Annotated in this window: 57 protein-coding genes (2 of these 57 running past the window's edge); 18 read left to right on the top strand and 39 right to left on the bottom strand. The window is 50.9% G+C overall.

The genetic code is table 11. The features are described 5' to 3' along the window. Positions 1-444: the 3' portion of a class I SAM-dependent methyltransferase gene (locus RB297_RS10045; protein WP_096776762.1), read on the top strand. Its footprint begins 279 nt before the window's first position; only the last 444 of its 723 coding nucleotides appear in the window; its start codon lies beyond the left edge, outside the window; the stop codon is at positions 442-444. 183 nt (positions 445-627) lie between these two features. Next, positions 628-1,878, top strand: a complete 1,251-nt coding sequence (locus tag RB297_RS10050) for a methyl-accepting chemotaxis protein (RefSeq protein ID WP_015736427.1) — start codon at positions 628-630, stop codon at positions 1,876-1,878. Between the two features lie 83 nt (positions 1,879-1,961). On the opposite strand, the gene RB297_RS10055 is transcribed toward RB297_RS10050, so the two are convergent. The 18 genes from RB297_RS10055 to RB297_RS10140 all read right to left on the bottom strand — a co-directional run bounded on the left by RB297_RS10055 (position 1,962) and on the right by RB297_RS10140 (position 17,927). Beyond that, complete coding sequence (locus RB297_RS10055; RefSeq protein WP_375120347.1) at positions 1,962-2,534, bottom strand: histidine phosphatase family protein; 573 nt, start codon at positions 2,532-2,534, stop codon at positions 1,962-1,964. Next, positions 2,531-2,989 carry an NUDIX hydrolase gene (locus RB297_RS10060; RefSeq protein ID WP_096776764.1) on the bottom strand — a complete coding sequence of 153 codons (459 nt, stop codon included), beginning with the start codon at positions 2,987-2,989 and terminating at the stop codon, positions 2,531-2,533. The genes RB297_RS10055 and RB297_RS10060 overlap by 4 nt, the downstream gene beginning before the upstream one ends. Beyond that, positions 2,983-3,699 (bottom strand): class I SAM-dependent methyltransferase, encoded by a 717-nt coding sequence (locus RB297_RS10065; RefSeq protein ID WP_375120348.1) that lies wholly within the window; start codon positions 3,697-3,699, stop codon positions 2,983-2,985. Before RB297_RS10065 ends, RB297_RS10060 begins: the two co-directional genes overlap by 7 nt. A gap of 105 nt (positions 3,700-3,804) precedes the next feature. Further along, entirely contained in the window at positions 3,805-4,353 is a 549-nt protein-coding gene (locus RB297_RS10070; protein ID WP_375120590.1) for a nucleotidyltransferase family protein, read from the bottom strand. Positions 4,354-4,592: 239 nt separating this feature from the next. Continuing rightward, the gene (locus tag RB297_RS10075; protein ID WP_081746334.1) at positions 4,593-4,778 is read right to left on the bottom strand and encodes a hypothetical protein; all 186 of its coding nucleotides are present in this window, start codon (positions 4,776-4,778) and stop codon (positions 4,593-4,595) included. 150 nt (positions 4,779-4,928) lie between these two features. After that, positions 4,929-5,840 carry a ribokinase gene (rbsK, locus tag RB297_RS10080; RefSeq protein WP_375120349.1) on the bottom strand — a complete coding sequence of 304 codons (912 nt, stop codon included), beginning with the start codon at positions 5,838-5,840 and terminating at the stop codon, positions 4,929-4,931. A gap of 20 nt (positions 5,841-5,860) precedes the next feature. Further along, complete coding sequence (locus tag RB297_RS10085) at positions 5,861-7,981, bottom strand: ADP-ribosylglycohydrolase family protein (RefSeq protein ID WP_375120350.1); 2,121 nt, start codon at positions 7,979-7,981, stop codon at positions 5,861-5,863. A gap of 63 nt (positions 7,982-8,044) precedes the next feature. Beyond that, positions 8,045-9,199, bottom strand: a complete 1,155-nt coding sequence (locus RB297_RS10090) for an ADP-ribosylglycohydrolase family protein (protein ID WP_375120351.1) — start codon at positions 9,197-9,199, stop codon at positions 8,045-8,047. Positions 9,200-9,212: 13 nt separating this feature from the next. Next, positions 9,213-10,706 (bottom strand): extracellular solute-binding protein, encoded by a 1,494-nt coding sequence (locus RB297_RS10095; protein WP_375120352.1) that lies wholly within the window; start codon positions 10,704-10,706, stop codon positions 9,213-9,215. A 65-nt stretch (positions 10,707-10,771) separates the two neighbouring features. After that, on the bottom strand, positions 10,772-11,644 hold the full coding sequence (locus RB297_RS10100) for a carbohydrate ABC transporter permease (RefSeq protein ID WP_009589953.1): 873 nt from the start codon (positions 11,642-11,644) through the stop codon (positions 10,772-10,774). Between the two features lie 14 nt (positions 11,645-11,658). Beyond that, entirely contained in the window at positions 11,659-12,552 is an 894-nt protein-coding gene (locus tag RB297_RS10105; RefSeq protein WP_096776770.1) for an ABC transporter permease, read from the bottom strand. Between the two features lie 3 nt (positions 12,553-12,555). After that, the gene (locus tag RB297_RS10110; protein ID WP_009589826.1) at positions 12,556-12,882 is read right to left on the bottom strand and encodes a DUF4387 domain-containing protein; all 327 of its coding nucleotides are present in this window, start codon (positions 12,880-12,882) and stop codon (positions 12,556-12,558) included. Between the two features lie 13 nt (positions 12,883-12,895). Further along, positions 12,896-14,245: an acyclic terpene utilization AtuA family protein gene (locus tag RB297_RS10115; protein ID WP_375120353.1), complete on the bottom strand. Its 1,350-nt coding sequence runs from the start codon at positions 14,243-14,245 to the stop codon at positions 12,896-12,898. A 90-nt stretch (positions 14,246-14,335) separates the two neighbouring features. Next, positions 14,336-15,034 carry a FadR/GntR family transcriptional regulator gene (locus RB297_RS10120; RefSeq protein ID WP_009589963.1) on the bottom strand — a complete coding sequence of 233 codons (699 nt, stop codon included), beginning with the start codon at positions 15,032-15,034 and terminating at the stop codon, positions 14,336-14,338. A 458-nt stretch (positions 15,035-15,492) separates the two neighbouring features. After that, positions 15,493-15,621, bottom strand: a complete 129-nt coding sequence (locus RB297_RS10125) for a hypothetical protein (RefSeq protein WP_375120354.1) — start codon at positions 15,619-15,621, stop codon at positions 15,493-15,495. A gap of 47 nt (positions 15,622-15,668) precedes the next feature. Next, on the bottom strand, positions 15,669-16,460 hold the full coding sequence (locus RB297_RS10130) for a lipid II flippase Amj family protein (RefSeq protein ID WP_015736440.1): 792 nt from the start codon (positions 16,458-16,460) through the stop codon (positions 15,669-15,671). Between the two features lie 49 nt (positions 16,461-16,509). After that, complete coding sequence (locus RB297_RS10135; RefSeq protein WP_375120355.1) at positions 16,510-17,403, bottom strand: sugar phosphate isomerase/epimerase family protein; 894 nt, start codon at positions 17,401-17,403, stop codon at positions 16,510-16,512. Further along, positions 17,400-17,927 (bottom strand): DinB family protein, encoded by a 528-nt coding sequence (locus RB297_RS10140; RefSeq protein ID WP_332295477.1) that lies wholly within the window; start codon positions 17,925-17,927, stop codon positions 17,400-17,402. Before RB297_RS10140 ends, RB297_RS10135 begins: the two co-directional genes overlap by 4 nt. Positions 17,928-18,378: 451 nt before the next feature. On the opposite strand from RB297_RS10140, the gene RB297_RS10145 reads away from it, so the two are divergent. From RB297_RS10145 to RB297_RS10155, 3 genes are read left to right on the top strand one after another with little or no spacing between them, the layout of a single operon-like run. Further along, positions 18,379-19,914 (top strand): spore germination protein, encoded by a 1,536-nt coding sequence (locus tag RB297_RS10145; RefSeq protein WP_375120356.1) that lies wholly within the window; start codon positions 18,379-18,381, stop codon positions 19,912-19,914. A gap of 32 nt (positions 19,915-19,946) precedes the next feature. Next, positions 19,947-21,038 carry a spore germination protein gene (locus RB297_RS10150; protein WP_192571214.1) on the top strand — a complete coding sequence of 364 codons (1,092 nt, stop codon included), beginning with the start codon at positions 19,947-19,949 and terminating at the stop codon, positions 21,036-21,038. Then, positions 21,035-22,237, top strand: a complete 1,203-nt coding sequence (locus RB297_RS10155) for a Ger(x)C family spore germination protein (RefSeq protein WP_375120357.1) — start codon at positions 21,035-21,037, stop codon at positions 22,235-22,237. Before RB297_RS10150 ends, RB297_RS10155 begins: the two co-directional genes overlap by 4 nt. On the opposite strand, the gene RB297_RS10160 is transcribed toward RB297_RS10155, so the two are convergent. The 3 genes from RB297_RS10160 to RB297_RS10170 form a co-directional block, all read right to left on the bottom strand. Next, on the bottom strand, positions 22,216-22,644 hold the full coding sequence (locus tag RB297_RS10160; protein ID WP_375120358.1) for a GNAT family N-acetyltransferase: 429 nt from the start codon (positions 22,642-22,644) through the stop codon (positions 22,216-22,218). The two genes, RB297_RS10155 and RB297_RS10160, sit on opposite strands and share 22 nt — an antisense overlap. A 14-nt stretch (positions 22,645-22,658) precedes the next feature. Then, positions 22,659-23,033 (bottom strand): sensory rhodopsin transducer, encoded by a 375-nt coding sequence (locus RB297_RS10165; protein WP_375120359.1) that lies wholly within the window; start codon positions 23,031-23,033, stop codon positions 22,659-22,661. A 94-nt stretch (positions 23,034-23,127) separates the two neighbouring features. Next, the gene (locus RB297_RS10170; protein WP_375120360.1) at positions 23,128-24,234 is read right to left on the bottom strand and encodes a rhamnogalacturonan acetylesterase; all 1,107 of its coding nucleotides are present in this window, start codon (positions 24,232-24,234) and stop codon (positions 23,128-23,130) included. A gap of 227 nt (positions 24,235-24,461) precedes the next feature. Between RB297_RS10170 and RB297_RS10175 the strand changes: the two genes are divergently transcribed. The 6 genes from RB297_RS10175 to RB297_RS10200 all read left to right on the top strand — a co-directional run bounded on the left by RB297_RS10175 (position 24,462) and on the right by RB297_RS10200 (position 32,167). Further along, entirely contained in the window at positions 24,462-26,195 is a 1,734-nt protein-coding gene (locus RB297_RS10175; protein WP_332295472.1) for a cache domain-containing sensor histidine kinase, read from the top strand. Positions 26,196-26,208: 13 nt separating this feature from the next. Then, the gene (locus RB297_RS10180; protein ID WP_375120361.1) at positions 26,209-27,756 is read left to right on the top strand and encodes a response regulator transcription factor; all 1,548 of its coding nucleotides are present in this window, start codon (positions 26,209-26,211) and stop codon (positions 27,754-27,756) included. Positions 27,757-27,899: 143 nt separating this feature from the next. After that, positions 27,900-29,240 (top strand): ABC transporter substrate-binding protein, encoded by a 1,341-nt coding sequence (locus RB297_RS10185; protein WP_096776783.1) that lies wholly within the window; start codon positions 27,900-27,902, stop codon positions 29,238-29,240. Between the two features lie 118 nt (positions 29,241-29,358). After that, positions 29,359-30,258, top strand: coding sequence for a carbohydrate ABC transporter permease (locus RB297_RS10190; protein ID WP_096776784.1), 900 nt, complete (start codon positions 29,359-29,361; stop codon positions 30,256-30,258). 5 nt (positions 30,259-30,263) lie between these two features. Continuing rightward, the gene (locus RB297_RS10195; protein WP_096776785.1) at positions 30,264-31,097 is read left to right on the top strand and encodes a carbohydrate ABC transporter permease; all 834 of its coding nucleotides are present in this window, start codon (positions 30,264-30,266) and stop codon (positions 31,095-31,097) included. 38 nt (positions 31,098-31,135) lie between these two features. Continuing rightward, positions 31,136-32,167, top strand: coding sequence for a glycoside hydrolase family 88/105 protein (locus RB297_RS10200; RefSeq protein ID WP_096776786.1), 1,032 nt, complete (start codon positions 31,136-31,138; stop codon positions 32,165-32,167). 208 nt (positions 32,168-32,375) lie between these two features. On the opposite strand, the gene RB297_RS10205 is transcribed toward RB297_RS10200, so the two are convergent. Together RB297_RS10205 and RB297_RS10210 are read right to left on the bottom strand one after the other, a co-directional pair. Further along, positions 32,376-34,457 (bottom strand): peptidoglycan D,D-transpeptidase FtsI family protein, encoded by a 2,082-nt coding sequence (locus RB297_RS10205; protein WP_096776787.1) that lies wholly within the window; start codon positions 34,455-34,457, stop codon positions 32,376-32,378. A gap of 27 nt (positions 34,458-34,484) precedes the next feature. Beyond that, positions 34,485-35,102 carry an NUDIX hydrolase gene (locus RB297_RS10210; protein WP_096776788.1) on the bottom strand — a complete coding sequence of 206 codons (618 nt, stop codon included), beginning with the start codon at positions 35,100-35,102 and terminating at the stop codon, positions 34,485-34,487. Positions 35,103-35,246: 144 nt separating this feature from the next. Here RB297_RS10210 and RB297_RS10215 point away from each other — a divergent pair, with 144 nt between their 5' ends. After that, on the top strand, positions 35,247-35,729 hold the full coding sequence (locus tag RB297_RS10215) for a hypothetical protein (protein WP_096776789.1): 483 nt from the start codon (positions 35,247-35,249) through the stop codon (positions 35,727-35,729). A gap of 81 nt (positions 35,730-35,810) precedes the next feature. Here the strand turns inward: RB297_RS10215 and RB297_RS10220 are convergent, their stop codons facing one another. The 9 genes from RB297_RS10220 to RB297_RS10260 form a co-directional block, all read right to left on the bottom strand. Then, positions 35,811-36,161 (bottom strand): potassium channel family protein, encoded by a 351-nt coding sequence (locus tag RB297_RS10220; protein ID WP_015736455.1) that lies wholly within the window; start codon positions 36,159-36,161, stop codon positions 35,811-35,813. 91 nt (positions 36,162-36,252) lie between these two features. Continuing rightward, a complete protein-coding gene (locus tag RB297_RS10225; RefSeq protein WP_096776790.1) occupies positions 36,253-36,825 on the bottom strand; it encodes a hypothetical protein in 573 nt (190 codons plus the stop codon). 50 nt (positions 36,826-36,875) lie between these two features. Further along, the gene (locus tag RB297_RS10230) at positions 36,876-40,211 is read right to left on the bottom strand and encodes a DEAD/DEAH box helicase (RefSeq protein ID WP_096776791.1); all 3,336 of its coding nucleotides are present in this window, start codon (positions 40,209-40,211) and stop codon (positions 36,876-36,878) included. Between the two features lie 201 nt (positions 40,212-40,412). Further along, positions 40,413-40,922 carry a GNAT family N-acetyltransferase gene (locus RB297_RS10235; protein WP_096776792.1) on the bottom strand — a complete coding sequence of 170 codons (510 nt, stop codon included), beginning with the start codon at positions 40,920-40,922 and terminating at the stop codon, positions 40,413-40,415. 103 nt (positions 40,923-41,025) lie between these two features. Next, positions 41,026-41,916 (bottom strand): TIGR01777 family oxidoreductase, encoded by an 891-nt coding sequence (locus RB297_RS10240; protein WP_096776793.1) that lies wholly within the window; start codon positions 41,914-41,916, stop codon positions 41,026-41,028. A gap of 141 nt (positions 41,917-42,057) precedes the next feature. Then, positions 42,058-42,627, bottom strand: a complete 570-nt coding sequence (locus tag RB297_RS10245; protein ID WP_090908064.1) for a methyltransferase domain-containing protein — start codon at positions 42,625-42,627, stop codon at positions 42,058-42,060. A 200-nt stretch (positions 42,628-42,827) separates the two neighbouring features. Beyond that, positions 42,828-43,757, bottom strand: a complete 930-nt coding sequence (locus RB297_RS10250) for a phosphotransferase family protein (RefSeq protein ID WP_096776794.1) — start codon at positions 43,755-43,757, stop codon at positions 42,828-42,830. Further along, the gene (locus RB297_RS10255; RefSeq protein WP_096776795.1) at positions 43,754-44,296 is read right to left on the bottom strand and encodes an STM3941 family protein; all 543 of its coding nucleotides are present in this window, start codon (positions 44,294-44,296) and stop codon (positions 43,754-43,756) included. The genes RB297_RS10250 and RB297_RS10255 overlap by 4 nt, the downstream gene beginning before the upstream one ends. Positions 44,297-44,348: 52 nt before the next feature. Next, a complete protein-coding gene (locus tag RB297_RS10260; RefSeq protein ID WP_096776796.1) occupies positions 44,349-45,242 on the bottom strand; it encodes a PhzF family phenazine biosynthesis isomerase in 894 nt (297 codons plus the stop codon). A 344-nt stretch (positions 45,243-45,586) separates the two neighbouring features. Between RB297_RS10260 and RB297_RS10265 the strand changes: the two genes are divergently transcribed. From RB297_RS10265 to RB297_RS10280, 4 genes are read left to right on the top strand one after another with little or no spacing between them, the layout of a single operon-like run. Then, complete coding sequence (locus RB297_RS10265) at positions 45,587-46,696, top strand: glycosyltransferase (RefSeq protein WP_096776797.1); 1,110 nt, start codon at positions 45,587-45,589, stop codon at positions 46,694-46,696. Next, complete coding sequence (locus RB297_RS10270; protein ID WP_096776798.1) at positions 46,693-48,300, top strand: glycosyltransferase; 1,608 nt, start codon at positions 46,693-46,695, stop codon at positions 48,298-48,300. The genes RB297_RS10265 and RB297_RS10270 overlap by 4 nt, the downstream gene beginning before the upstream one ends. A 22-nt stretch (positions 48,301-48,322) precedes the next feature. Next, complete coding sequence (locus tag RB297_RS10275) at positions 48,323-49,189, top strand: hypothetical protein (RefSeq protein WP_375120362.1); 867 nt, start codon at positions 48,323-48,325, stop codon at positions 49,187-49,189. Between the two features lies 1 nt (position 49,190). Continuing rightward, positions 49,191-50,651, top strand: coding sequence for a methyltransferase domain-containing protein (locus RB297_RS10280; RefSeq protein ID WP_375120363.1), 1,461 nt, complete (start codon positions 49,191-49,193; stop codon positions 50,649-50,651). Between the two features lie 87 nt (positions 50,652-50,738). Here the strand turns inward: RB297_RS10280 and RB297_RS10285 are convergent, their stop codons facing one another. The 6 genes from RB297_RS10285 to RB297_RS10310 form a co-directional block, all read right to left on the bottom strand. After that, positions 50,739-52,874: an Ig-like domain-containing protein gene (locus RB297_RS10285; RefSeq protein ID WP_375120364.1), complete on the bottom strand. Its 2,136-nt coding sequence runs from the start codon at positions 52,872-52,874 to the stop codon at positions 50,739-50,741. Positions 52,875-53,027: 153 nt separating this feature from the next. Further along, positions 53,028-53,612 (bottom strand): CDP-diacylglycerol--glycerol-3-phosphate 3-phosphatidyltransferase, encoded by a 585-nt coding sequence (pgsA, locus tag RB297_RS10290; RefSeq protein ID WP_096776802.1) that lies wholly within the window; start codon positions 53,610-53,612, stop codon positions 53,028-53,030. 40 nt (positions 53,613-53,652) lie between these two features. Next, positions 53,653-54,078: a metallothiol transferase FosB gene (gene fosB / locus RB297_RS10295; RefSeq protein WP_015736469.1), complete on the bottom strand. Its 426-nt coding sequence runs from the start codon at positions 54,076-54,078 to the stop codon at positions 53,653-53,655. Positions 54,079-54,096: 18 nt separating this feature from the next. Beyond that, the gene (locus RB297_RS10300; RefSeq protein WP_375120365.1) at positions 54,097-54,771 is read right to left on the bottom strand and encodes an HAD family hydrolase; all 675 of its coding nucleotides are present in this window, start codon (positions 54,769-54,771) and stop codon (positions 54,097-54,099) included. An 18-nt stretch (positions 54,772-54,789) separates the two neighbouring features. Then, a complete protein-coding gene (locus tag RB297_RS10305; RefSeq protein WP_192571191.1) occupies positions 54,790-55,302 on the bottom strand; it encodes an 8-oxo-dGTP diphosphatase in 513 nt (170 codons plus the stop codon). A 191-nt stretch (positions 55,303-55,493) separates the two neighbouring features. Then, positions 55,494-56,228: an RNA polymerase sigma factor gene (locus tag RB297_RS10310; protein WP_375120366.1), complete on the bottom strand. Its 735-nt coding sequence runs from the start codon at positions 56,226-56,228 to the stop codon at positions 55,494-55,496. 162 nt (positions 56,229-56,390) lie between these two features. Between RB297_RS10310 and clpP the strand changes: the two genes are divergently transcribed. Next, positions 56,391-56,987: an ATP-dependent Clp endopeptidase proteolytic subunit ClpP gene (clpP, locus tag RB297_RS10315; protein WP_015736473.1), complete on the top strand. Its 597-nt coding sequence runs from the start codon at positions 56,391-56,393 to the stop codon at positions 56,985-56,987. A gap of 71 nt (positions 56,988-57,058) precedes the next feature. Next, positions 57,059-57,271 (top strand): hypothetical protein, encoded by a 213-nt coding sequence (locus RB297_RS10320; RefSeq protein WP_009590043.1) that lies wholly within the window; start codon positions 57,059-57,061, stop codon positions 57,269-57,271. A 32-nt stretch (positions 57,272-57,303) separates the two neighbouring features. On the opposite strand, the gene RB297_RS10325 is transcribed toward RB297_RS10320, so the two are convergent. Beyond that, a protein-coding gene (locus RB297_RS10325) for a phosphotransferase family protein (protein ID WP_375120367.1) crosses the window boundary here: on the bottom strand, positions 57,304-57,671 show its final stretch. It continues 547 nt past the right edge of the window; only the last 368 of its 915 coding nucleotides appear in the window; its start codon lies beyond the right edge, outside the window — the gene reads right to left on this strand; the stop codon is at positions 57,304-57,306.

Consider the following 57,671-nt stretch of genomic DNA (forward strand, 5'->3'; position numbering starts at 1 on the left):
CCTTTCGAAGACAACCGGTTTGATCTGATCATGGCCGAGTCCGTCACCGTATTTACGGATACCTCGAAATCGCTGCCCGAATATTACCGCGTTCTGGATCGCGGAGGCGTCCTGCTGGACAGGGAACTGCTGCTGGATAAGCCGATGCCGGAGCCGAAGCTTAAGGAGCTGCTCGAATTCTTCGGCATTCCTAATCTGATGATGAGGGAAGAATGGGCGGGGTCCCTTTTGTCTTGCGGTTTTAAGCAGGCTGAATTTTTGGAGTACAACCACTTCAACGAGCAATTAAAGGAAGAGCAAACCCGTCATCTGGATGCGTTTGAGCAGCGCGATAAAGGACTCCTGTTCGATGCTGCGCTCTGGGAAACGCTGTTCAAGCATGACCGCATGATTCTGGATAATACGGATTATCTCGCTTCCGTCTTATTTCGTGCGGTGAAATAATCCGGCTTCATCTCTATGCATCAAGAGGGGATCTGCATATGGCTATGCTTCCCCTCACTCCCATCACATTCAGTTCTTTCGACCTAATTCAACACTTTTTGTCAATTCGTTATATCTAGTTTAGCCCGTCGATGCTATAATCATGGTAAATATATCCTATGTTGTTGAGGAGGACTCATTCTTATGGCATGGTTCAACAGACTCCCTATGTCTCAAAAAATCACCGCAGCCTGTTATCTCATTGCCGCTTTGTTTGCGGTACCCATGCTGCTTGCGTTTATTCTGATGGGTAAAGCAATCATTGGCGTGGTCATCGTCGTGGTACTAACCGGGCTTACTTTTCCTCTTTCTCGCCTCATTGAGAAAACGCTTACGAACTCCTTCGCGGAAATCTCCAGCGTTTCCGCCAAAATCGCCAAAGGCGACTTCACCTTCCAGGTGGAGGAGGTGGGAGGCATGAACGATCTGAGCAGAACCTTCAACAGCATGGTGGACAAGCTTCGCAAAATATTGCAGGAAACCTCGGATATCACCCGTCAGGTGATGACGTCAAGCTCAAGCATCTCGATTAAAAACCAGGAGCTTATTCAAGTGATGAATCAAGTCTCCCTTTCCTCCAACGAGCTGGCCGTCGGCGCCAACGAAATTTCGGAAGACGTATCCGAAATGACGCATTCCATCCGTGAGATCGAAGAGAAGGTCAGCAATTATACGCATTCGACTCAGGAAATGAATACCCGCTCGATCGAAACGCTGGGACTGGTTGAACAAGGAAGGGATTCGGTAGCCAAACAGTCAGCAGGGATGCAGCGAAACATTGAAGCGACAGCCAAGGTTTCAGAATCCATCGATGCGTTAGCCCAAAGCGCCAGGGGAATCACGAAGATTACGGAGACGATCTCCGAGCTTGCCGATCAGACCAACCTGTTGTCCCTGAACGCATCCATCGAAGCGGCCAGAGCTGGCGAGCATGGCGCAGGCTTTGCCGTTGTCGCCCAGGAGGTGCGTAAACTGGCCGAAGAATCTACGTCTTCAACCCGGGAAGTATTCAATCTCGTTCGGAGCATCGAATCGGACATCAAACACGCGTCCCAAAACATCAAAATCAATGAGGAGGTCGTCAGGCAGCAGACCGAAATGATCCGCGAAGCAGAGCTTGTGTTTATGGAGATCGTAAACAGCGTGCAGTATATTTCGGAACAGATCGCCGCTTTCTCCAAGGAAAGCCAGTCCATGCTGGATAGCGCGCAGAGCATTTCTTCCGCGATTCAGAATATATCCGCGATCACGCAGCAATCCGCTGCCGGAACGGAGCAAGTGTCGGCCTCCATGAACGAAGGCATCTCGTCGATCCAGAAGATGGCTGAAGAAGCGGAAGCGATGAATAACGCCGTTTTCCGGCTGCAGAAAACCATCAATATTTTCAAATTTTAAGCAGCGAAGCAGTCTACATAAGCTCGCATTTATAGTAACTAAACTTAAAGGCCAAGAATCTATCGAGATTCTTGGCCTTTTTATCATCCTTCCTCTTGATGCTCGCTCCATAACCGCGCGAAGTTCACAAGCCGCCCTTCCTCAAATTCGGCGCGGTAAATATCAGGCAATGTGGTTCCCAGCCAAAAATGATAATCGAAGCGCTCATCATAATGCTGGAGCATGAGTGTCATGATATCGCCGTGCGTCCCGATCACTACCCGCTTGCCTCCATATGCATTCAAAATTATCTCGAAGGCCCGGATCGCACGGCTTTGCGCGGCTTTACCGGATTCTCCTCCGGGGAAGGAGAAGGCCGAATCCTGGAACAGTTTCTTTTTGGCATCAAGGAAGGAATGTCCCTGCAAATCGCCGGCCATCCGTTCTCTTAAGTCCTCCTGCTCCGCAATCGGTAATCCTAAAGCGTCCGCCAATGGTTGGACCGTGTCCTTCGCTCGCTGATAAGGGCTCGACAGGATCGCGTCAATCCCTTCATCCAGCAGCATCTCCTTCACTCGCTCCGCAGCATGAGATCCCTGCGCCGACAATTCACGAGACCGTTCCTTCCCCTCGATAAATGGGGATTCCGCATGTCTCACAAAATATATAATCGTCATTCTTCGATCCCCGCTTCTGGATTCGTCTCTAATTCGGGCTCCATCATCATCTCGACAAACGGCGTTAACGGCAGCAATCCCAGTGTGTCAATCGGAATCCATTTGGCTCCCAATGAGTCTTGACCGTCACCGTCCGTTTGGATTCTAGCTTGATCATCCAGCAGCTCGACATCATAAATAATGCCGATATGATGCAGCTCTTCCATCTGATTCGCTTCATACTGATACACGATCGTATAAGAGACGGCCGTCCGAATGCTTCCCTTAATTGAACCAAGTCCGGTCTCCTCCATAAATTCGCGCTGAAGGGTATGCTCCGGCTCTTCGCCGAACTCGATCGAGCCGCCCGGTAAATCCCACTTCCCCTTATGCGGCCCTCTCGCTTTCTGGATCAACAGGATATGATCATGCTGAACCAGTATTCCATAAACGCCGAGATGCGTATGTTTCACCATGGTCCATCCCCTCCCTTTCTCGCAGTGAAGGTCATCCATTGACTTCGGAAAAGAACGTCTCTCCCCTCCTTCACTTCTTGAATATCCTGCTGCACCTGCCGCCTCGTTAAGATTTCCCATTCCGAATACAGCTCATCAAGGATGGAAAAGGCCCTTTCGGTCGACAGATTCAACTCGATTAACCCCTTTTCCTCCAAACCAGTCTTCCGATCGATTTCCTTCACTTCCGTACTCATCATGATGCAGTGAATGCCCTGGTCCACGGTTCCAGCCTGCATTTGTTTGACCTTACATACGAAGGCTTCTTCCGAGCTCAAATGCTCCAGGCATGAACAGGCAATAATGTAGTGATAAGTCGCCTCGGCAATTTCGTAATGCTCCACGTCTGCTGCAAGTGCCTCGATGCTTGAGCTTACGCCGTACAACGCGGCATACTGCACCAGCTTGTCGATAGCCGATGGCAGCAAATCCACGCAGATGACCTGCCCGTTCCCCGATTGGATCCGCTGCGCAACCGGGATACTGTTACGCCCGACGCCACATCCCAGATCCAGTACCCGCAGATCCGGAAACGGCAATAAGTCCAAAAAATCCAGAACGGTCTGAACGGGCTTGGCTAACCAGCTCCCAGGTTCAAACAATACGGCTTCTTCATACAATTTCTCATGATACGACGTTTCCTTTTCACGCGCTCGGTCGAATATGTTCAATGTTATAACCCCTTGTTTCTGCCGTTATCAGCCGCTTTCTAACAAATTCCACATAAGAATGCCTAAATCCTTGCCGATCGTATCTCTTACTCGGCAAACTCTAATCTAATCCTCGATGATCGCTAAACGCGGCCACTGATCCTTCCATTGTTTCTTGCGTATCCGTTCCAAGTAATAGCCCCGTTTATCAAAGTTAGGACTTCTTCGAACCCGAAGCGCGAATAAATCATCCAATCCGTAAGGACAGCAAAGCTCAAGCTCCCCTGCGACGTTCAGTCTGGCCCCGACCGCGGTGGCCGTCTCCGGCCAATGGGTTAGCGCTGCATGGGTTGAATGATAGGGCTCGTCTCCATTCTTGGCATGCATTCTGGCCTGATTCTTGACCGACCATTTCGGGTTCGCCGTCGAGGTCCTTAAGTGCTGCTCCAGGGCAGCATCCCGTTCTTCGGACACATCATCCGGATCGAAGTAAACGACATCGATATCGGTATGCCGGTCCGTCCCGTCTAATCCATGCAGGATGTCCCATACATAATTTCGAATGTAACCCGCGGCAATATAACATTGCGGCAGGACTAAATCCCGAACGATGCCCAAATCCGCCATCAATGGCTTGTGCTGCCTTATGTATTCCTTTAACCGTTCCTCTAACATGCCTTCACCGCCCATGAATGGTTGATATGAATCCCAGCTTGCTTGTAATCGCGTCGTCTCCAGGTCCCTCACGTTTACGAACCCCGCCGAATATGCGCGAGTATGCCCCAGAGAACCTTGATCCGTGTAAAAAAGCATAGACCGCTTCACGAGGAAACCGGCCTATGCACGCTTAGATAAAACTATTATATTCCAAATAATCCCTGACTTCTAGTCCTTCCTTGGTATCGGGAAGCTGCTTACACAGCCGCATCCACCCGCTCCTGCGATGCCCCGTCGCAGCGCTTGCACACTTTCAGGGCAGTCCCGTCCGATTTGGTCCGAGGATACAACAGTTTGGTCCGGGTACTCTTGCACACCGGGCATGTTCCGCGCGCGCGAGTCGGTAAGTGCCATAAGGATTTGCCTCTTTTTTGTTTTGCCATTTGCCAGATCCCCCATTCCATAGATTCATTATCGTCACTCTTACATATATGAAAGGGTTCGGCATAACATGTCGGCAGCTCCCATGGAATCTTGCATTATACAACAAAAAGAGAAGGCATCCGTAAACGCCCTCTCTTTAGCAGCATGATTCATGTATTCATAAACGCCACAATCTCTTCCTTAGCCGGTATGGAGGATTGAGCACCCGGACGGGTCACCGTCAATGCAGCAGCTGCGGTCGCAAACCGCAGCGCTGCTTCCGTATCCAGCCCCTCCGTGCAAGCTGCCGCATAAGCACCGATGAAGGTATCCCCTGCCGCCGTGGTATCCACGGGTTTGACGCGGAAAGCCGGAACGTTAAAACGCTCTCCGCGCGCATTCCCATAGAAGCACCCTAACTCGCCAAGGGTGATGATCACGTTGGAGGTGCCTCTTCCGATGATCGATGCTGAAGCTGCCTCGGCCGAAGCTGCGTCCTCCACCCTCAGCCCGCTAACCACGCTTGCTTCCGTTTCGTTTACAATCAATGTATCCAGCAGCGGAAACACCTCGTGCGGAATCGTTCGCGCGGGGGCCGGATTCAGCCAGACGCGAACGCCTGCCTTGCTGGCCGATCGGATGACATGCTGTGTCGTCTGCCACGGAATTTCATTCTGCAGCAGCACCGCATATACGCCGTCCCAGTTCACTTCGGCGGCAACATCCTTTTCGGTAAGCCGCCCATTGGCTCCTTCCGAGAGCACGATATAGTTCTCGCCTTCTTCGTTGACCGTGATGATCGCGATTCCGGATGTGCCTGCCTTGGTGAGAACGGACGAGACGCCAACGCCGCGCTCCTCCAAGGAAGCAACCAAAGTGCTTCCAAAAGGATCCAGGCCCACGGCGCCGACCATGCTGCAATCGGCACCTGCCAAGGCTGCGGCTACAGCCTGATTCGCCCCTTTGCCTCCGGGAAAAAACTGTGCGTCCCTGCTGTGAATCGTTTCCCCCGGCTGGGGAAACTGCGCTACATTACTCACAACATCCATATTGATGCTTCCAATGACAACCAGCTTGCGCAAAGTTAACCCGCTCCCTTCTGTTAAACCGGCTTCGGCTCGAATGTACGGACGCGAACTTCCTTGATCTCGTTCTCGCCATCCTCCAGACAACCAAAACCGAACATGCCGTGAGCATAGGCGGTTTCCTTGCATTCCAGCACATTCTCTCCATTAATATACAAGATGAACCTGTCCTTCTCGGACACCAGCTTCAGGCGGTATTCTTTACCCAATGCCCAATCGTATTTTGCCGTAATCAAACGCTTGATCCCGAAATCCTGTTTGATAAACGATACGGAGTTCGGGCCGTCGAAGCCGGCCAGATAATGACGCATGACGCCTTGCGCCCTTGCAATAACACAATGGCTGGTACCGGATATCGGTTTGATGGTCGCCTCAATCTCCATATCTCCGGCATAATAATTGCCGGAAAAGGAGGAGGTATCCCCTTCTGAGGAACAATGCAGGGCACCGTCACGCAGCTCCCATTTCCCTCGATGATGCGAGAATGGGGTGACGGAAGCGAACTCTTTGGCCTGCTTGGCAAAATCGATCGTATAGTCTGAAGCCCCCGTGATGCGGAATTGCCCGATGAACAAACTTCCGATAGCACGGTTCAAGAGCGGCGACGGGCTCTCGAGTATCCAGCCGATCTCATCGATCATGGCACCATCCGTATCCGGGATGACGAATTGCACCGCGTTCCACTCTCCGCACATGGGAGTCAACGCAGCCAAACGCACGTCCTCCTGCGTATAGGTATTACGCACATACGGAGTCAAGGTAACCGGTTCGCCTTCCCACTGATCCACATAAATGCGGGCGGATACGGTTTGTCCGCTATAGGCCAGCGGCGCAAAGGTCGGCTTATACTTCTCATCGTTGAACTCGGCGCGCCGGTAGAACGGTTTGAAATAGATTTTGCTGCTGTCGCCTTCAACCAGTCTGTCAAAAACCACTTCCAGCGATCCTCTGCTGTCATAAACCTGTTTCGTCGAATGGCGAACGACCGGGGTTTTGAAGGAATTGCTCGTCCGGAAGCCATGCGTAGATCCCGGCAGGTCGAAATCAAAGTATACCTCGCCCTGCTTCACCCGACGGAACAGCTCTTCAGGTGCTTTCTCTCCGTTTAGGCGATAGCCAAGCAGTGCAAGCTCTTTGGCGAATGTCGGAAAATCGACCAGATTCAAATAGCCGGACACGCTGGAAGCCACGATAAAGTCATTAATCGGCTTGCGGTAATGTTCCGGGATTCCCGCCAGACCTCTGTAAACACCGAGGATCGTTCCCACATTGCCTGCGTTGCAATCGGTATCCCAGCCGCACATCGAAGCGATCTCGACCGTGCGCGCATAGTCTCCCTCGCCATACAGAAGGGCAAGCACGCACACACCCGCATTCGGGATAATGTGGCATACGCCCGTATATTTATCGTATCCCCAGTGGTCCTCCAAATACTGGCGGCAAGCGCGGAAATCGGAAGGCTGCTCCCGGTGGAAGTCCATCACCGCATGGACCACGCGCGCATAGGTGGAGTCATCCGGAATCATGCGCAGGCCTTCCGCGATAATCTCATCCATGGATGAAGCATTAAAGGCTTTGGCTATGCAAGCGGCCATGAAGCGGGCGCCATACAGCCCGTTGCCGTCATGGGAGACGCTGGCCGCTTTTTCCGCGTAATCCGCCGCTTTCTCCGCTTGCCCCGGGAACAGCAGGCCCCAGGAATCGATGAAGATCTGGCCGCCGATCTGCTCCGCCATCTCCGTGCCGTTGACCTCGATCGAACCGGAGCGAGGGGCCGGGATGCCTTTGCGCAGATTCACATAGGCGCGGTGCTCGGTACTGATATCCTCGCCGCCCCACCAGAACATGCCGATCCCTTCCCTAGCGTAATTGAGCCATGCCTTGCCCACATCCTCCGGCGAAAGCTCACGGTCCGTCGCATCGTCATACAGCGCGCGAATAAAGAAAACCGGACCGTTTGCGTCATCGTCCGCGGCAAAGGTTTTGTACGGCTTCACGTAATCCCGGATATCGCCGTATACGTCCCGAATGCGTTCATACGTCCAAGCTACCGGTTCGATGGGAGCACCGAGCCTTATGCCAATGTTCATGCCGATGAATCCCGCATATACCGTCTCTACATAATGTTTAGGTATCATTTGCTCTCCCTCCTGTATCAACCATTCCTCTACATCCGCTGGGTTCCAATAGCTTGCAAAAAACTATGGGCTCACAATATTCTTCCGAGATTCATTGATGCGAAGATCCTCTTCGATGATCTTCGCGGCAATGCCGCTGAACCGGTCGGCGATGGCACACAGGTCCAAACGATTCACCTTATTCAGCTGCTTAATATCTTCCTTGCGGATGACCTCGCTGCCATACATGGCGCCCAGGATCACCCCGGCCATGACGCCGATCGAGTCCGTATCGCGCCCAGAGTTAACCCCGTCCAGAATCGAACGGTAGTACTCTCCGTCATTGAGCACGATGAACGCCAGTGCCATCGGCAGCTCTTCAATCGACCATAGACGGCTTGGCGTATAATGGTTGCTCGGGATGCCGACCTTGTCGATATGGCGGCTCACATCATCGCCCATCGGCGAATATTTAAGCATGATCGCTTGCAATACCTCGATCACTTTGTCCATGTCATCCCGCTCCTGCCGCAGATCGCGCGCGGCTTGCGTCATCTCCACAATGGCCGCTTTCGTGCCGTCTTTCGCCAGGCTGATGGCGGTGCGGACAATATCGTCCACACTCACCCCTGGCTCAAAGGCCTTCGCCACGCAAGCGGCCAGCACGCCCGCGGCTTCCAGGCCGTAGCTGCTCTGATGACCCATCGCAAACAGGATGGCTTCATCATAGGCCGCCTTGGGATTGCCCGCATTGACGATCCCGATCGGGGCGATGTACATTGCCGCCCCGCAGTTCACCATATTCCCGATGCCGCCTTCTCTCGGATCGCAATTGGCCAGCACATGACGCATGAAGATGTATTTTTCCGGATAGAACAATCGGTCAATAATCAGCGTCTCCTCATTCAGCTCAGGGACAAACGTCTTGCGGAACGCAATCTCCTTCACGAACTCGTTGCCCATATCATAGGCATCCAGATGCCTGCCCTCGGTAAGATACACGTTCATGAGCGCAATGGTCATCAGCGTATCGTCCGTGACAATGCCATCGCCCCTTACCCGGCCAAGCCGGACGTCGGGGGGCAGGTCCATCTTATGCCATCTTGTCATGAGGGATTCCACGCGTCCGTACCTGGACTTGATCTCCCCGTACGTCAATTTCTCGATTGGAGCTCCCATTGCGTCTCCGAGCGCGGTGGATATCACCACGCCCCTCACCCGGTCACGAAACGAAGTCATAGTTATAGGCTCCTTACTTGATGTTTTCGTTGGCGTATTTCGTTATCTCTGCTCCGCCTGCAGCATTCCATGCTTCAACGAATTGGTCGAATTGGGACAAATCCTTCTTGCCTGTAATAAAGTCCGTCGAATATTCCTTGTACAGATTGTTCATCGCATCCCAGTTCGCAATGAATTGCTCAGGGATGATGAAATTATTGTCTTCCGTGTAGAAATCGCCAGCCATTTTCAACGATTCGGTTCCAGGCTCACCCAATAGCGGCGTTTTCAAAGGCGTTTCGGATTTGATCTCGGTCGGCTCCCAGAAACGCGCATACCATTCGCTGTAATATTTCTCGTTCAGCTCGATCTCGCCGTCAACGACTTTATAATGCTCGTCTTCGAAACCGAGACGGTCCAGCATTTGCCCCTTCGGACTTGCAAGGTAATCAAAGACCTTGAACGCCACGTCTTTATGCGGTGACTGGGAAGAGATCGCAAGTCCTCTGGATTCCTTCGTTACATCGGTTGCCCCGAAGCCTTGAGCTTCACCCTTGGCAGGCGGCAGCACGATCAGGTTAGCGTCTTCTCCGCCAAGCTCCTGCATTCTTCCGTCATACAAATCGATGATTTTGCCGGCTGTGCCCGTAATAACGGCAGCTTCCCCTTTATAAAAGGCATCTTCCTTGGTATCCCACTGCTTCGTAATGAATTGCGGGTCCAGCAGCCCTTCCTTGTAGAGCTTGTTGTAGAACGTCAGCTTTTCTTTTTCATTCTGGGAAACCTTGGAGTACTCATAAGTGCCGTCTTCCTTCTTAAGCCAAGTCGTATCCAAACCGAAAGCCGTATTGAAAATGAAATTGATCTCGGCAATATCGCCTGCTGCCGTCAGCGCGTAGCTCGGCTTGCCTTCACCCGGCTTCTTCTCCACCAATTCCTTAAAGAAGGCGTAATAATTGTCGACGGTCGGATTCTCCATCAAGGCCTTGGAGCTCTCCATGGCATTAAACCAGTCGGCCCGGATGACCGGTGTCTTCGGTGCGAGCGGTTTGATCCACAGCAGATACGGATAGCTTGCCATCCGCGTTTGGTTATGCGGCTCGATGATATCTTTAATGTAAGTGGATTTTTCAATGTAAGGCGTCAGATCCTCCAGCAGGCCTTGTTCGGCAATTTGCTGGTCGCCGCCTTGGAAGTAGATGATATCCGGAATGGTTCCGCCCAACAGCAGCAGATTCAGGTTCTCGGCATAACTGCCCTGTGCCAGATCCACTAGCTCGAATTTCACGTTTAAGCCTTCGTCTTCGGCCAGGGATTTCTCCAAGGTCTCGAAGAATTTAACGGAAACGGGATTCGCCGTTCCTTCATCCTTGTACACGATCTTCAGTGTAACCGGACCACCGCTTCCTTCAGGCTGCGCGGTCCCGGGCTCGGTCTGGCCCGCTCCCGGCGTCTTCGAATTCGATGTACATGCCGACATGACCATAACCAGCATGGCAACGATTAATAACAGGCTTAATTTTTTCATGTTCATCTTTCTCCCCTTTTTTGAATTTGAACATTCATGCCTTAAGTTAAGCAGCCTTCCTTAGCTTAATCCTTGACTCCGCCCTCCAGTTCGCCTTTGGCGTAATATTTCAAAATGAACGGATATAGGAATAACAGCGGCACAATCGCGATCATGATCGTACCTGCCTGCAGGGAAGCGAAATCAAAATTGATCGAGCTGTCGAACATGTTCTGGTTCCCGATCAGGGACGTATTGTCCTTACGGACAACAAACTGCCTGAGCACGACCTGCAGCGGCCATTTGGTCGGGTCCGAAATATAGAGCGTCGCCCGGAAATATTCATTCCAGTGATACACCCCGTAGAACAAGCCCAAGGTCGCCAGCCCCGGTTTGGAGAGCGGCAGGATGATGCGGCTGTACAAGCGGAAATGCCCTGCGCCGTCGATTCGGGAAGCCTCCAGAATCTCCTCCGGAATGTCCTGAATGAACCGCATGAGAATAAAGAGATAGTATACGTTGATCGCTTTGTACAGGATCAGCGAAGTTAACGTATTCATCAGTCCGAGATCCTTCACGAGCAGGTATTCGGGAATCATGCCCGGCTCGAATACCATAATGACGATCAGGAAAAACAACACGACCTTTTTCCCGATAAACTCGGTTCTGGCCAGCACGTACGCTGCCATAGAGGTCAGCAGCAGATTCAGGAATGTGCCTGCCACGGTAATCCATACCGAATTCAGAATGCTGCCCGTGATCAAGGGATTGGACAACAGCAGCTGGTAGTTGATCGTTGAGAATCCCTTCGGTATGATGTCCAGACCGCCCATCAGATGGGCTTTGCCGGGGTCGGTCAGAGACAGCGCCAGCAGATTCAGGAGAGGAACCAAGACCATGAGCGTAAATACAAACAACATCAGATAAATGACGATTTTGGAAATTTCAAGCCGTCTCATCGTAAATCCCTCCTTTACCAGACGCCCTTGCCCGAGAAGCGCTTCGATATGAAATGCGTGCCCAGGATGAGAATGATGCCGATCACGCCCTTGAACAGGCTCGCTGCGGTTGCATAAGCAAACTGCCCGTTTCCGATACCGATCCGGTACACATACGTGTCCAGAATATCGACCACGCTGATGATGGAATCGTTCATAAAGTTAAACACCTGATCGAAACCAGCATTCATGAAGAAGCCCAGATTCAGAATGAAGACGGTTACAACTGTGCTGTATAAATGAGGAAGGGTGATGTACCTCATCTGCTGCAGCCGGGTCGCCCCGTCGATCTTGGCTGCTTCATACAATCCTGGGCTGATCTTCATGATGGCTGCCAGATAAATGATCGAATCCCAACCCGCGCTTCGCCAGATTTCGGAGAATACAAGCACCCAACGGATATGCTCCTTGCTGGTCATGTAATCCACGGATGGCAGTTGGAAGAAATTCGCAATCAGATTGACTCCGCCTTCGGCTGGGTTCAAGAGACTAATCCAGATCCCGGCAATCACGACCCAAGACAAGAAATGCGGCAGATAAACCACGGATTGCACATATTTGCGGTATTTCGAGCTCCGAACTTCATTAATCAGAAGCGACAGCATGATCGGAATCGGGAACACGAATACGATTTTCATCAAACTGATGATGATGGTATTCTGCAGCACGCTCGTGAAGGCGGGGGAGCTGAACAACGTCTTGAAGTGCTTCCACCCGACCCACACATGATCCCCGAGAATCCGGTAATCCTGAAAGGCGAGTTTCATGCCGTACAGCGGAATGATGTGAAAAACAAAAAAGTAGAGCAGAGGCAGCGACAGCATCGCGTATAATACCCAATCCTGCCTTAAGCGTTTTAACACCTTCATGGCTTACCCCTCCTCCCCATGTTCGATGGATAACTTCATGAGGGGAGCATGCTGCTGGGCACCATACACGTCGCGGTCGCCGACGCTGCCCGACGATATGTCCCGCGACATCGTGATCTTGAAACCCAACGCCTGGTCGAAAAACACCAGATGATGAATCTGCTCCTCCCGTATCTGATACAGCTCGCATATGGTCCGTTTCGATATGATGCCGGACTGTTTCACTCTGTCATATTGCTCCTTGGAATCAAACAACACGTCTAATGTAATTTCGAAGGGGCCCGAGTTTTTGCTTCGCAGCACCTTCGCCAAATCGCCGAGTTGAGTCATGGTTTGATCCTCCTTATCGATGCTCTATACGAAAAGCATTATTTTTCATTTCCATCAGGTGGTAGACGGAGAATTCATACACAGGACCGAACTCGATGTCGCTTGGCGCGAATGGAAAAGCGAGATTGCCCGCCGTTGATTTCCGGCCTTCGTAGCCATAGTGCAGGAAGGTGGAACGCACCGTCGCGCAAATGCTGTTTGCCAACTCCTGCGTCTTGGCCACCACTTCGAACATGACGCCGATCTCGTGCCCGTCGAAAGACTCGGGCTCCTTGCTTCCGAGAACGCCGTTCTTGCCGTAGTTGTAGAATTGAATCCGATAATCCGATTCCGGAATTTCCCGGTAATATTCCCGCGCCTGGTTGCGCACATATTCTTCAACCTCTTCCAGCTTCCCGATCAGGATCGGGTCCCGGATCCCTGCGACCACAAAGGTCCGATACGCGACGCGTCTTGCGCCTTCCAGCTTGATGAAATATTTCTCCGCCGGAAGGAATCGGCTGCCCGTCACGCGAACGACGCCTTTTTCCACTTCCTCGAATCGGCAGTTCTCCAAATCAAGCGTGAATCCGGGACCATGCAGAATATACGGATGTTCCTTCTCATAGAAGGTATGGGCGGCAACGCTGGTCGGGCTGCACGTCCGGTTCGGGTTAAGCGATTGAACGGTAAACGAATCATCGCTTATCGTGCCAAGAATGCTGTCCTTGGTTGTGCCAGGTTCGGCGCACAGTGCGCCGCATTCCAGTATTTTGCCCAGATGATAGGATAGCCCCGGGTCCTTGCCATGATAGATCCCGATCGCCGCGAATGGAGACGGATCATAAGCCCGGCCGCATACGATGATGTCCCCGCCTTGTTTAAGCGCTTCCACAATAGGCTCGTGTCCCATCTGAGCAACGATGCTGTTCGTGGAATCAATCCGCTCGCGGGTCAGTGGCGGAATGTTCGGGCTCAGTCCCTTGATTCTCCCTTCTTCGCTTGCCAAATGGATTTCCTCCTGCGTAAAATCCGCCCAGATAACGGACACCTTGGCCTGAAGACCCCGCTCATCCAAAATCTCATCAATGATATCCAGCGTCCAGTTCACATGGGTCCTTGCTCCCGAGCCGCCGGCCGATCCGATGATAATCGGAATTTTCCGAGGCACGCCCTGGGTGATCATGATGTCCAGGTCTTTCTTAACCGCGCGCTTGCTGACGATCGATACGCCGGCGCCCAGCTTATGCGGTCCGCCATCCGTAGATCCTGCATCCACGACGATGCCGTGCAGTTCAAACTCCAGTCCGTTCATAAAGGATCGTTCAGGAAAGCCATATCCCAGCATGCCGCAGGGTGATAGAATTCGAATGTCTGTATTCATCTGCAGTCCCTCTCTACCCACATATTCACCCATGACCATTGGATAATTGGATTATCCAATTTGTGCTAAAAGGGGGTGCATTTTCCCCTCTTAAACATGAATGTGGTTTTTCTGTATGTTTTCTTTGACCCGGCTAAGATGGTTCAGCAAAGCCAGCTTCGCTTTTACCGGATCCCGTTCCTTAATGGCTTGCATAATAAGTAAATGTTCTTCGTAGACCTCGCTCTTTCGCCCCGGAATCTGCGCTGTTTTGCTCAGCGTCCGCTGAAGCAAATCCATATGCAGTTCAATCATATTGACAAGGACCACGTTATGCGTGGCTTTGGCGATCGACAGGTGAAATGCCTGATCCGGCTTCGATCGATCCTCCGCGTTCTGATCGATCTGTCCCCATGTCGCAAAAGCGGCCTCAATCTCGGCAATATCCTCATCGGTTGCCCGCTTCGCCGCCAGCTCCACAATTCCCGTCTCGAACAATTCCCGCGCCTCTAACAACTCGATGATGGTAGCGCGTTCAATGTTGTCCAGAATTCGGCTGCGATCCTCGGCAACGTCCAGTGCCTTGCTCAGGAAACGTCCGCCGCCCGGTCTGGCTTCAATCAATCCTTCGCGCTCCAGAATACGAAAGGCTTCCCGCAATGTTCCGCGGCTAATGCCGAAGGACTGGGCCAACTCCCGTTCTGTCGGCAGGACATCACCCGGAGCCAGATTCCCTTCCAGAATCAGATTCTTGATCTGTTCGATAACATCCTCGTACACCCGATGATATTTAATCTTCTTAATGGTCATATGACTACCCTCTCTATCCCTACTTGCGCAAACGATAATTGGGTGATCCAATTAACCGCACGTTTAGCATAAACGCATCTGAATAGGCTGTCAAGCATATAAATAGCGCTTTCATCGATAAAATTACGGTAGTTTTGACCTATAAGGCAGTGGAAACCGGATAATTGGGTCATCCAATCATCCGATATATTGGGCGATTGAGCGCCTCTAGACGGCGATCCATGGAACGAAATAAATAACCCTGCCGTGGACGAAAATCCATGACAGGGTTTGTGCTCTAAGACTTCAAATTTATGACTGCGATCTCCGTTTGGTCCATTGCCATCTTATGTAACCATATAAGCCGCCCAATAGAACGAAGCCTCCGATCGCTGCTGCTGTTTGCCACCCGCTGCTCCGCTCCATCATTCCAAACGTTACCTGGGGCTGCAGGGTTTTCATCCGTTCATATTGCTTGGTCAGATCCAGATCCTGCGCATGTCTCTTGTTAGCACCATCCCTTGCAGCATCATAAATGCAAAATAGCCTATATAGATCGCTGCGGCAAACAGCACGGATTCCATCGCCAGACGTTTACGCGTTATCATGATCCCCCTCCTCTCTCGTTCTTGTTTTCTAACCAATACCACCGTCTTTATATCCATTTCACAATCTCACTGATGACGTAAGCCGCCGGAATAATCACGAGCTGGGCCAGCATCGTTCCGAAAAACCGCGAAACCATCAGCATCGTATACACCTTGCCCAGCTGTTCCCTCGCTTCCTCATTACGGGTGGCTTTGTCCGTAATCAAACCAAGCTGGGGATCGATAAATATCGTTAAGATAATCGTTGCAATCCCGTTGATCAGTCCGGATGCTTGGGAGGCCATCGTGCTGTACTGGGGAACGAGATGTGCGGCATACAGGGATGCCAGGACACCTACCGTGTAAAAAGCCGTAACCACGATATTCAGCAAAATGAACCGTTTAGGTACGCCTAAGTAGCGAAACTGGCTCCACTTCAGATTCGGCTTCCTGATGTAATGCCGTGTATTCTTGAGCTGACCGATGGTCACGCTTGATACAAGCTTCGGAATGGATCCGGCGACCTCCAGTTTACTGATAATGCGGCTGAACAGATTGACGAAGGTAGGAAACAATGCAATCGCGACAATCGTTCCGATCGATGCAGCCAGCAATATCGCCCTGAAATAAGAGAGCACGTCAAACGAAGGATCCACTTTTGCATAATCCACGAATTTGCCTGTCAGCGGAGCTTGAACCAGGTTGGATGTCCGGGAAACCAGCACAATGATTCCGGTCAAGGATAACGCCACCGCAATTTTGTTCAACTTCACTCCGGCATATCTCGCAGAGTATGACAACGTCTCCGCCGTATGAATAATCATCGTCAGGACAAACACAACAATCAAGCTCTGTATCATAGAGGGTTCCTCCCCACCTGAGGTGCAGGCTAAGTCGTACCATATCATGTCACCGATTGAACTCTTGAAGCATGAATGCCGTCCGGTCATAGATATTCTGTAATTGCTGCCGAGTGATCAGGCTCGCGTTATGTTCAAACGTCACATGGAACCGTGAATTACGGGCGGCAACGTATTGCAAATAGGCATAGGCTTCGCCATAGTTCGCATCATGATCATGCTCCGGCAGCACCGGCAGATGATGCGTGAACTTGTCCTTTTCATACCATACGTTACTGTAATGGACCAAATAAATCCGGGACGCCATCTGATCGAGAAATGGGTATGGGTCAAAACCTTGAAAGGCCCTGCGAGCAATATCAAGCCTGGCCGTATCCAGCACAAACCCGATGTCGGGATAAGCGTGAAAGCTATCGATCAGCACATCCCCGTAATCTCCAAAGAAATCATGCTCTAGCACAATGCGCTGCCCATAGCGAAGCTGGAGTTCACAGAGAAACTCGAATAATCGCTTCGACATTTCCCGAAATCTTTCTTTGCTCAATTGGCTGTAACTGTAACGCTCCTCAGGGCTAGGAAGTCGCGGGTACGGCGTGAAAGGCTCCTGAAAGACCGGATAAAACGGATAATGAAACAGCATATAATCTGCCCCCATACTGGAGGCTAACTGAACAACGGCCGAGATTTGTTCAAGCGCTTCCCGAAAGACCTTGGGTTCGGGTGCATTGACTTGTGGCAACCGATATCCCGCTTCACGAAGAATCGGGGCATGAACACCGAACGCGATCCGCCGGTTACGGCAAAAATCGCTGACTTCAACCAACGCCTCCCGATTCGGAAAGCTGCATATTTCCATCCCGCTGATATGCTTGTCCGCAAGCCGTTCCCATCGCTCTTCCGTAAACTGATCCCACATGCCTATCTGTAAACGACTTTGAGTCATGTGCTCAGCTTCTTTCGAACAAGACGAATTTGCCCGCGATGGTTGATCTCGTCCTCAAAGACGTGGAACCACATAAAATAGTAATTTGCGTGCTTGTTATACCAGAATGGCTGCTCGATATAAAGCCATTCATCCGTAACCGACCGGAACAAATCGAAGGTCCGGTTTCGGACTTCGTTTAACCGCTCGATATAATAATCGAGGGCATGACCTCGTATCGCGGCTCTGCCTTCATCGCCCAGGTTGAGGGCGGGCCCCCATATCCGCAGCTCATCCTGGCTTAATTCGCGCTCTTCGAACGTGCTGACCTGATAGGCATATTCCACGGCGGCAGCATGCAGCAGCAATGCTCCGATCGAATTCCCCCCTTTTTCTGCGACGAAATCGAGCTGCTCCATGGTTAAATCCTTGACCTCTTGCAGCGTCGTGAACCTGGCATAATTCATCATCGACAGTAAGCGGCTAATATCCGGTGAATAACCGGGAAGGTCCGCGATGAGCAAATGCGGGTCATTGTGAAACATGTCCATCACCTTCGTTTCTTGGTTATGTACTTTCCTTACCGGGGCCGGCACGGAAATCACAACTATGCCTTTATTCGCTCAAACTTATTTTAACATTATTTCCCTCCTGCGTATCCCGTTTCCTTGAGCAAAGCACAAGGTTCAACGTTCCATGCACTCGCGTGACGATAAGCAAGAGGGTAAGGAAACGGTTGCCTTTCCCTGGAACGGTGGAACCGTGTTTTAAGTTTAAACTGCTGCTGCATCGATAATAATGGAACTAGAGGGTATGTTTGAAACTTTGTTGCCTGAACAGGGGGATTCACATGTGGACAATGGTGCTTTCCTACATTCCGGAATGGAAGGTTTTTATGCAAGGTTTCATCGCTTTTATGGTTCCATATATCATCTCAAGGTTTTTTAAATGGGTTCATCACTCAAAGGAAGACTGAGGAAATGGCAGGTATCCACAATGAAACAACATGACCATGAAAATAACAAATCATTGGATCCCGCTCAAACCCGATCACTTGAGCATTTCACGGGGAAATTCGCCTTGGATCTTGAACTGGTGAGAAACGAGATCGGTCATAACTCGGATGTGCGCTTTAGGGAATTTTACATTGGAGGCACAGGCATTTGTGCGGCCATCGTTTTCGTAGACGGACTGTCGGATAAAGAACTCATCGACAAACACATTATGAAATCGCTTATGGCGAGCTTCTTCGAAAAAAATGATCAGGATCCATCTCTTGTGCAAGGGGTCATTACAAAAGCGTTTATTAAAAATCAAGTGCTTACCATTAGTGAAGTAACAGAAGCCCATCATGTTCAGGATTTGGTGTCCAAGATATTGACAGGTTCGACTGCACTGTTAGTGGATGGCGTGCAGAATGTGCTCATTCTCGGTACGACCAAAGGGAAATCGCGCAATAATGAAGAACCGTCATCAGAGCCATTGGTTCGAGGCCCACGGTTAGGATTCACAGAATCATTAAGTGATAATACCGCCCTTTTACGACAGCATGGTGATAACAGCAGCTTATCCATCATCAAGTTTCAAGTAGGAGAACGTTCTAAAAAAGAACTTGTCATCGCCTATATCAAAGATATGGCGGATCCTGCTTTGGTGGAAGAGGTCCAGAAAAGAATCAAAAAAATCAATGTGGATGATGTACCCGAATCAGGCTATGTAGAGCAGCTGATCGAGGATAATTACCTCAGTCCTTTTACACAAGTACAGAATACGGAGCGTCCCGACCGCGTATACAGCGCCTTGATGGAAGGACGGGTTGCCATCTTGTTGGATGGGACGCCGTTCGCTTTGATCGTTCCGGTTTCATTAAGTATGATGCTGCACTCGCCAGAAGACTATTATGATCGTTGGTTGCCGAGTTTTCTCATCCGCTTGTTACGTTATTTCGCGGCCCTTATATCGCTTTTTGGTCCCTCCTTGTATATTTCGTTTGTCTCGTTTCACCAAGGGTTGATCCCTACCAAACTGGCCTTGTCCATCATGGGCACGAGGGAGGGCGTACCGTTTCCCGCCATAATCGAAGCCCTGATCATGGAAGTGGCGATCGAGATTCTGCGGGAGGGTGGTCTGCGATTGCCTAAACCTATTGGTCCGGCCATGGGTATCGTTGGCGGATTAGTCATAGGGGAAGCAGCCGTACAAGCGGGGATTGTCAGTCCGATTATGGTGATCGTGGTGGCGTTGACTGCCATTTCTTCCTTTGCCGTCCCTCAATACAGCGCTGGAATTTCGTTTCGCATGCTTCGTTTTGTAGCGATGTTTTTCGCTGCTGTGTATGGGTTGTACGGGGTCGTTTTGTTTTTCCTTTTCCTTTGCAGCCATTTAGTGAGGTTGAAGAGTTTTGGTGTTCCCTTTATCACGCCGGTCGTTCCTTATCGAGTAAGTGATTGGAAAGACTTTATGATTCGAATGCCGCTTCTGAAGATGAAACGCTTCCGGAAGGCGATACATAAGAAAGATTCCATCCGCTAAGGATAGCTCTTTATGAAAGGAAATAAAACAACATGATGGGTAGTTCAAAGGGCCAAATTACGAATGTGCAAGCAGCGGTTATCCTCGTCAATTATATTCTTGCAGCCGGGATCCTCACCCTCCCCCGAACTTCCGTGGAGAAAGTGAAAACGCCCGATGTGTGGATCACCGTTATTTTGGGCGGGATCATCGCCATGATCGTAGGGCTGATCATCGTGAAATTAAACCAGCGATACCCCGAAAAAACCTTCTATCAATACAGCCAAGAAATTGTAGGAAAATGGATGGGCGGGTTCCTCAGTTTACTTATTATCGGTTACTTTTTTACACTTTCTGCATATGAAGTCAGAACAATGGCAGAAGTAACCGGCCTTTTTTTGCTGGAAGGTACCCCCACCTGGGCCATCATCCTTCCTTTTATGTGGATAGGTCTTTATCTGATCATAGGCGGAATAAACACGATCGCCCGTTTGTTTGAAATCATATTCCCTATTACCATCGTCATTTTTTTACTGGTTGCCTTTTTGAGTTTAGGCATATTTGAGCTGGATAATCTCCGTCCCGTGTTAGGATTGGGAATTGTCCCTATGCTAAAGGGAATAAAGACAACCGCTCTCGCTTTTTTAGGTTCTGAAATTATGCTGCTCCTTGTAGCGTTTATGAAAAAGCCGGACAAAGCCGTTAAAGTCGTTCTAATTGGCGTATTCATCCCCTTGCTCTTTTACGTCATCACCGTTGTCATGGTCATCGGAGCCCTATCGATCGATGGAGTGGTCACGAGTACATGGCCCACGCTTGAGCTTATGCGAAGTTTTGAGATCCCCGGTTTGATCTTTGAACGGTTTGAATCTTTCTTGCTTGTCATATGGATCATGCAAATATTCACGACCTTTACCATAACCTACTATGCGGCTGCTTTAGGGCTGGCCCAACTCTTCAAAAAAAAGATTCACCCATTTGTATATGGCTTGGTTCCGATAATTTACGTCATTGCCATGGCTCCCAAAAATATCAATGACCTATTTAAACTTGGGGATATGGTCGGCAATGTTGCGTTATTATTATTTGCCGTACTGCCAGTAATCTTACTTCTGGTCTCAAGAGTGAGAGGTGGAAAAGCTTGAAGCATATTACGATACGAACCCTCTTGAGTGCGCTGTTGGTGCTTATACTCCTACCTCTTACGGGATGCTGGAGCAATAAAGAAATTGAGGATTTGGGCCTCATTGTAGGTACTTCCTTGGATTTGGAAAAACAGGGGGAGCCAAGGGAAGAGTCTGCTGGACAAGCAGGCGGGCCTCCTCACCGGGATCGGATTACGATAACCAATCAATTTGTCACCGCAGAGACAACAGGCAAAGGAACAAAAACCGGTACTTCACAACAAAAAGCTTATAACAACGTTTCCGAAACAGGAGATACGATCCTGCCGACCTTACGCAATATGGTATTAAGAATCGAAAAACGCGCATTTGCTGAGCATTCAAAAGTGATTATTATAGGCGAGGATCTTGCACGCACCATGGATCTGCAAAAGATCTTGGATTTTTTTATCAGGGAACAAGAGATGAGACCAAGCTGCCTCCTTCTCATCGCTCAGAACCGTGCGAGCAAAATACTAGAATCGAAAAAGCCGATGGATATTCCAGCGTTAAAGCTCGTTGAAATGACACACGGTCACGGAAGAACCACCAAGATTTTACCACCGACTACACTGACCAAGATCGAGGGGAAGCTGCATTCAGGGGCCAGCTTTCTTTTGCAAAATGTCGTCTCGCCGTCGAATGGAGACATAAAATTTGCAGGAGCTGCCGTTATTGAAGGGAAAACCAGAAAATTACGCGGTTTTTTGAATGAAAAGGAAATCGAAGGCTTAACGTGGATAACCGGAAAGGGGAAAGGCGGTTTGGTTAAAAGCGTGGATAAACAGACAGGTCAGCCAATTATATACGAAATATTGTCAATGAAAAGTAAAATTAAACCTCATGTTGACGGGAACAACATCTCGTTTGATATAAACATCGAGTCTGAAGGAAGGATAGCCGAGCATTGGGTGGTTTCGGAGAAAACCATGGAAACTGAATTTTTGAAAAGAACGGAAAAAGCAATTGAAGAAGAGGTCGAGCGGTTAGTTGAGAATGTCCTGGATAAAATTCAACATGAATACCGAGCAGACGTTTCCGGCTTCGGAAATAAATTGAGAATCAAGTATCCTCATATATGGAAAGCGGCCAAAGCGGATTGGGATCAAACCTTTAGTGAGGTTCCGATCAAGCATGAGGTCAAAATAACGATCAAGGACTATGGGACGTCCGATGAATGAGTTCGCTGTATATTCTTCTTCATCCCAATGGTGAATCGCTGAAAGCCCAGTTTCTCGTAATACGGTTCCAGTCCTTCCTCACACATCAGCTGCGGGAAGACCCGGGACTTCTCGCAATGCTCAACCAATCGACCGAGGATCCGTCGGCCTATCCCTCTGGACTGATAATCCGGATGTACGCCTAATCCGCAAATAACGCCGGTGATCACCCCGTCGGAAATCACACGTCCCATGCCCACTAATTTCTGTCCTTCAAACGCATAGACGGCATACCAGCTATTCAAGCACATCATGTTCAATTCGGTAACGGATAGATGGATAGCGTTCCAACCAAGCGAAGCGTACAAAGCCTCCAGTTGTTGAAAATCCTCTGGGGGCTCTGTGGTATAGATCACAGTCTGTGTCATACAATCACCATCCTTTAAGATATGGTTACCGGGTACGCCATCACGCTCATTAAAGCATTCTCGGCCTGAGTGGAATCGAGTCGACTGTATTGAACAAACACAGGTGCACTGCTTGTAACTTCCATCGCATAGGGAATACCCGAAGGAATGCCTATCCCTTCGTCAGTTTGCAGCAAGCTGGTCCGTATGTGCTTGGTTCTTCTTGCTGGCACGATGGTTTCCATTCCTAGCAATGGATCACGATCCTCGAAGTAAGCATGAATCGTAACCACTACGTCCTGCTCGGTTAAGTTCAACACACAGACGGATTCATGACTGGTTAGTTCTCCGCTGCTTTCGGGAGGGATATACCCGTCGGGGATAATCCATTGTTTTTCACCTTTTGACATGCGTTTCGCTCCTCGCTCGTATGATTTAGGGTGTTTTGAATAGATTCGCTGCGGGTGTCAAAGTTCCTCTTTTTCAGGTTCGGGACCCGGCATGTTACCGCAGAAACAGGGACAACGGCTGGAGTCCAAGACTCTTCAAAGCCCCAACCACCATATCGGCCAATTGGGCCGCTCCGCGCTGTTGAAAATGGGTATTGTCCATTACCCCCTGCGGGAACCGAAGAAATTCCCCCGGCCTCCCCCACATAAACACGGATTTGGTCCCTTCCGGACCCAGCCGGTTAAAATACTCCAGACTCAGCGCCGCCAAATCGACCAAGGGCACCTGCTCCTCCGCGGCCAGCTCCCGAACGGCCGTAATATAATCGCCATGCGTGTCCTCCAGCCTTCCCTTACCATCAAAGCAACGGCGGTGAACAGGGGTAACCAGGATCGGAGTTGCCTGTTTCTCCCGGCAAACGTCCACGTACCGTCTTAAAAACTCCCTGTATGTCGAGTTAGGTTCCGTATACCTCCCCTCGTCGCGCTTCTGATCGTTATGGCCAAACTGAATCAGCATATAATCATGGGGTTTCATCTTCTCCCGGATTTGCTCCAGGATTCCCTCCGCAATAAAGCTCTTGGAGCTTCGGCCGGAACGTGCATAATTGCTCACGGCCGCATCCGCTTTTATGAATGCGGGCAGCATTTGCCCCCACCCGGCATAGGGATAGCCGTCCGCAGGCTGGTTTGTAACCGTCGAATCCCCAGCCAGAAACACCTGGCACGCATGCGGTGCAGGCAGCACTTCCAGTGCGTTAATTCGGGGAGCCCGCCCAGAAAAGTACAATACGATTCTCCCTTGAACCGCTGGCACCGTCATACTGTAACGTTCAAAGTGGCCTGCCGGGATAAGTTTCCCTTCCAGCAGCATCTGTCCTTCCGTCCCCCGAATGGAGGTTTCCGTATCAAACCAGGTATCGCCCATCAACAAATGCAAAGTGTACAGGCCATCCGCCACATCGACCTGATACGCAGCATTCAGCGGTATGATAAAATCACCCGTTAATGCCTCTTCCCCCGCCCGATTCACGGCGGAGACGTTGGATAGGGAATGGAATCCGTAGCCAAGCTCAGGACTATATAAGGTCTCAGCGGTTATTTTGATATGTTCAAGGCCTGGCGTTTCCGTACCGAAATCGAATTTATACATGGTTTGCAACGACCTTCACCTCTCCCGGTCGAAATTCATCTAAGTCCATTATGGAACGGTAACCGCCGAACATACATTCAAATAACCGTCCTCCGTGTTCAAATAACCGACTAAATAAAGAAGAGACGCACCGATTATCCCGGGTATTGGAATAACCTCGCATGTATTGACAGCGTTTACAACCCGGTACATAATGTGTACACAACATTTTAGGACCCGTGCAAGGAGACGTTGCCGTGCAAAAATGGATGACGATCTATAAAAATATGAAAATCAAAAACAAGCTTTCCCTTCTTATCAGCCTAATCGTTGCCATGGCATTTGCGTTCGCCGTCATCGTCCAGCAGTATGCCTTCTCCATCTACGACGAGCAGTTGTACCTCAAATCATCCCAGGTCCTTCACCTGTCTTCCTCCGCGATTGAGTCAGAGCTCGAGCGGGTCGAACAGTTATCCTTTAATATCATTACGGATACCCAGATCCAGAATATATTGCGTTCCATCGCCGGGAGCGAATCCGATTATGACAGGCTCATCCTCCGGCAGCATTTGGTAGACCGCCTCCTGAATTATGTCGGTTCCGAGCCCATGCTCTACTCCATTCACCTGATCGATTCATATGACCATCAACAGGACGTCGGCAGCGTCGTCCCGATTGACCCTGCCAAGAAGGAACGGATTCTTCAGCTTGCCGGGGACGCGGATGGAGAAGAACGCTGGATATACCCGGACGAAAGTGATTCGGCCCTTCTACTTTCCCGGGAAATAAGATCCTATTCCGGCACATTATTCGATCTTAACTACTTGGGCACCATCATCATTCGCATCAATATGGACAAAATCGTCCGGAAATCCGCCGGCGGGGAAGGCGACCTGATCGTGACCTCGGGTGCGGATGTGATCTATCCCGCAACGCCGCACTTCGATCCGGCGGTCATTCAATCCTCCCTGTCATCCGGAAACGGGTACCTTACCCGGGAAATCGATGGCCACACCTACTTCATTGCGCATAACCGATCGGGCAACACGGGCTGGACATACATGAATGTCACGCCCTTTAACCAAACCTTCAAGCAAATCATATTCATTAAAGAGCTTGTCATCATCGTTTTTACCGTTATTTTTGCGGTTGCGATTCTGCTCGGCATCAGGTTCAGCCGGGGACTGACACGTCCTATCGAAAGTCTCATTACCCGGATGAAACTCGCGGAAAAAGGAAACTTCGCGGAAGCCAACGTGCTGCCTCAGGACGCAGCCCCCGTCGCCATGAACGAGCTGGGACTGCTGCATCGCACATTCCGTCTCATGATCGAGCGAATCAACGCCCTCATTACCGAGAACTATTCAAATCGGCTGTTGATCAAAGAGACCGAGTTTAAAGCGCTGCAAGCGCAAATCAATCCTCACTTTCTGTATAACACGCTGGAATCCGTGAACTGGCTGGCGAAGATGAACAAGCAGTCCCAAATCTCCGACATGGTGCAGGCATTAGCCTTCCTTCTCCGAAACTCCGTCAGTTTGAAAGAGCCCATTCTGACATTGGGGGAAGAATTGGAGATCGTCCGAAACTACGTCATCATACAAAAATTCCGGTTCGAAGACCGCTTACAATTTACGCTGGATGTACAAGAGCAGGATCTGCACCGCAAAATACCTAAGCTGTCCCTTCAGCCCCTGCTCGAAAATGCAATTCATTACGCACTGGAGCCATCCGTTGACCCTTGTCGAATTACGTTGTCCTGCAAGGAGACGCCTTCCGCATTCTGCGTCATCGTCGAGGATGACGGTCCCGGCATGGCGCCGGATACCCTGACACGTCTGCGAAGCGGCGATTTGGCCACCGGCGGCAACGGAATCGGACTGTTAAACATCGAAGAACGGATCAAGCTGGCTTTTGGCGACCATTACGGTTTATCCATCGACAGCGGACCGGGTCTTGGAACCCGCGTGATTCTGTCTTTACCCAAATAACGGAGGGATTCGAATGTACAAAGTACTTCTTGTGGACGATGAACGGATTATTCTGGACGGCATATCTCAGATGGTGGACTGGTCGGCATACCGAACCGAGCTGGCGGGTACCGCCCAGAACGGAATTCAAGCGTATGAAAAAATCGTCAGGGAGAGCCCGGATATCGTCGTGTGCGACATTCGCATGCCCGGACTCGACGGTCTGGAGCTCGTTGCCAAGACCCACGCCTCCCATCCTCATATCAAATTCGTGCTGCTGTCCGGCTTCGGCGAATTCGAGTATGCTAACCGCGCCATGCAATACGGCGTGAAGCATTACCTGCTGAAGCCGACCGACGAGGACAAGATCGGTGGAGCGCTGAAAGAGGTCATCGACGAGCTGATCCAGGACCGGAACAAGGAAACGTTTGTCCAGGAGATGAAGGACCGGCTCCGGAAGGTGCTGCCCCATGTCAAAGAACAGGTGCTCAAGGAGTTCGTCACCAACAAGACCTATGGGCGCCATGATCTGGACGAGTACCGGAGCCTGTTCGAATACGATTTCGATCAGCCTGTGCGTCTTCTGCTGTTCCAGCTGGAAGGCTCCGTCGAATTCGAGCATCAATTCGCCGTGAAGAACATTGCCGAGGATCTGCTGGACACGACGCTGCTGAGCACGACCATCGGGCAGCAGGTCCTGGTGCTGATCGAGGACCGTAACGATCAGCAGCGGCTTCATCAGCAGCTCCAGGATATCCGCTGCATTTTTAAGCAGTATTACAAAATGGACGTCACGATCGCGATCAGCGATCCCGGGCCTGTTACCCAGGCGCGGAGGCTGTACCGGGATACGCTGCAGTGCCTGAACTACCGATTCTACTTGGACGAAAGCGGAATGATCACAACCGAGGATACGCTGCACGGCAGCGGTATGGAAGGAAGCTTCGTCCTTGATGAGGAGCGGCTGTGCATGCCCGTCCGATCCGGCCATCGAAACGAAGCTGAGCATGCCCTGACCGAGTTCGTTCAGGAACTGAAGCGTGCGCAGCTGAGCATCGAGATGACCAAATCCTATATCATTCAGCAATACGTATCCCTCATCCGGCTGACCGATCCGGACCAGATGCAGGAACGTTACGCGCGAATCCCGGAAATCGCCGAGATGAGCACGCTCCAAGCGATTCAAGGCGTACTGGAAGAAACGGTTCGGGAAATCACGCTGCGAAACTTTGAACGGAACAAGGTCAAATACAACGCCATCGTGCGCAAGGTGGTGGAGATCATCGAGAACCAGCTGGGCAACTCGGAGCTTACCCTCAACCTGGTGGCAAACGACATGCTGTATATGAACGCCGACTATCTTGGCAAGCTGTTCAAAAAGGAGACCGGCGAGAAGTTCTCCAATTACGTGATGAAGCTTCGGATGAAACGCGCAACCGAAATGATGCTGAGCGATCCCGATATCAAAATTTTTGAAATGGCGGAGCGGCTCGGTTTTGGCGATAATCCTCAATATTTCAGCCAAGTGTTCAAGAAACAGATCGGCTGCACGCCCTCCGAATATATGAAAAAGAGCGATTAACTTGTACGTACATCTCTGCTTTTTAAACAAACTGCACGGTTTTTTCCCTTACTCTTTCTCCTCGAAAACTAGATAATTGGGAATGTAAGCACTAACATTTGAAACGATGATTCGTGGTCCATCAACAAAGGGGAGGAAATGGAATGAAAAAAGTGTTAAACGCGGTCCTGATGTTTTCCCTGATCGGAAGCTTGATCGGCTGTTCGGGCGGCGGCGCTGTCGAACCACCGGCAAACGGCGGAACCGGAACGGAAACGCCGCCGGCTGCTGCAAGCGATAGCAAGGATCCGGTCAAGCTCCGCATTGCGTGGTGGGGCGGTCAGTCCCGGCATGATTATACCTTGAAGGTCATCGAAATGTATGAGTCCCAGAATCCGCATGTCACCATTGAACCGGAATATGCCCCATTCGATGACTATTGGAAGAAGCTTGCTCCCCAAGCGGTGGCCGGCGGACTTCCGGACATTATCCAAATGGACATCTCCTACCTGAATCAATATGCAGGCCGGAATCAGCTGGCGGATTTGAAGCCGTTCACCGAGAGCGGCGAGCTGGATGTCGCCGACGTCAGCGAGAATGCGCTGAGCGGCGGTGAGGTCAACGGCAAGCTGGTTGCCATGAACCTCGGCGTGAACGCACTCCAAACCACGTTTGACGTCGAGACGATGAAGAAGAACGGCATCGATATTCCGTCCAAGGAATGGACCTGGGACGACATGGACAAAATGGGGGCCCAAGCCAAAGAAAAAGGCCTGCAGATCGGAGGTTTTGCTTACCGGCATGACGTCTTCTTCCCGTACTATTTAAGAACCATCGGCCAGAAAATGTACAGCGCTGACGGCAAAACGATCGGGTACAGCGACGACCAGCCCTTTATCGATTACTTCACCCGCTACCAGAAATGGTACGACAACGGATATATCCTGTCTCTCGACAAGGAAGCCCAGAAGAAAGGCGTAGCGGAGGAGGATGAAATCGTCCTTGGCAATTCCATCTCGGGCACAGGCTGGTCCAACCAGTTCCTTGCCGTGGCCAATCTGGTAACCGACCGTTCGTTGGAGTTGAATCCGATGCCGGGTCCCGGAACGAAGGACGGTCTCTTCCTGAAACCTTCGATGTATTTCTCGGTCACCGAAACCTCGAAGCACAAGGAAGAAGCCGCCAAATTCATCAGCTTCTTCATCAACGACATCGAGGCCAACAAGCTGATCAAGGGCGAACGCGGCGTTCCCGTATCCGCCAAGGTAAAGGAAGCGCTGAAGCCGCTCCTCTCCGAGAACGAAGCCAAAATTTTCGACTATGTCACTTGGGCTGAGGCCAACAGCACGCCGGGAGATCCTCCTAACCCGATCGGTGCGGTAGAGATCGAGAAGCTGCTGCGAGATCTCAGCGAACGCATCCTGTTCAAGAAAATCTCGATCGAAGATGCCGCGGCCGAGTTCCGCAAGGAAGCGAATGCCATCTTGGCCAGATCTCAGCAATAACCAGGATACGGCTAGACAAGGCATCTCCCGCACGTCTTTCCCGTGCAAGAGATGCCTTTTTACATCAGTGACCCCTGCACGGGGCGCAACCAAATCTGAATCGTAGGGGTTGAAGTCTATGAAGAGGCTCCGCGAGAACGAGCACATCACCGGTTACGTGTTTTCAGCGCCGTTCGTTCTTGGTTTTCTCATCTTTACCTTATATCCAATCCTGTCGTCCCTGTATTATTCGTTCACCAATTACAATCTGATGGAAGCGCCGAGATGGCTGGGCCTCGGGAATTATGAGCGGTTGTTTCTGGAGGACGACAAGATCGGCAAGTCCTTTCAGGTCACATTCACCTATGTATTCGCCAGCGTTCCCCTGCGCCTCATATTCGCACTCTTCGTTGCCATGATTCTGAATACCGCAACCAAAGCCGTAGGGTTGTACCGCTCCGCCTTTTACCTGCCTTCCCTCATCGGGGGAAGCGTGGCCGTGGCCATCATGTGGCAGCAGATCTTCGGCGACAAGGGGCTCGTGAACTCTGCCCTGTCCCTCTTCGGAATCCATTCCACGACCTCTTGGATCGGGAATCCCAGCACGGCGCTTTGGACGCTCATCGCATTGTCCATCTGGCAGTTCGGCTCCTCGATGATCATTTTTCTGGCCGGCTTGAAAAATATACCGAAGGATTACTACGAAGCCGCCAGCGTGGACGGTGCCAATGCGGTCCATCGCTTTTTCAAGATTACGCTGCCTATGCTCAGTCCGATCATTCTCTTCAATCTGACGCTCCAGACGATCTCGGCGTTCCTGACCTTCACCCCCGCCTACATTATTTCGCGCGGCGAAGGCGGCCCGCTGGATCAAACGCTGCTTTATTCGCTCTATTTATACCGCAAGGCGTTCTCGCATTTTGAAATGGGTTACGCGTCGGCTCTTGCCTGGATCATGCTCATTATCGTCGGTGTCCTGACCTTGCTCATCTTCAGATCATCCACCCGCTGGGTTCATTACGAGACGAAAGGAGATTGACGGTTATGACCACATCCAGACGCGTTCTCTACCATACCCTGGTCGGATTGTTCGCCCTCGGCATGACCTATCCGATTCTGTGGCTGGTCGCCAGCTCGCTTAAGCCCAATCATGAAATATTCACGACGGCTTACAGCCTGATTCCGAGTCGGCTGGAATTCTCGAATTATGCTACAGGCTGGAAGGGTTTTGCCGGGACCACCTTCGGCACCTTCTTCAAGAACTCGTTCATCATTGTCATCATCTCCACCATCGGGGCCGTCGCCTCCTCGGCGCTTGTCGCCTTCGGATTGGCTCGGACCAAGTTCTTCGGACAGCAGTTCTGGTTCGCCTGCATGATGATTACGATGATGCTGCCTCATGATGTCGTGATCGTTCCGCAGTATGTGATGTTCGCCAAATTCGGCTGGCTGTCTTCCTTCAAGCCGTTAATCGTTCCCCAATTCTTCGGCATTCCGTTCTTCATCTTTCTGATCATGCAGTTCATCCGCACGATTCCGAAGGAACTGGACGAAGCCGCCAAGATTGACGGATGCAGCAAGTACGGGATTTTCTTCCGGGTCGTTGTGCCGCTGATCGTGCCCGCGCTCATTACATGTTCGATTTTCTCCTTCTACTGGAGATGGGACGATTTCATCAATCCGCTCATTTATTTGAACAATCCGGAGAAATATCCCGTGTCACTTGCCTTGAAGTTGTTCCTTGACGGGGAGTCGCTTAATAACTGGGGCGGCATGTTTGCCATGGCTACCTTATCGCTGCTGCCGGTCGTCATCGTCTTCTTTATCTTCCAGAAATACATCGTGGAAGGGATCAGCACGACAGGATTGAAAGGGTAATCCATACACTCAATTGAATATGAAGGGAGTTTCTCATCATGCCAGCACTTGTATTTGATGATCAACAGATTGAGAATGTCATAGACCGCGTGGTCGACCGGACCTTTCGCATGGATTTCAGCTGGGATTGGCCGGGCGGGGTCGCCTTTTACGGGGTATGCGAAGCCTACAAGGCCACCGGCAAAAAGGAATATCTGGAACAGCTGAAAGCCTGGGTCGACGAAAATATGGAAGAGGGGCTGCCGAAGCTGTCCGTCAACGGCGTCTCCATCGGCCACTCCCTCCTGACGTTGTACGAGGTTTATGAGGAAGAGCGGTATATCGAAACGGCGAAGGAAATGGCCGAGTATCTTACTCATGATGCACTGCGTTTCGGCAACGGCATCTTTCAGCATACGGTGAACTCCGAAACGTATAACTTTCCGGAGCAGGCGTGGGTCGATACGATGTTCATGGCAGGCTACTTCCTGCTTCGGATCGGCGTGATGCTGGACCGGGAGGATTACTTCGAGGATGGTTTGAAGCAGTATCACGGCCATGAGGATTGCCTGCAGGATCCCGTCACGAATCTGTATTACCACGGCTGGGACAACATCGCCGGCAACCATATGTCAGGCGTCTTCTGGTGCCGGGGCAATGCCTGGGCCGCCATCACGATGGCTCGTGCCCTGGAGCTTGTGCCGGTCACGCATCCGTCCTTCATGATCATCGAAGGCTCGCTGCGCGACCAGCTCAGCGCCCTGGTCCGGCTGCAGCATGAATCCGGCCTGTGGCATACGATTACGACCGATCCGCAATCCCCGCTGGAAACGTCCGGCTCGGCCGGCATCGCCGCCGCCCTGTTGACCAAAGGACGCATCTATAATAAATACACGCAGAAATCGATTGACGGCATCTTGGCCAAAATCACCGAGGATGGTACCGTAACCGGCGTATCTGCAGGTACGGCCGTCATGAAGGACGCCGCAGGTTACAGAGGCGTGCCCGATAAGCGAATCCAGGGCTGGGGCCAAGGTCTGGCCTTGACCTTTCTCGCGGAAGTGTTGAAGATCAGGAGCAATCCTTATTGATTAAATAAGATACAAAAAAGGCAGGATGGAGAGGATCAAATTCGCCTCTACAGCCTGCCTTTTCGTTATATGCGTTTCCACAAGCGAATGGTATTGATTAATAATGATGAACATGAACCGACTGCACCCGATATACTTTCATCCCATATCATTGGTTTAGTCTCCCCGTCTCCCATCGCTAATCTTCACGATTCCGCGTCTACGCTGTTTATTCATTGTCCCCTGTCTCGTCTTCTCCGTTATCCTTAGCTTGATCTTCGGTTTTCTTCGGATGCGGCGTTCCGTCAAGCCCGTAGATTTCGTCGTAAGCGTCGAATATCTTCCTCGCAATCGGCGCGGCGCTTTGCGAGCCGAAGCCGCCTTCCGGCACAACGACGGCCACCGCCAGCTTCGGGTTGTCGCGCGGAGCAAAGGCGATGAAGACGCCGTTATCAATCTTCTGCCACTTCCCATTCACTTTAGCTTCCTGCTCGGAGGTTCCCGTTTTGCGGGCGAAGTCATATTTAAAATCATCAAAGGCTGCGAGACCCTGCGTATTCATCCCCCGCTTAATGGTCTGCCAGTACGTTTTGGGGAATTCGACCTCATTCAGGATCTCGCGCCCGAATTCCTTGACCACGTTGCCATCCTGGTCCGTGATTTTGCTGACCAGCTGCGGCTTGATGCGCTTGCCTTCATTCGCCAGCATGACGGTGTATTGAGCAAGCTGTAGAGGGGTGTATTTCCCCTGCTGACCGAAGGAAGCGTAGGCTAACGCCGCCAGATTACTTCCCGCTGCTTTGGTATCGGTATAATTTTTCAGTCCTTTATGCTCGTTGGGCAAGCCGCTCCCCGTTACGACGCCAAGACCAAACTTCTCCATATATTCATCCCAGACCGTAACGCCCTTCTCCCCGCCATACTTGCTGACTAGCCTTTTGCCGATCATATCAATCATAAAAGCATTTGAGGATTGCTGAATCGCTTGCTGAGGTTTAATGGGTCCATTCCGATGTCTCCCCGAGTTGGAGATTTCCCTTTCATATCCTTCCCGACCTATGGTGGCGTACCCTTGATCAGGATAAGTGTCATTAATGCCAAATAACCCCTCATTAAGCCCGATCAGCACCGTCAGCGGTTTAATGACGGAACCGAGAAAAATCATGGATTCAAAGCCGTTTCCCGAGCGACCTGATCCATAGATCGTAATCGTGCCGTTTCCCGACGCGTCCACGACATCCTGCGTAATTTTGCCTCCGCTTTCCCATACATTCGGGTCGTAATCCGGCATGCTGGCCATCGCGACCACATGACCGGTGTCCACCTCCATGGCCACGGCGTATCCGGTTACGGCATCCTTATGAAGCTTGCCCGATACCGGATGGGTATGGAGATATTGGAGCTGATCCATGATGGCCTGCTCCGTGGCAAGCTGAATGTCTTTATGGATCGTGGTATGGATATTATGGCCTTTTTCAGGAGCGACCATCGTCGGTACGCCGTCCACCATATTCTGCGGATTGATCGGGATGCTGAGATACCCGCTCTGACCGCGCAGTTCATCCTGATACATCCGCTCCAATCCGTCATACCCCACCGATTCTTCTTCCGTGTAGATCATGCCGGGATTATCCTGATCCTTGTTGCTCTGATCAATTTCCTCATAAACTTTTACGGATTTAGATCCTTTGAACTTCCTTAAGTATCCGACCGTCTGAACGGCCACCGTATCCGGATCATAGTGCCTTATATTCTCCTCCACGATCTGGATGCCGGGAAACTTGGCTCGGTTCTCCATGAAATAAGCGATCTCTTCCTTCGTCAAATCGGATTTGATGCGTCTGGGCTCATAACCATGCTGCTTGTTATATTCCAAATCCAGGTCGTCCATCACTTTTTTGACGGTGATCGGTTCCAAGTTCGGATCCCCATATTTGTTAAACGCCTGGACAAGCCGCTTCGCCATCTCCTCCGCTTCCGGCCGGTTTTCTTTTCCTTTGTCCGTCTTTTTGCTGTAATCCTTCATGAGCGTGATATATAAAGAATTTGAAGCCGTAGAGTATGCAAGCTTGGTGCCGGACGCATCGATGATGGACCCCCGGATCGGCTGCAGCGGGAAATGCTTCTGCTCCCCCCCGGTTTCCTGGCTTGCCAGCTCCGGTCCCTCTACGAACTGTAATATGGCAAGGCGAACGATAATGACGCAAAAGATTAAAAATGCGCTGAAAAAGAAAATATTGATCCGTCCATGGAATTTACGCCTGGTTTCTGATTCATCCGGTACGTCTTTATAAGGTTTAAAGCCGATCACATTGTCTACGCTCCTTTGTTATATGGTTTAATCCAGCCAAGTCGGCAAATGCGGGTCGTTCTCGAATTCGAATATTCTCTTCAGCTGTTCCTTGGTATTCCGTTCTTCGGACAACGGCGGCAGTTCGTCCTGAGGGAAAAAACCGACCGCGGACGTTTCGGTCCCCACGCCTGGGGCTCCGCCCGTAATGTCGCACTGAATGAACATTTTGTACACGTGGAAGGCCGAAGGCGGATGGTTATGAAATTTCTTGTCCAATACGGCCAGCAGCCTCCCTGCACGCACGTCGTAACCGGCCTCTTCCTTCACTTCCTTCACCACGACCTCCGCAGGGGATAAGCCGATGTCCGCCCATCCTCCCGGCAGCGCCCAGGCCCCGTCGGCCTTTTCCTTCACCAGCAGCAGCTTTCCGTCTTGAAAAATAACGCCGCGGACATCCACCTTCGGCGTCTGGTATCCGGTTTCACTCGCAAACAGCGTACGGATCTTCTCTTCGCCTGCTTCGGTATACTCCTGCATGATCTGGATGCTGAGCTCCCTCAGCTGCTCAAACCGTTCTTTGTCGTAAACGTCCCTCGTATACTCCAGTCCGGCCTGGCTGATGGCCTGCATCTCCTTGGCCCACGCTAACCATTTTATTGTCATAGGTTTCATCCTCTTCAAAGAATCTCATAATATCTAACGCCTGTTATCCGTGATTGGTTTATAATGGAAGTGCTTGATTTCAAAATTATAACATATTTTCTAGCAAGTTATGAGACAAAGGATATAAAGGGGGGACAGCTGGACATGAAAAAAATGCGGCCGGTGTTATACATTGTTCTTCTAATCATGGTGTTCGGTACCGGGTACTACATCGGATCCAGGTCCGAGAACGTAACGCCGATCTCGAAGGAAAATGCCCGCAAAGCCGTTCAGACCCTGTGGGTGAAGGCCGCCGAACCTCCGCTGCCCAAGGTCAGCATTGACGGCACCGAGATCAATCTCCAACGTGGCGGTTATTCGTGGTGCAACGGGGATAACTGCGCGACGACGGATGCGGCCCGTCCCAGGCTAGAGGATATGACGCCGGTTGTGGTCCAAGGCGGTGCCGACATTCAATCGAAGCCGCCCGAAGGAATACATGGCTTCACCATCCTCAACCTGACGGATTCAGGTAGCGATGGATATACCGTGCCAGCGAAAGCCGGCTCGTACCTGTACGAAATTCACTGCACATGGCCTCTGGATCAAGGAGAAGCCAGCTTTTATTTTGCGGTGACGGTTGAATAGACCTGCTCTGGATCGGTAACCAAGCATTTCAGCATCCAAAAAAGAAACAGCCCCGGCGCCAGGGCTGTTTCTTCGTTTCCATTATGAATTCGTTGTCTTCTTCTCTTCCCTTTGATTCGTTCGGATTAAAGCATACGCCAACTGTCCGACCATTCCGAGGAACAAGCCCGTCCCGACGACGATGTAAACCATGGTGAAGGTTTTTCCGAGCGGCGTCTGCGGCACGAATTCCGGATGCCCTACCGTGCTCAAGGTCACCACGCAGAAATAAAGGGCATCCAGCACCGACAAGCCTTCTTGCCTGGTATAAAACATCGTGCCCGATAACAGCATGATGACGATCAGCACAAACAGCGCCATGAAATACCGCTGCTTGAACGCTCGAAACAAACCGCTGAGGAGACGTTTTAACGTTAATAAAAAAGAGATCATCCGAGAACCGTCCTATTCTATATCTGGAGTAAATGTTGCATACATCACATACACCCTATTATATCAGCGTTTATGCTTCACGCCCATTCCGCTACGGTTGAACGGAAAGAATATTCCCTTCGGCATCGATGCTCCGAAATATGAAGCCGCCGGTCTGGTCGGCTGGCAGCTGTTCATAATGGATGGCGTAGCCTTGCTCCACGTCGATTTCCATGTAAATCCCGGCTAAAGCCTTCACCTGTTCCAGATCTTCGATCGGTTTATCGTCCCAAGGCTCATTGGTGACGATGATTTTCTTGCTTTCGGATTCCGACGTCTCCACCGCCACCAGGGTGTCATAGATGCCGTCACCACGATGACTGGCAGACCAGGTTCGTACAAAAGGTTCATCTTCGGACTTGGGTTCCAGCGCGACCCCGTTCGTAATTTTATGCAGCAGTCCCCATTTGCTCTCCAGGACGTTGACCGTCTTTACATTCCCATCTTGCCAGACGATCAGCTTATGATGATCCTCTGACTTTTCGTACAGCTTATCCCCGGTATACGCAGGGTGAACGCGCCGTATCGTCTGCTCTTCATTGTATGCATAGCCGTCCAGGAACAGTGGCAGGTAGCTGATGACGACCACAACGGCCGCCAGTATGAGAAACATGGCTTTTTTCAAAACAACAGCTCCTTGTATCCTTTGGAACGCGTATCATCTTATCCGGCCGATTAGCCCTGAAGGGCAAGCAGCTCCCGAATTTCCGCTTCGGACCAGCTTGAAAGCGACTCTTCCCCCGGCTGAACCAGCTCCTCGATCAGATCCTTTTTCTTCTGCTGCAGAGCCACCATTTTATCCTCGATCGTATCTTGAGCAACGAAGCGTATGACCTGCACAACCTTCTTCTGACCGATACGGTGCGCCCGGTCCATCGCCTGCTGCTCGACTGCCGGATTCCACCACAGGTCATACAGGATCACCGTATCGGCCCCGGTCAGATTGAGCCCCGTTCCGCCTGCCTTCAGCGATATCAGGAATACCTCGCGTTCCCCCTCGTTGAAACGTTCGCACAGCTCCACCCGCTCCGATCCCGGCGTCTGTCCGTCCAGGTAAAAAAACGGAATCCCCCGATATCCCAGCTCCCCGGCGATCAGGTTCAGCATGCCTGTAAACTGGGAGAATACCAGCATCCGTCTCCCTGCAAGACGACATTCCTCGATCGTTTCCAGCAGCTGCTCAAGCTTGGCCGAACCGCCCTCGTAGCCTTCCACGAACAGAGCCGGGTGACAGCAGATCTGTCGCAAACGGGTAATGCCCGCCAGGATGCGGATCCGGTTCTTCTGGAAACCGTCCTGTGCCAAATGCTTAAGCGTCTCCTGCCGCAGTTTCGCAAGATAGGCGGTATACAGCTTCTTCTGTTCGATCAGCAGGCCTGAGGCCTGAATCGTCTCGATTTTCTCCGGCAGCTCCTTAAGCACGTCCGATTTCAGCCTGCGGAGCAGGAAAGGACGCACCCGTTTCACCACCGCTTCTTTAGGCAGTTCATGAAATGCTTTACGGTCACCGAAAAGAGCCGGGAAAACGGCATCGTAGATGGACCATAATTCCTCCAGGCGATTCTCGACCGGCGTGCCTGTCAACGCAAACCGATAACGGGCATGGAGCGTTTTTACGACTTGAGCCGTTTGCGTCGCGTAATTTTTGAAGGCTTGGGCTTCATCCAGAATCAAGGTTAAGAAAGGCAGTTTCGCATATCGCTGGATATCCCTGCGGAGCAGCGGGTAAGAAGTGATGACAACATCCGCTTTGCCTATATTCTGGATCACCTTCGCGCGCTCGGACAGCGTGCCATCGGCAATGACGGCCTTGATCTCCGGCGCAAACTTCTTAAGCTCGTTAAACCAGTTATAGAGCAGGGAGGCAGGAGCCACAATGAGCGCGGGTTCTTTGCGCTCCCGGATCTCAGGCAGCAGCGACAGCATGAAAGCGATGCTCTGAATGGTTTTGCCTAGTCCCATATCATCGGCCAAGATGCCGCCGAAGCGGTAATGGGCCATCGTCTTCATCCACTGGAAGCCGAACTTCTGATAATCCCGGAGAACCGTTTCCAGGCTGGCCGGCACGGCAAAGTCCAAATGATCCGGATTCTTCACATTCTGCAGCATCCGGCGCAGGGAACGGCCAAGCTGGACCGATGATCCCGAATCCTCCCAATCCAGCAGTTGAAGTCCTTGGACCGCCGGCAGTTTAAACCGCGTCCCCTCCCCTTCGTACAGCCAAGGTCCCACCCGGTTCATTAAAGCAACCATGGCCTGGAACTCCGCGCTTTCCAGCGGAAGCAGCGCTCCGTTTCGCAGCCGATGATATTTGCGCTTTTCTTCGAGCGATTTGACGATTTCCCGGATTTCGGCTTCGCGAATCCCCTCCATGTCAAACTTCAGTTCAAGCCAATCCGTCCGTTCATCGACCTCCACCCGAACCTTGGCTCCCATCGGTTCAGTGAGCACCCGCTCCTTCACCGCCGTCGTTGCATAAACAACCAGCAGCTTCTCCAGCTGCGGAATCGTATGATACAAAAATTCATATTCGGCATCCTCGTCATTCATGAAGAAACCGCCGTCAGTCCTGGCAAAAGAGGCGTTCTCCATGAGCTCCAGAATCCGCTGCTCCGTCTCTCCATCGCGTACAAGAATCGAGCTGCTGCTGCGTTTGGCGCGGTGTCCCTCCAGCGGATTGATGATGATGTCGCCGTATTGAAATTCGAGTCCGGCCAATAGACGGCCGCGGACACGGTCCAGAAACAGCTTCGCTTTCAAAGACGTTTTGACGATGCGGTCGGACACGGTCTGCGCCACATGCACGCTGCCCAGTTTCATCAGCCCCGGTACCACCCGCTCCATGATGGACTCCATCATCTCCGGCTGTATCCGAATATGCGGTGTGTTGGAAGGTTCAAGCAGCAGCTTCATCTCGGCGAGCCTTTTGCAAGCATCCATCTCAAGCTGTATCAGCCTTCCCTCCACAATGACGACCCCGTACCCCTCCAGCACGGTCATCCGCTCCAATCCGTCGATCTTCATCAGATAGTGATCATCCGCAGCCTCATCGAACTCGAATTGCAGCGGGATCGGTTCCTGAGCGAACTCCAGCTTATCCGTCATGATTCCATCCATAGACAAGAGGGCTCGAACCGAAGAACCGAGCGCCTCCCGTACTTGAGGCCAAAAGGCAGGAGGAATGATCAGCATTCGGTCGCCGTTCCCCTTTTTGCCAAGCGGAGCGTAGATGTTCAGTGACTGTTGATACATGCTCTCATGATCGGAAATACGGATCAGCTCTTGCAGAAGCGCGTCATCCTCCTTTTTGAAGCTGTGCACCTCCGGATCGTAGGTGAAATTCTTCGTGAACACGCAGGCTGCGCCGCGTTTCACGCACGCTAAGAACTCCCGAATCCGCTGTACGATGTACAAGCGTTTGTTCCCTACTCGCAGCTCGACGCCGAACAGGTATTTCCGGTCCCCGTGCGGATATAGCTTGAAAATGCACTCCATCTCCAGAACCTCTCGGGTATCAAAGCGGGATGTCGCCGCAGCCCTCCGACCGCCGGAATACGTGAACAATCCGAGCAGCTGGCTGCTGAGCAGCGCATCCCGTTCTCTTTCGCTCGAGCTTCTGCCATATTCCGGTGAGTGCCGGGGCGTTAACTGTCCTTCTTCCATGTTCACGTTGGCGGAAGGATGTAATAATGATGGAAAGGGGCGCATCGGAGCTTCAACCGTTTGTTCAATATCCCGTATGTTCAGGAGGAGAGCCGCAATATGCCTGCACCGCTTTCGGGAAAATCCGTAATCGATGCAGCTGCATTCCGTGTATACGTCCCCGTTCGAGTCAATCTCCGCATAGGCGATTCCCGACTCCTGATCTTTCACTTCAGCCTCGTATTTTCGAGCGTCCGGATCCTGCTTCAGCATCGATACATAACCATCTCTATATAAAACCCCGCCGCGGTCGTAGGAGGTTTTTCCGCATAACAGTTTGATCACCCGTTCAGTCAGCTGGTAACCCATAACCACATTCCTTTCTCTATTGCCTGTTAAAAAACAGTATACCATTTTCTCATATCTTCAAAAAAAAAGAACTCACCGCTACGGCAAGTTCCTGCGCTCTTTGTCATCGACCTTGGTCATCCTTTCATATCGCTTGTTATTCCCTTTCCATGCCCCGTTGGATACGATAAAGCCCACCGCGATATAAATGGGAAAATAATCTTAGATGCGCTTGTAATACAGCACCGTTCCGGCAAGCTCACCGTTAGAGGATATGGCATAATCGGGTATAACTCCAGCTTGGATGTAACCCAGAGACTGGTACAGCTTGTTAGAGGGGTCCCCCTCCCGGGTATCCAAGACCAATAAGGTTCTGCCCTCTGCCTTGGCTTTCGGCTCCAGATGCAGCATTAGCATTCTGCCGATACCTCCGCGGCGGGAAGCCGGATCTACCATCAATTTCGCCACCTCGGCCCGGTGTCTGCCATTCGCTTTCGTTGCGCACTGCAATTGAACCGTGCCGACCATCTTCCCATCCTGCATGGCTGCCCACAGGGTAACCCCTGGGCCAAGCGCATCCTTCCAGTAAGCGGAAGCTTCATCATACGACAGCGGAGCTAAGAATCCCACCGAGGCCCCATCTTCTACGACCCGAATCAATAATTCCGTTAATTGATGATGCGTGTCGGTTTCTAATCGGTCGATCTCCACAATCGTAAACTCCTGATTCATGTTCGGACACCCCTCTCTCATCTATTAAACCCATTCTATCCGTTCTGTTGCCATATGTAATCATTTTCTGCAAAGTCAAGCCAGGGCGCGCGTTCAGAATCCCTTATCGTTTCAAGATGTCGGCCAGTGCTTTATTCAGCGTATCGTACGCAAAATGAAAACCTGCCTTGCAGAGTCTGTGCGGAATCACCCAGCGGCTCTTCAGCACGAGTTCCGTTTCCGTACGAATAAGCCCGGCCCCTATCTCAAGCAGCCATTTAGGCGACGGCAATCCTATTCTGCGATTCAACGCAAGCCGAAGCTGCTCCATCAGTTCCTTGTTCGTCACCGGATAGGGAGAAGCACCGTTGAAAACCCCGCTCAGCTCTTCCTTCTCCTGCAAAAACAGAATCATGCGGTACAGATCCTCCACATGAATCCAGCTGAACCTTTGCTTCCCCGTACCTTGAACGCCGCCGAGCCCGAATTTTACCAAGTTAACATAAGGCGTCATAACGCCTCCGCCAGGTCCCAGCACAATGGCAATGCGCAGGGCGATTTGCCTCGTCTGAGGCAATCGGAATGAGAAGAAAGCGCGCTCCCATTCCTTGGCAACCTCGACGGAGAAGCCTTCGCCGATCTCGCCCTGCTCCTCCGTCATCGGCTTATCTTCGGCATGGCGATAAATCGTGGCCGTGCTGGAATTAAACCAGGTTCGCGGAGGAATACGGCAGGCCTCGACGGCGCTGCCGAGTATGTTCGTTGTCTCTGTTCTCGATTTCAGAATAAGCTCCTTGTTGGTTTCATTGTAACGGCAATTAACGGATTTGCCCGCTAAATTAATGAGCATATCCGCCCCCTCCAGGGCAGCGACGATGGCTTCGCGATCATTCCATGCGATATGACCCTGCCGTCGGGAGATCATAAGTACCTGTGCTTGCTGCTCATTCGTGAATTTTTTCGCAAGATAGGTTCCGATAAAACCAGTTCCACCAGCTAAAACGATCTTTTTCATAGAATAGAATCAGCTCATTTCTCTATGTTTCATCCATATCATATACTTCATTTGACTATCGTTTCTTCCAATATACCATTTTTCAATAGAGAATAAAAAGAAAACACCCTCCTCATAGAAGGTGCTCCATTCATACGAAACCTACTTCCTAGGCATCGAAAACAAATACGTGGAAAAATCACGGTTAATGTAATCCTTGAAATGCCGCTTGTCAGCTACGGGAAAACGATCCAGTTCCTCTGTTGTCCACTCGCTCCGATGGGTCTCGAACTCATTGCCGTATTCAGCGCCCTGCGGCCAATCTGTTCCAATCGGAATATTAAGCAGGACAAAGCGGGATTTTTCAATGCAGGTCTGCAGCAGGACGAGCGCCCGCTCTTTTGTAAAATGCTCCAGAACGTCACCCAGAATGATTAAATCGAATTGTCCCGGCTGGACTTGCGTTTGCAGATGATCGTAAGCATCCGCAACGTGGATTTTATTATAGAAGCATTCGTGGTAGGTATCGATATTGACAGGGTAAATCTCGATTCCTTCGATCCGCGTGTTCCAATACGCGCGAAATACGCGTCCTTCCCAGACGTCCAAATACTCCCGGCAGATCATGCCCCAGCGGCCAAAACCTACCCCGATATCCAGAACGGACTTGGGAGCTACATAGCGGATCAGATCCACGCAATACGATAAATTCTGCCAGTTTGACGTCCCCATTCCCATACCTCCATTCGGAATCTTAACGGCCCAAATTCATCATCATATTCATCATTCGATAACGCTTGATTCATGAAGCTACCCGGCTCTTCCATTCCAACCTAATCCAGTGTATTCCTGGCTTTCCATTCCGGACTCGTCAGTTAACCATTTTCGCTTCACATTACGCTCATAATCAAAAAAAAGATCCCCAAAGGGATCTATCCTTTTAATAATGAAGTGATATGATTCTTCATGAACTGATAGCTGCCCTGATCATCCTTTTTCGCATAGAAACGAAGCCCGTCCAGCGCACGAAATAGCTGATAGCACAGCAGCCTTTCTTCAAAATAAGGAATCCTCTCGCCCTGCTGCTCCATCGCTTCCTGCAGCCGCTTGGGAAATCCCAGCATCGGATACCACATATGAATAACGGAGACGTCCATCATGAAATCGCCGAACATGGCCATCTCCCAATCCACGATACCGGTTACGTTTTCGTTCTCTCCAAGCATGTTGCCCAAATGGAAATCACCATGGACAAGATAGCGCTCCGATGGCGAATAGCGAACAAGTTCGATCATCGTTTGGTAGATCTCTTCGAAAAACGCTTTTTCCAGAAAACTGTGCTCATACAGGCTCTGCCATCCATGGTAGAAACCTTCTTGCTCCGCATCGAATACAGACGTCAGGTGGTCCAGCCATGAACGATGAGCAGCCTTGCCTTCCGGAGTAATCCACCCGAACCCCTCATGGGACTCCCCGAGTGGGATCTGAAGGATCCGCATGAATTGCTGGACGATGTCGGGAACCAGCCCTCGAATTTGTGCCGGCTCAAGAGCGCTTATCGGTGTACCGGGTACTTTATCCGAAATCGAGTAATGGATATTCCCCACGCTTCCGATCTTATGGATTCGAGGAATGGGCAAGGATTGATCCCCGTACATACTGTAGATTTTGTTTACTTTATGAAGGCTGTCCCCATTATCTTTAAAATGAATGACATAATCGGCATCGCCCTTGCGATAACTGAATACCTTGCTTAATTCTCCCATCTCGATGGGGGTCACATTCAGCACCGCTTCTCCTTCAATTTGCTGGAGATGGCTAACCGCCCTATCCAAAGTCATCTCCGGCTTGAATGTCTTCATAACCTTTGCCCCTCCTTCGTCTCCGTATTCAGGTTCTTGGACGCATTCCATCTACGATATAACAGAGGAAACAACTCATACAGATTACATGAGATACTTGATGCGGATATATGGATCGCAGAACCCGTCATGCCTTTATTCAAACTCATGAGCTTCCTTTTCCAGGCGGGATGCCTGGACATCAAAAGTTCAGGATCATATACATCGATCCCTATAAACTTCTCATTCTTAATCTGATAGATGTGAATGTTCTTGATTTCGCTCCACGCGACGGCTCCGGCGCTCGCATAGGAGGATTTATCAACGATTCCCTCCCGATGGATCAAGAGCGCCGGCTCCGATTGAACAAGCTTGACGATGGAAAACACCAGTCCCATGCCAAAAAACAACGCGCAAATGATTCCAATTATTACGATAAAGACGTTGTCCGAGGTTAACCCTCCGTACACTAACCCGCTGCCTACCAACACAAATGCCAGGGAACCCACCAGCATTTTGGTCACCTTGGGATAAATCTTGATTTCTTCTTGTTCCTGCATTACTTGCACTCCCTGTTTCTATTCACAATATCTTGATGATATTATCCGATCGTTATGAATCATAGCTAACCTCGAATTCTTTGACGAATACGGCCGTACCGGAAATATAGACGTCCATGGTCTCTTCAAAGCGATTCACTTGAACATCGACTCTACCGTCTTTCCCCATTTCCTTGCCTTGTTCAACGATAAATCGTGCGGAGGGCGCCTCGGGATTCAAATAGGTTAAATAGTAAGCTCCCATTACGCCTGACGCGGTTCCTGTTACCGGATCCTCGACGGTGCCTGAGTACGGTGAAGAGAAATGTCTGGCATGCATAAACGAAGACTCGTCGATCGTTTCCAGGCAAAAAGGGTGCAGAGAAGCTTTCGGATTGTCCGTTAATATATCCGGGAACATGGCATTATGAGGCACCATCCGCCCAAACGGCTCCAGCCCCTTAATCGGTACCAGCAATGTCCATATTCCCGTGCTTCCATATACGATCGGCATTGCGAAATCCAAATCCTCGCGTTGCAGACCCATGGATGCTGCCAGGCGTTCAACATCTCCCTCAAAGGGCAGGAATTGAGGATGATCCTGCTTCATCTTCATGGTTAGCTTTCCCTGGGCATCCTGAAATTCGATCGGCAAATTGCCCACTCTTGTCTCAATCCACACGGTTTCTTTGTCAGGGAGCAGCCCCTTGGTCTTCAAGGCATACATCGAAGCCATGGTGGCATGGCCGCACAAATTCATCTCATGTCCGGGCGTAAAATATCTTAATCGGACATCTGCTCGCTCCGATTTTACTATGAAGGTCGTTTCATTGAACCCTACGCTATGGGCGATGGCCTGCATCTCCTTGTCTGTCAGCTCGTCTGCGTTCAAGACCACGCCGGCAGGATTACCCATATTAGGCTGTATGGAGAATGCATCATAATGAAGTACGTTTATGGATTTCATGTCCTTAGATTCCTTCTTTCCAATAATGACTTAAACGGAGAACAAAATTTGAGAAGATTTTACCATTGGACATGGGTTAAATCCAGACCAAATTTACAATCAGCAGCCTTCACCCGCCAAACTTCGTTTCGCCAGTCCCTGCTGTTCGACGAGGTGCAAGCCAAAAAACGGTCTATGTGACCGTTTTTTGGTCAGCCGCATTAAAAAACGAGCTTAAAGAAGCGATATTCGTCATTTTTTGATACGCACGGGTTCAATTTGGCGCTCGCCGGTTCATTTCGTACGCCGACCTGAATATATATCTGGCATATTCTTTGGAATGGACTATACGCGGGGGTGATGTATTGATCGCTATCAGCCTATGCATGATCGTAAAAAATGAGGAACATCATTTGAACCGCTGTCTGTCCCGGATTGCAGACATCGTGGATGAGATCGTCGTTGTGGATACAGGCTCCACCGATCGCACGAAAGAAATCGCCCGGGCCTTTCAGGCGGCCGTTTATGATTTTGAATGGATCGACGATTTTGCGGCTGCGCGAAACTTTGCTTTTAGCAAAGCCACCCAGGACTATATCCTGTGGCTCGATGCCGACGACGTGCTGCTTGAAGAAGACCGGCTGAAACTAATAGCGCTTAAAGAAAACCTTGCGCCCGACATCGATTCCGTGACCATGCTCTATCATTTGAGCTCGGATGAATTCGGCAATATCACCTTCCGTCTGCGGCGCAATCGTCTTGTCAAACGGAGCAGGGCCTTTCGATGGATCGGGCCCGTCCACGAATATTTGGAAGTCTACGGTCATGTTATGAATAGCGATATTGCCATTACCCATCTCAGCTCGAATCATGATCCGGACACCGGCCGGAACCTCAGAATCTATGTGCAGCGCGAGGCAGCCGGCGAATCGTTCACCCCGAGGGATCTGTTCTATTATGCGAATGAACTAAAGGATCACCGTCTTTTCGAGAAAGCGATCGATTATTACGAACGATTCTTACATACGGAAAAAGGCTGGATCGAGGATGTTCTCTCGGCCTGCAGCAGGCTGTCCGATTGCCATCACGAGCTCGGAAACGGGCAAGCCGCATTTGAATCCTCTCTCCGATCCCTGCAATATGCGCCGCCGCGGTCCGAATTCTGCTGCCGCATCGGTTACCATTTTCTCGAGAAAAACCAATATGATACGGCCATCTACTGGTATAAGCTGGCTACCGAGCTTGAGCTGCCTCCGGATTACATGGGATTTCATAACCCCTCCTTCTCCACATGGCTTCCCCATCTGCAATTGGCCGTTTGTTACGACCGAATCGGAGCTTATGCGATTGCCAATCAGCATAATGAGAAGGCGCTTGCCTACCGACCGGGCGATGAGACCATGCTGGCGAACCAAGAATATTTTCGAAACAAGCTGCAGGAGCTTCAGCGTGACGATGAGAGGCAGGGCTCATGACGACCCAGGGGCGCAGACGCGTTTTGATCGGCAGTCCTGTACGGCAGAAACCGGAGATTCTGGACCATTTCCTAACCTCATTGCTGCGGCTGGAGCAAAATTCCTTGGAGCTTTGCTACTTCTTTATCGATGACAACAACGATGAATTATCCAGCGCCAGATTGAGCCGATTTATGAAAGAAGTTAACCGGGTGGTTATCCACAGCGCCCATACGCCTGATGATCACGAATATATCCGCGACGAGACAACCCATTATTGGAACGATCGATTGATTTGGAAGGTAGCCGATTATAAGAACAAGATCATTCAATATGCGCTTGACTTACGGTTTGACTATCTGTTTCTGGTCGATTCGGATTTGCTGCTGGCACCGCAGACCCTGATTCACCTCATCGCCACCGACAAAGAGATCATTTCGGAAATCTTCTGGACCCGTTGGCAGCCGGACTCACGCCCCCATCCCCAGGTGTGGCTCAAGGATGAATATACCCAATACGAACAACAGGCGGGCGAAACGTTGGACGAAGCCCAAAAGGAACATCGCTATCAACAATTCGTGAGCCGGTTAGCGGAGGCCGGCGTGTATGAAGTCGGCGGACTCGGAGCTTGCACTTTAATCAGCCGCCGGGCTCTTGTGCGCGGGGTTAACTATAAACCCATCTACAATTTGTCCTTCTGGGGAGAGGATCGGCATTTCAGCATTCGGGCGGCTGCGCTGGGGTTCACCTTGTATGTAGATACGCACTACCCGGCTTACCATATCTACCGTGAAAGCGATCTTCACAATGCCGGACTGTTCCTGAAGGCAACGGATAAGACTACATCCATCCCCAAAGTTACTCGAAGCTGCCTCGAGGAACGAGAAGAGGGCTGTCTCAGCCCCATTGATGCGAATCGCCGCACGGCCCGCCCATCGCTCACCCTGACGATGGTTCTGAAGAATGAAGGCCAACGCTATCTGCGGCAAGCGCTTGAACGGCATCGGGACTACATTGACCAAGCCGTTATTATCGATGATGCAAGTACGGATAACACGCTGGATGTATGTATGGAAGTTTTGAAGGGAATTCCGCTGCGTCTGATCAGCAACGAGGCATCCCTGTTTCACAACGAGGTTGAGCTGAGAAAGCAACAATGGCGCGAAACCTTGAACGTTCATCCCGAATGGATTCTGAATTTGGATGCGGACGAATGGTTTGAGTCTTCCTTTACGGCTGAGCTTCCTTCCATGCTGAAGCAAAACGAGTTCGATTTGTATTGCTTTCGGCTCTATGATTTTTGGAACGAAACCCATTACCGGGACGATGAATTCTGGAGCTCGCATAGAACCTATCGCCCTTTTCTTCTGCGTTACCGTCCCGAAATGAAGTATTGCTGGAAAGAGACGCCTCAGCACTGTGGACGGTTCCCGGCGAATGTATTCGATCTTCCCCACCATCTTTCAGCCATTCGCCTTAAGCATTACGGGTGGGCCAAACCGGAATACAGGCTGGAGAAGCTCAGGCGTTATCGTCAGCTTGATCCTGAAGCAGAGTTCGGCTCGAAAGAACAATACGACTCCATTCTGGAGGAATCGCCTACGCTTGTTGAATGGATGGAATAACGAATAACCATAAGAGGAAGCGATGGAATTGAAGATCATTCATACCTTGCCCTTATTCATTCGGGAGAGCTCGCGCGAGAATGATTTACACATGGCCAGCCTGGCGTTAAGCAGTCTGCGGCGCTCCCGGGAGCATAGGACGGTTCTGTTTAATCAAGGATGCCTTACGAATGAAGAGCTGCAAGAATGGCTGCAAACGTTAGACCTGTCCGGTGATATTCTCGGGAACGGAGCGAATATCGGCATCGCTGCCGCCAGGCAAGCGTGTTTTGAATTCATATGGGAGCACTTCCCAGAAGCGGGGTACATCTCCGAAATTCATGTCGACATGCTCTTTCCTCCGGATTGGCACGAACCTCTTCTTCGTTATCTGGAATGTAACGACGAGCCTATGGTATCGCCCGGCATCGTTACCTCAACCGGAGAACTGCAGCCCTTGGGTGAGTTCATTGTTCTTCCGAAAACACCGGGTGAGCTCAGCGAAACGCTCCAGCGGCTGTCAAGAAAAGGGATTGCGGATGGATTCGTGCATCCGGTCGTTCACCGTGCGGAAGCCCTTCGCCATATTGGAGGTTATGATACTCGATTCTTATCCGGCAAGCAGGGCTATGAGGATGACAGTCTGCTTCTGGGCATGAGGTATTATATGGGAACGCGCACCGCATGGAGGCCGAAATGCTGCCTGGCCTCCTGGGTATACCATGCAACCATGGCCCAACGCATGTCGATGCCGGACAAATACACCGAATTTTCCATGAACGAGGCTGGCCTGTTTCATCAATACGGGGCGTACGGATTGAGAGAACTGGCTGAGATTCACAACGGCTCCGGTGAGTTCCACCGGCTGTTTCGCAAGTACACGCCAGAACACAAAGGGGTGACCGAATGATATGCTGCCGGATGAACGCCAGAAGAAGATTTGGGATCAGCTATGGTCCCGGGAGATATCCTATCACTGGGATTCACTAAGCCAAACCATCTACGATAAGATCATGGAGGTTACAGGAGGCATCGAAGGGAAGCGAATACTCGAGGCCGGTTCCGGAACGAGCAAGATTTCGCTGCGCCTGGCTGCTGAGCATGCGGAAGTGACGCTGGTCGATTATTCCGAGAATGCGCTGTACAACAGCCGGAGCGCCTTTTATAGCGCCAAGGTTCCGGGCACCTTTGTTCTCTCCGATATTAGGGAGATGCGGCTTCCTGACCAGCACTTTGATCTAACCTGGAATGCGGGGGTGCTGGAGCATTTTGAGGAAGAAGAGCGGATCGCGATATTAAGGGAAATGAAACGGGTTACCAAGCCGGGAGGAACGATGCTGATCCTCACCCCTTTTGCGGAATGTTTGCCGTATCGTGCGGGAAAAGAAGCCGCCGAACAGCTGGGCACCTGGATGTATGGCATAGAGCATCCAGCCTCCACGCTCAGAAATCAATTTGAGCGGTGCGGTATAACGTTGATCGAGGAGAGCAGCATCGGCTTTTTGGACAGTTTGGATTTTCTTGATTTCATCCGGGATTCCCAGACCGTCAAGCATTGGCTGACGATGTGGTACCATAGACTCCCTGAATACGAGAAGCGCAATGTGCCCGGATACCTGCTCGTCAGCGTTGGAACGGTCGGACCGTTACCCGAGGCTGCCGAGCGGCAATGCAGGCAGTCTTTTGATGATGATCTATCGCCTGACGAGAAATTGTCCCGTGCCCAAACGATCATCTCTTCCTATCATGCCAAGCGGAATGGGAGCCACTATCTGTCGGTTTACAAGGATGAAGAAGCCAGCTACTGGTACCCGCTGCTTTCGATCCTGGACTCGTTGCTTGTGAACCGGGGCGCCAAGGTGCTAGATATCGGCGCTGCTTACGGTACGCTGCTAATGTACAGCGTATTGTCCGGAGCTCAAGCACACGGCTTGGATCACATGGCGGATTACTGGTCCGTGGAGCTGGAACAGGACTACGGGATCCGGTGGAGCCAGTGCAATGTGGAAGCCGAGGATATTCCGGGAAACGAACGGTACGATATCGTTCTCTTTACGGAAGTGCTCGAGCATATGAACTACAATCCGATACCGGTTCTCCGCAAAATCCATGATAAACTGATGCCTGGCGGAAGCCTGCTTATTTCAACGCCTTGGAAACGGCATTTTGCACCTGCTCGTCACGATCCTGATCTCCTCGATATGCCTTACTACCGGATAGGAGACGGTTTTGTTGATGCCGAGATGAAATATTATTCGATCGATGAAATATATGTACTCGCCGAAGCGACGAATTTTCAGGTGAAATCGCTGGAGATCTATAACGGCCATCTGCTTGCCTGGTTTCTGAGAACGCAGCAGCCTGGAATTTGACCTCCCGCTTTACCCAGAAAGATTCTTATGAACAGACAACAGCCCGGCTCATCTTTAGAGCCGGGCTGTTGCAGCATGCTGTTCTAACTATTTTACAGAGACGGTAATGGTTACGGTCTTCGAATTGTACTGCCCCTTAATGCGGGCGGTTCCCTTCGCGATCGCTTCAATGCGTCCGTTCGTTACTTTGGCCACGCTGGAGTTGCTGGTTGTCCACACGGCGGTGTCCCCAACACTCGTTTTTGCGCCGGTATCATATTCGGCCGTAACCGTTACGGTTTTGACGTCACCGGGCTTCAAGTTCAGTTTCTTCTCGCTGGCGATCAATTTCGTCATCTTCGGAACCACGTTTACCTTAACGGTGACTTCTTTGCCTTGGTATGAACCCGTAATCGTTGCTTTACCCTCGGCAACCGCTTTAACGGAGGTTCTGGATACCGTTGCAATCGCGGTGTCCGAAGAACTCCAATTCATCTTGGATGAGAGCGAAACCGTTTTGCCGTTGCTGTAGTAGCCTGTAACTTTAATCGATTTGGATTTCTTGATGTTGAGGTCAATATTCTCCGGGTCTACGACAAACTTAACGACTTCCTGTTCAACCACGACCGGAATCTTGACTTCTTTATTCAAGTAAGTGCCTTTCAGCGTTGTCGAGCCTTTCGTTAAGCCTTTGATCGTACCGTCTTTAATGACAGCCGCAGATCCTGTCAGCGACCATTCGATGGAAGAGGTCACATCGCTCTCTTCGCCATCCTCGAATACGGCATTTACTTTCGGCAGCGCGTTGCTTCTGCCTATAACCAGCTGATACTCCTCTACATCCGGCAGCAGCACCAGCACTTTTTCGTTAACCGTAACCGGCAGCGTCGCTACTTCTCTGGAACCGATCTTACCGGTGATTGTTGCTGTACCGGCATCGATACCTTTGATTTTGCCGTCTTCGGTCGTTACCACGTTCTCATCGCTCGAAGTCCAGGTTACCGCGCTGCTGAAATCCTCTTCCTCGTCGTCCAGAAGCGTTCCCGTCACTTTAGGGAAGGATTTGGATTCGTCTTTCAGCACATCCAGCTTCGTGTCCTCTGTTTCAAACTTGGTTACCGTCGGATAAACCTTAACGGTAAATTCTTTGCTGATTCCGAGGTAACTCACCTTGATGGTGGAGGTTCCCTTAGCTCTTGCTGTGATCACGCCACCGTTGACGGATACCGCCAGCGGATTGGATGAGGTCCATTCCCCGGCCACGTCGATGGATTGGGAAGCCGCATTACGAACCTTGGCTTTTACCGTAATCGAATCATTCATAAACAGAACCGGATTCTTGACGAAATCCGTCTGATCCAGTATCAAAGCTTCATATGGATTGCGCACATACACATCCAGCTTGGCAGTCGAACCCAAATAGCTCACGCTGATCGTGGATTTGCCCAAAGCCACCGGCTTCAGCTTGCCATCCTCAATCGTTGCTACGGATGTGTTGGACGATTTCAGCTCTACCTTGTCCGTTACGTCCGTACCCGCATCGGTCTCCGACTGCTTGGCGAATACTTTAAGATCCACAGGCGCATCACCGACTAGCAGCTCTTGATCCTCGCCCGGAACGATCGCAAGCTTTTGGTAAGGAGCGACGACTTTGACCGTAAAGGACGCCTTGAGCCCTTTGTAATCCGCAGTCACGGTTGCGCTGCCCAGACCTACGAGGGTCAGTTCCCCTTTGCTTACTTTCACTACGCTGTCATCGGAAGTGGTCCACTTCGCTTCCGTTGTCACGTCGTTCGTTCCGTCAGCCAATGCTTTAACGGTTAAACCTTCCGTTCCAAGCTTATGCTCCACTTTATCCGGCTGATCCAGCTTGAACTCGTCGATGGCAAATTTGACGTCGACATCAATCGTTTTGATTGCGCCTTTGTATTTTGCCGTAATACGGGCCGTACCCTTCTCCAGCGGAACAATGAGACCGCCGTCAACCTTTACGATTCTCGTGTTGGACGAAGTCCACGTCGTCTCATTGGTTACGTCCTTCTTCGTGGAAGATCCTTCAATGTTAGCCAATACGCGAAGTTGTTCCGTTGTTTCATTAACGGTTAAGTAAATTTTGCTCTCGTTCGTATCAAATTCAATCGATGTTACGTCCCCGGAGGCGGCGAATACGCTGGTTGGAAAAACCATCGCCAACATCATCACAACGACAAGAAAAATCTTCGTTGTCTTTCTGTTTAAGCTCATTTATTTCTCTCCTTTGTACCTTCTGTCTCGCAGGCTTTTTTTCCAGTCTATCTGTATATCGACAGTCCCGGTTCAAATCGTTACCTTCCGAGCCCAAAATGGGCACAAAGTAGGATATTTTCCCAACTTCGGTTGTTCAAAAAAATCTACTCTTCAGCTAAGTTTAATGAGTTTAACATTGTTCAATAAATAATGGATGCCTGAGTAAATCGTTAAGGCTACTGCCGCAAGCATGAGCATCTCGTCCACTTGGACCATCCTGATGAACGTAAACGGAGCGTTATCCAGCAATACCGCTGCTATGGCAGTGACTTGAAGGACCATTTTCAATTTGCCGAGCCTATCAGCGGACAATGCGATTCCCTGCTCGGAGGCGACCATCCGAAGTCCCGTAATGACGAATTCCCGGGCGATGATGGCAACGGCGATCCAAGTCGCAACCATGCCGGATTGAACCATCATGATTAAGGCGACCGATATGAGCAGTTTATCTGCGAGCGGGTCCAGCAATTTTCCAAGGTTCGTGATTTGGTTCAATTTCCGTGCAATGTAACCGTCCAGCTTGTCCGTAGCCGACGCAAGAATGAACACGCCCAGCGCGATGTAGGTTCCATAAGCATGAATGAATCCGAAGAAGCGGCTGTTCTCGGTCAACCATAGTGGATACTCGGCAAAAAACAAAATAAATACGGGAATCAATAACATCCTGGCTATCGTTATGCGGTTGGCAAGGTTCATCGTCTCATCTCCTCTGGAATTGGAATCGTTCCTCTCCCAACTACTCGGTATCGTAAAAGATCATATGCTCTTTGTCCGTTCGGTAATAGTCCAGTCTGTCCTGCAATCCGCCCGTATGAAACTCGAACATGTGGCCGTCCGGATCCAGGAAGTAAATCGACTTCTTATCCTTCTCGTCCCTTGCCCTACCCGGCAAAATCTCCACTTGGAGCGATTGAAGGCGAAGCAGCGTCGGTTCCACATCCTGCTCATCGATGGTAAATGCAATATGCGTATAGGTTCTGTTTGCCGTGCTTCGGTCCACGTCTTCTTCGTTTAGAGCAATCCACAGCCCGTTCAGATCGAAATAAGCCAGCTTTCGCCCTCTGACCAGAAGCTTGGCTCCAAACACGTCCCTGTAAAAATCAATGGACCGTTCCAAGTGCGAAACTGAAAAGCAGAGATGGTTAATGGCCTGCAGATTCATTGTTCGGCGGCTCCCTTTCTATATAGATTCAATGATGTCCAGCACATGCAGCGGTTGACGGATCTTCTCATACCCGCTCTCCATAAACGTATTGTACCAATAGGCGTGATATGGCCTTAATCCGGCACTCCCCGCGCCTCTCAGCTCATCTGAACCGCCGTCCCCGATAAACAGGGCATCCTCCGGTCTTACGGATAAGCGCTCACAAGCCAAGCGATAGATTTCTGCATTCGGCTTGGCTACCCCAACCTGATAAGAGAAGATAACGTCATCGAAGTAGGGGGCCAATCCGCTCTGGCCAAAAGAAACCACCTCTTCTTCCGAGCAATTGCTGATCAAGCCCAGCCTCAGTCCCCGTTCACGCAGAAGTTCCAGCAGCCTGCAGATCTCCTTCGAGATTGTTTGGAAAGGAATTTTCTTCTCGCCGACTCTCGACTGATATAGGAATTCCACGTGTTCCTGAGGATAGGGCAAACTGCGAGAATCCAGAATGTCACGGATCACCGAATGATAGTAGGGAAAATGCCCATTCATTCTTCGCTCCGAACGAGTGCTCCACTCCTGTTTAAACTCCGCGTCCGAAAGCCCGAGTCTATCCATATAGTCATAGGATCTCTTGGATACCCGCTTGCCGTCTGCGAACTCCGTGATTAACGTCTCATATAAATCGAAGAACACCGCCTTGACCGCCATGCCGCAACGCTCCCTTCGTTAATCGGCGAGACCTGCCGCCTGTGGTATTCTTGCAGGATACCGCCTGACCATTTCCTCCAGAACGTGTCCTGTCTGCTCATCCCATATCTCGCTTAATTCAAACGTCCCCTCTTCGAAAAACAAAGGAAACCTTCGTTTAAACCAATCCTGCATGGGCAGTTTCAACGCCTCTTCGCGATCCACCCATAACAGCTCCCCTTCGGGAGGATGCTCCAGCAGCTCCCCTTCAAAGGAAGTGGCCAAATAATTAAATACCATGTACCGAAGCCCCGTATTCGGTTCACAGGATTCTTCAAGACCTTTATAGATGATGTCCTTCACAATCAAGCCGGTTTCCTCCCGAACCTCCCGAATGGCTCCGTTTACAATGCTTTCCGGAAAATCCACCTTGCCGCCGGGGGCAATATATCCGGGGAATCCTTTGTCATCCGGTCTGTTCATCAGCAAAATTCTGCTTCCGTCTTGGATCATGCACATGGTGTACAGCTTCACTTCGGTCTGCAACCTCATCCCCTCATTCCTGTCCGATCTGCTTGGTTATAGTATACATCCCCAAGGGCTGGAAGACGATACGATGGACGGAGATTCATGTATATCGGTTGTCCCTATTCACCGGTTGTTAATCCTCGTCAAAAAAGGCCGGAGCAGCTTCTGCTCCGGCCTTAACGGCAATGTATGATCCACCTGGTCGAATCTTCGCTTTACGCAGCCATTCGCATGTCGGCCGAATACCCGCCATACATCATATAACTCGCGGTCGGCGATTGAACCTCCATCGGAGCCATGCTTCCAATGGCCGATGCCCCGCTGCTGTTCCATTGAATCAGCCTAACGACAGCTTCGACATCCCCGGATTGGTATGCCTCTGCCAATGCCTGAAGATTCAGGGTCATCTCTGCCTCTTCGGGCATAGCCAATCCAAGCTCCTCTTCCTCCGGGTTCAACGATTGCAGCACCTTTTGAGCTCGATGAAGGGCCGCTTTTACCGCTCCGTCCGTCGTTTGCAGCATATTCGCGGTTTCCGAAATGGAATATTCGTACACCTCACGGAGCAGCAGCACCGTTCGCTGCAGGGGCGACAAATGTTCCATCAGCCATTGAAAGGCGAACTCGATGTTCAGCTTGCTGTCCTCGTTCGAGGCTTCTTCTTTAGGCAATACGTGTTCCAGCTTCTCATCCAGAATTCGTCGGTAGGTCTGATCCCGGCGGACCCGGTCAATCCATGTGTTCTTGGCGATCCGAAGCAGGAGAGCTTCGGGATTGGCATGGCTCCGCTGCCGCAAATGCTCCAGCGCCTTGATCCATGTGTCCTGCACCAGATCATCGGAATCCCATGAGGAGTTTGTAAGGGACAGACAATACCTGTGCAGGGCAGCATTCAGCTCCGCCAGGCCCTGGTCGGCCGCCGTGGTGGCGCTCGGTCGATAGATCGTCATCGGAATCCAACTCCTTTCCACATCTCGGTAGGATATCTTATAGGTAAACGAATGAAGCGTGCTTTTCGTTACTCGGTCATCAAAAATATATTTCATGGTTTCTTTCGTATCTTTTGCAGCGGTCTCTTCGTTTACTTGCTGAATCACGAAAACCTTATGAAGATGGAGGATGAAACCATGAATATTGTTCCTTATGTTGTTGAGCAAACCAACCGTGGCGAACGATCATACGATATTTATTCCCGACTGCTGAAGGATCGGATCGTCTTTGTGGGCGCAGCCATCGATGACGCCATCGCAAACAGCATTATCGCGCAGCTGTTGTTTCTTGCGGCCGAGGACCCCGAGAAGGATATCCACATGTACATCAACAGTCCGGGCGGCTCGGTATCCGCGGGCTTTGGCATTTACGATACCATGCAGATTATCAAACCTCAAGTCAACACCATCTGCACGGGATTCGCCGCGTCATACGGTGCGATCCTGCTGCTGGCCGGCGCCAAAGGCAAGCGCCTCGCTCTGCCGAACAGCGAAATTATGATCCATCAGCCGCTGGGCGGTGTACAGGGGCAGGCCACCGATATCGCCATTACGGCGAAACGCATCCTGAAAACCCGTGAGAAGCTGGCGCATATTATATCCGAGCGCACAGGTCAGTCCGTCGAACGCGTCGAAAAGGATATGGAGCGGGATTATTTTATGTCGGCGGAAGAAGCGAAGGAATATGGGATCATTGACGACATCGTCACCAAACTGTGACGCTATCCGATGAATGCCCATGATCCGTTTAGCCCCGATACTCTATTTTATTCACAAGGAGTGAACCGTATATGCTGAAAAATTTGCTGAATCAGGAAGTGAGCATCTATTTTACGGATGGAAGTTATGTGCGGAACGGCACGCTGGAGGAAGTAGGCGAACAATTCATCCGATACAAAGATGAATACGAGATGCTGTATGTACCGTTAACCGCGATCCGCTACGTTTCGGTGAATACCAAGGAACGGGACAAACCGAGAGTGGGATTTGCGCCAACTTCTTGATAAGACAACAAGAACCGCATGGGCTCTTAAGCTCATGCGGTTCTGTTTGCATCATGCTTTATTTTGTCTACTATGAATGAAACCATGCGCTGTTTGCTGGCCTCGTTCCGCTCCCTCTGATGATGGCCGATAAAAGCCAGCGCATGTACGACGGAATAAAAATCAATCAGTGCCCGCTGTTCCCGGTCCGCTCCCCAATGCCTGCATAACGCCTCCACGTAGGCCATTCCCCGGTCTCCGATATCAGAGACCACCGCCGTTTGGGTGAGGGCGATCATGTACAGCGGATCTCCATAACAGACCCAATCGAAATCCACGATACCTTGCAGCGTGCCATCGGACACAATCACGTTCTTGATCGTGAGATCATCCAGGAAACAGACAGGCTCTATCCGGTCGA

It is taken from the genome of Paenibacillus sp. CR_12 (genome assembly GCF_041953985.1).
Taxonomy (GTDB): domain Bacteria; phylum Bacillota; class Bacilli; order Paenibacillales; family Paenibacillaceae; genus Paenibacillus_AQ; species Paenibacillus_AQ lautus_A.

Coding starts and splice junctions, on each gene's coding strand:
- RB297_RS10105 (WP_096776770.1), bottom strand. CDS start 12,552: ATGAAGGTGTTAAAACGCTTAAGGCAGGATTGGGTATTATACGCGATG.
- RB297_RS10195 (WP_096776785.1), top strand. CDS start 30,264: ATGACCACATCCAGACGCGTTCTCTACCATACCCTGGTCGGATTGTTC.
- RB297_RS10230 (WP_096776791.1), bottom strand. CDS start 40,211: ATGGGTTACCAGCTGACTGAACGGGTGATCAAACTGTTATGCGGAAAA.
- RB297_RS10190 (WP_096776784.1), top strand. CDS start 29,359: ATGAAGAGGCTCCGCGAGAACGAGCACATCACCGGTTACGTGTTTTCA.
- RB297_RS10305 (WP_192571191.1), bottom strand. CDS start 55,302: ATGAGGTTGCAGACCGAAGTGAAGCTGTACACCATGTGCATGATCCAA.
- RB297_RS10200 (WP_096776786.1), top strand. CDS start 31,136: ATGCCAGCACTTGTATTTGATGATCAACAGATTGAGAATGTCATAGAC.
- RB297_RS10120 (WP_009589963.1), bottom strand. CDS start 15,034: ATGACCATTAAGAAGATTAAATATCATCGGGTGTACGAGGATGTTATC.
- RB297_RS10160 (WP_375120358.1), bottom strand. CDS start 22,644: ATGACACAGACTGTGATCTATACCACAGAGCCCCCAGAGGATTTTCAA.
- RB297_RS10140 (WP_332295477.1), bottom strand. CDS start 17,927: ATGTTTCACAATGACCCGCATTTGCTCATCGCGGACCTTCCCGGTTAT.
- RB297_RS10240 (WP_096776793.1), bottom strand. CDS start 41,916: ATGAAAAAGATCGTTTTAGCTGGTGGAACTGGTTTTATCGGAACCTAT.
- RB297_RS10245 (WP_090908064.1), bottom strand. CDS start 42,627: ATGGGGACGTCAAACTGGCAGAATTTATCGTATTGCGTGGATCTGATC.
- clpP (WP_015736473.1), top strand. CDS start 56,391: ATGGAGGATGAAACCATGAATATTGTTCCTTATGTTGTTGAGCAAACC.
- RB297_RS10180 (WP_375120361.1), top strand. CDS start 26,209: ATGTACAAAGTACTTCTTGTGGACGATGAACGGATTATTCTGGACGGC.
- RB297_RS10085 (WP_375120350.1), bottom strand. CDS start 7,981: ATGATACCTAAACATTATGTAGAGACGGTATATGCGGGATTCATCGGC.
- RB297_RS10075 (WP_081746334.1), bottom strand. CDS start 4,778: ATGGCAAAACAAAAAAGAGGCAAATCCTTATGGCACTTACCGACTCGC.
- RB297_RS10070 (WP_375120590.1), bottom strand. CDS start 4,353: ATGTTAGAGGAACGGTTAAAGGAATACATAAGGCAGCACAAGCCATTG.
- RB297_RS10260 (WP_096776796.1), bottom strand. CDS start 45,242: ATGAAATCCATAAACGTACTTCATTATGATGCATTCTCCATACAGCCT.
- RB297_RS10110 (WP_009589826.1), bottom strand. CDS start 12,882: ATGACTCAACTCGGCGATTTGGCGAAGGTGCTGCGAAGCAAAAACTCG.
- RB297_RS10050 (WP_015736427.1), top strand. CDS start 628: ATGGCATGGTTCAACAGACTCCCTATGTCTCAAAAAATCACCGCAGCC.
- RB297_RS10215 (WP_096776789.1), top strand. CDS start 35,247: ATGAAAAAAATGCGGCCGGTGTTATACATTGTTCTTCTAATCATGGTG.
- RB297_RS10055 (WP_375120347.1), bottom strand. CDS start 2,534: ATGACGATTATATATTTTGTGAGACATGCGGAATCCCCATTTATCGAG.
- RB297_RS10165 (WP_375120359.1), bottom strand. CDS start 23,033: ATGTCAAAAGGTGAAAAACAATGGATTATCCCCGACGGGTATATCCCT.
- RB297_RS10090 (WP_375120351.1), bottom strand. CDS start 9,199: ATGACTTCGTTTCGTGACCGGGTGAGGGGCGTGGTGATATCCACCGCG.
- RB297_RS10115 (WP_375120353.1), bottom strand. CDS start 14,245: ATGAATACAGACATTCGAATTCTATCACCCTGCGGCATGCTGGGATAT.
- RB297_RS10320 (WP_009590043.1), top strand. CDS start 57,059: ATGCTGAAAAATTTGCTGAATCAGGAAGTGAGCATCTATTTTACGGAT.
- RB297_RS10280 (WP_375120363.1), top strand. CDS start 49,191: ATGCTGCCGGATGAACGCCAGAAGAAGATTTGGGATCAGCTATGGTCC.
- RB297_RS10255 (WP_096776795.1), bottom strand. CDS start 44,296: ATGCAGGAACAAGAAGAAATCAAGATTTATCCCAAGGTGACCAAAATG.
- RB297_RS10145 (WP_375120356.1), top strand. CDS start 18,379: ATGAAACAACATGACCATGAAAATAACAAATCATTGGATCCCGCTCAA.
- RB297_RS10270 (WP_096776798.1), top strand. CDS start 46,693: ATGACGACCCAGGGGCGCAGACGCGTTTTGATCGGCAGTCCTGTACGG.
- RB297_RS10285 (WP_375120364.1), bottom strand. CDS start 52,874: ATGAGCTTAAACAGAAAGACAACGAAGATTTTTCTTGTCGTTGTGATG.
- RB297_RS10135 (WP_375120355.1), bottom strand. CDS start 17,403: ATGACTCAAAGTCGTTTACAGATAGGCATGTGGGATCAGTTTACGGAA.
- RB297_RS10130 (WP_015736440.1), bottom strand. CDS start 16,460: ATGATACAGAGCTTGATTGTTGTGTTTGTCCTGACGATGATTATTCAT.
- RB297_RS10275 (WP_375120362.1), top strand. CDS start 48,323: ATGGAATTGAAGATCATTCATACCTTGCCCTTATTCATTCGGGAGAGC.
- RB297_RS10150 (WP_192571214.1), top strand. CDS start 19,947: ATGATGGGTAGTTCAAAGGGCCAAATTACGAATGTGCAAGCAGCGGTT.
- RB297_RS10210 (WP_096776788.1), bottom strand. CDS start 35,102: ATGACAATAAAATGGTTAGCGTGGGCCAAGGAGATGCAGGCCATCAGC.
- fosB (WP_015736469.1), bottom strand. CDS start 54,078: ATGAATCTGCAGGCCATTAACCATCTCTGCTTTTCAGTTTCGCACTTG.
- RB297_RS10310 (WP_375120366.1), bottom strand. CDS start 56,228: ATGACGATCTATCGACCGAGCGCCACCACGGCGGCCGACCAGGGCCTG.
- RB297_RS10125 (WP_375120354.1), bottom strand. CDS start 15,621: ATGATAACGCGTAAACGTCTGGCGATGGAATCCGTGCTGTTTGCCGCA.
- RB297_RS10250 (WP_096776794.1), bottom strand. CDS start 43,757: ATGAAGACATTCAAGCCGGAGATGACTTTGGATAGGGCGGTTAGCCAT.
- RB297_RS10300 (WP_375120365.1), bottom strand. CDS start 54,771: ATGGCGGTCAAGGCGGTGTTCTTCGATTTATATGAGACGTTAATCACG.
- RB297_RS10185 (WP_096776783.1), top strand. CDS start 27,900: ATGAAAAAAGTGTTAAACGCGGTCCTGATGTTTTCCCTGATCGGAAGC.
- RB297_RS10235 (WP_096776792.1), bottom strand. CDS start 40,922: ATGAATCAGGAGTTTACGATTGTGGAGATCGACCGATTAGAAACCGAC.
- RB297_RS10095 (WP_375120352.1), bottom strand. CDS start 10,706: ATGAAAAAATTAAGCCTGTTATTAATCGTTGCCATGCTGGTTATGGTC.
- RB297_RS10100 (WP_009589953.1), bottom strand. CDS start 11,644: ATGAGACGGCTTGAAATTTCCAAAATCGTCATTTATCTGATGTTGTTT.
- pgsA (WP_096776802.1), bottom strand. CDS start 53,612: ATGAACCTTGCCAACCGCATAACGATAGCCAGGATGTTATTGATTCCC.
- RB297_RS10060 (WP_096776764.1), bottom strand. CDS start 2,989: ATGGTGAAACATACGCATCTCGGCGTTTATGGAATACTGGTTCAGCAT.
- RB297_RS10220 (WP_015736455.1), bottom strand. CDS start 36,161: ATGATCTCTTTTTTATTAACGTTAAAACGTCTCCTCAGCGGTTTGTTT.